We start from the raw sequence: 57301 nt of genomic DNA on the forward strand, positions 1-57301 counted from the left end.
TTCAACCGTCGAGACAATGACAAATGCTGAATCCGTAAGGTCTTGGATGGCGACATCGGTTGAGAACCCTGAGGCGCAATTTGTTGCGTTGGCTTCAAATCCCGATCGAACGGCGGCGTTTGGTATCCCGCCCGAGCGTGTGTTCGGTTTTGGTGAGTACATCGGTGGGCGTTATTCTATTTGGGGCCCAATTGGCTTGAGCCTCATGCTCGCCATAGGCCCTTCGAAATTTGCAGCGTTTCTGGCGGGCGGTGCAGAGATGGATACGCATTTCAAATCGGCCCCATTGAACGAGAACTTACCCGTTCTATTGGCGTTGACTGGAATCTGGCATCACCAGGGCTTGGGATATCCGACCCGTGCTGTTCTGCCTTATGAACACCGTTTGTCGCGGCTCCCTGCCTACCTTCAACAGCTTGAAATGGAGAGCAATGGCAAGCGAGTTACCAAACAGGGCGACCCGTTGAAGATAGCATCTGCGGCGGTTGTGTGGGGAGAGCCAGGCACCAACGGGCAACATGCATTTTACCAACTATTGCATCAAGGAACACAGATCGTACCCTGCGAATTTCTCATCGCAAGGGAGGGTCACGAGAACGAGCTTGCGCATCATCATCTTCTTTTAAAGGCAAACTGCCTTGCGCAGTCGGAGGCATTGATGTTGGGGCGTGACATCAATGAGGCGCGCAAGAAAGCTGCGGCTTTGGGGTATTCAGGCGCGGAGTTGGAAATACAAGCTCGTCAAAGGGTGTTTGAAGGGAACCGACCCTCGGTTACGCTCGCCTATCCTCTTCTGACGCCCAAAATGCTCGGGCAGATCGTGGCGCTCTATGAACACAGGGTTTTTGTTGAGGGTGTGATCCTTGGAATAAACTCCTTCGATCAATGGGGTGTCGAACTGGGCAAAGAGCTGGCCGCAACTCTGGAACCTGTGCTGCAAGGGCGCGACCCAGCCGCCGGGAAAGACGGTTCAACACTGGCGCTTGTATCCTATTTGCGAGACGGTTGAAGGTCAGGCAGCCAGCTGAACCCAGATGGGAACATGATCGGAGGGCTTCTCCATAGCGCGTGCTTCTTTGTCGATATGACAGGCTTCCAATAGGTCCGCGCATTGCGGGCTAAGTAGGAAGTGGTCGATCCGGATGCCATCGTTCCTGTTCCAGGCGCCGGCCTGATAGTCCCAGAACGTGTACTGGTTTGGCGAGGAGGTCTCGGCGCGAAAGGCTTCTGTGAATCCGAGGTTCAGTATACGTCGGAAGGCGGCGCGGCTTTCCGGTCGAGCGAGTGCGTCATCTTGCCATGCTTCGGGGCGGGCTGCGTCTTCCTCCTGGGGAATGATGTTGTAATCGCCCGCGATCAAGACGGGCATTTCGCTATCTAAGAGTGTTTGCGCATATGAATGCAGTCGCTCCATCCATTTGAGCTTGTAGTCGTATTTCGGCCCGGGTGCCGGATTTCCATTTGGCAGATAAAGTGCACAAAGTCGAATTGCACAATCACCGACTACAGTCGCCTCAATCCAGCGCGCCTGTTGGTCGTCTTCATCGCCGGGGAGACCGTGACTGATATCTTCGAGCGGTAACTTCGACAGTATCGCAACACCGTTGAAGGATTTCTGCCCATGAGTTTCAACGGTATAGCCCATGTCTTCGAAATGGCCGCGCGGAAAATTCTCGTCGACTGATTTTATCTCTTGCAGCAACGCTACGTCGGGCTGGGCCTCTTCGAGCCATTTCGTGAGCGTTTCAATCCGGGCCTTGATGCCGTTGATATTGAATGTTGCGATCTTCATCTGCCTCTCCTTTTCTTCGGTTCTAACATAGTTGCCGCCATCGCGCACTGCGCCAATCAAACGCCTGTCGATGCTCGGTTTTGGTAAACGATTCGGCGGTTTCGGAAGGCGATTGGCCTTAATGTGGCCCGATTTCTCTGGAAGCTCGGTTCAGTGTCACGATTTTTTTTCGGAAAACTCGCGGGGTAAATATCATAATATCAATGGTTTATCCCGGCGCAGAGAGTATTGCATTCACCTAAAACACGTTAAAGGAGAATATTAGTGTTTGAAAAACACGCATAACGTGCAAACTGAAATAGCAACTAGCCACTTGGGAGAAAGATCATGACTGCACTTCGTAAAACAATCGAAAGCTTCGGCGAAAACGCCTCTGTGAGAGGCCATGAAAGCACCAGCATTCATGGCGGCGACGGGGTTTGCATGTTTTCTTCGGGCGCCGCCCCGACCCGCGCGCAAACGTTGAACAGCGGCGAAGGTGTTGAGATGTTCAGTTCCGGAGCCGCGCCGATCGCCACAACGAACGTGGCGACAGGCGATGTCGTCGAAGCGTTCTCGTCTGGAGCAGCCCCCACCAGAAGCAGTGATGCAGTTTCGGGAGATACAGTCGAGGCATTTTCATCCGGCGCAGCGCCGACTGTTGCCGGCGATTCAATCACCGGCGACTCGGTTGAAGCCTTCTCGTCAGGGGCATCTCCGATGGCGACACGCGACGCAACCTCAGGGGAGGGGGTCGAGATGTTCAGCTCTGGTGCCGCTCCTACAACAAGTAGCGAATTGATGACTGGCGAAGCTGTTGAGGCATTTTCATCCGGGCGCAGCTCCCAAAGCTGAGAGCGAAGCGATTGATGGTGACGCGACACAAATGTTCAGTTCAGGCGCCTGATCGCAGCGATATCACCACGAGACGGGGCGTTTGCTTGCCCGCATCACCAGAAGGATCATCCTAATGTCGAATATCGTGCACCTGAATGTCCCGTCTCGGAAACAACGTGAGGCCGAACGCCACACCGCCTTGCTGCGCAGTTTTGCGCAGCATCGCCGATTTGGTGATGATGTATTCTGGCTAAAGGAGAACGCCGAGCTTCTCAACATTTTGGAAAGCACGGGCACTCGGCTTGAGCGAGATGCATTGAGCGCGCATGACGGATTTTATGCGCAGGTCGAGAAAAGGTTAGGCTTTTTCCCGCAATACTATCGGTTCCTTTTGTCAATCTGTCTGGATCTGGAAGACCTTGGAATGGAGGGCAACAAGGGCGAGTCACTGGTCGCTTGGGTGGCCGAACAGGGAATGGCAGAAGCGGAATTGTCTGATTTGCAACGCGGAGAGGCGCGTCGGTTGATGCAACGCCGCGGTCACGATCCGCTGCGAAATGATACCGGTCTGGATGATCGTTTGCGCAAGTTCATCTCGCGGTCTGCGACCTTTGCCATGCCCAACAAAAAAGCCGCCTATGAGCTTACCCATACGATCTTTTATCTGAGTGAATATGGGCGCACAGATCCTTTGCTGGGCGAAAAAGTGCGTGAGAGCCTCGATTTTGCAGGCACTTTGGCATTTCTTGATCAAAACGCTGATCTTCTGTCAGAAATCTGCATCGCCATGGGGTATAGTGGTTTCACGCCGCCACAGATCTGGGAAAGCTGGTTGGAACGACACACCCGTTGTTTCACAGTGGAAAGTGGACCTGCAACCAGCACTCATGACGACTATCACGAATTTTTTGTTTGCAACTGGTTCCTGGCCGACACGGGGCGTGACGCCTTCACCAAAGACTTTTCTATGGAACGCATGGCGTTTCACCGGCCAGACACTGGGTTTGGGCCGTTGCGGGAAATTTCGGAATGCATGTTTCGCCTTGATAATCGTCGCTGCGACGATTGGGAGCAAATGCGCCCAGTTCTAGCAGAGGCGCTCTCTGGGGAAGCGCATGAGCTTCTGACACAGGCTGAAAACGCCAGCCAAAGTTTTGGGGCATTCTTTGCAGGTTTTGCGCGTATCGATCTCAGAGGGGCGATGTAGTGAGAGCCCTACTTACAGGCGGAGCAGGTCTGATTTTGCTCTATACGGGGCTTATTGCATTGGCGGATGCGATTACTAAAGATCTTGCCGCACTCTACGATGCCCCGCAGATGTATGCCATATCAGGTCTCGTTGTGGTCAGCTTGTGCCTGCTCGCGGCCGGGATGAAATCGACACGCGGCAGTCTCAAGACGTCATGCCCTCTTGCCATGGGTATGCGTGCATGTGCGACGGTTCTGGCCACGATCTGCTTCTTTCTGGCATTTCGGCATTTGCCGTTTGCTCAAGTTTTCTTGTTCATCGGGTTGATGCCGCTTTTTGCAGCCCTGATGGCGGGCCCGGTATTGGGAGAAAGTGTATCGACAACGTCTTGGGGAGCGTTGGCGGCCGGGTTCGTTGGGGTTTTGTGTCTATTCCCACAGGGCTTTAGTGAGGTCTCTTTCGGCCATCTTGCGGCCTTCCTCGCTGCGTTCTTTGGGACAGTTTCCATTGTCCTGTCGCGCTTGATCGGTCGCCATGATGCACAGGGGCTGGCGCAAGTGTTTTATCCCAACCTTGCATTGCTTGTCATAATGGGACTGGCTGCGCCGTTTTTCTGGCAGCCTATGCCGGTGGCTGATCTTGTCTGGGCCGGTTTGTATGGTGTCGTGCTATTTGTTGCGCGCTGGCTGCTTGTCATCGCGTTGCGCGATCTGGCGGCTCATGCTGCGACATCGCTGATGAAGCTGCAATTTGTATGGATGGTGCTGATCGGGGCTGCGGTGTTTGGTGAATGGCCCGCAGCGAACACCTACTTGGGCGTGAGTATTGTTGTCGGTTCTGGGCTTTTGCTGGTCTACGAAGATCAATTCCGCCGCGCACCTTCGCGTGCTTGATTTACATGGAAAACGATGTGCCGCATCCACAAGAGCTTGAGGCATTGGGGTTTTCGATTACAAAACGCGCGCCTATCAACTCTTCTGTAAAATCGATTGTCGCGCCCGACAGGAAGGGAAGGGACACCGTGTCGACGACGACTTTCTCACCATGACCTTCAAGAACAAGGTCTTCGATGGTCGGCGCATCAAGCTTGATTTCGTACTGAAACCCGGAACACCCGCCGCCTTCAACGGCAACGCGCAAGGCCTGACCTTCCTTGGCAGCACCAATCTCGGACAAGCGTTCGAAAGCACGGTTGGTCACTCTTGGCGGTAGTTGCATGTTGAGTCTCCGGGTCGGTTTTACAGACGTCGTCAATACAATATAGGTGGTGGTGACAGAACGGGCAAGAACAGGCAGAAATCATGATGCACGGCCTCGCCGCATATGCGACCGATCCGGCAAAAAGCCGCGGCAGGCTTTACGCCGAGCCGGAAAGCACCTTTCGATCCGCGTTTCAACGAGATCGTGACAGGATCATCCATTCTTCCGCCTTCCGGCGATTGAAGCATAAGACACAGGTTTTCATTGAGCATGAGGGCGACTATTTTCGTACCCGACTGACCCATTCGATCGAGGTCGCACAGGTAGCGCGCACGATTGCACGCGCACTTGCTCTTGACGTCGAACTAACCGAGGCCGTGGCCCTTGCGCATGATCTGGGGCATACGCCCTTTGGTCATACCGGCGAAGAAGCGCTCGATGCCTTGATGGCGCCATTTGGCGGATTTGATCACAATGCCCAAGCAGTGCGGATCGTCACTTCGCTCGAGCGTCATTATGCCGAGTGGGACGGGCTCAACCTGACCTGGGAGACGTTGGAAGGGATTGCCAAGCATAATGGGCCCGTCGTTGGTTGCGTGCCTTATGCCTTGGCAGATTACAACGCAGTGCATGATCTGGAACTCAGCAGCCATTCGGGCGCCGAGGCGCAGGTGGCCGCGCTGGCGGATGATATTGCCTACAACAATCATGATCTGCACGACGGGTTGCGTGCCGGGCTGTTCAGTATTGATGAGATTGCACAATTACCAATACTGTCGGAGTGCTTCTCGATCGTAAATCGACGCTATCCCACGCTCGAGCCAGACCGTTGCCAGCACGAAGCCCTACGGCGGTTCTTCGGGATATTGGTCGAAGACGTTATCCGTGTTAGCCGCAAGAACCTGACGATTCTGGCCGCTGCAAGCGTGGAAGACATCCGAGGGGCGGGGCGTATGGTCATACAGTTTTCGCCAGAACTTTGGGCCGATCTCAAAGTGATCCGGGCGTTCTTGTTTGAACGAATGTATCGCGCGCCGAGTGTGATTGAGATGCGCAGCAAGGTCACCGGCGTTGTGCAGGATCTGTTTCCGCTCTATTTGGCGCAACCAGAATTATTGCCCGTTCAGTGGGGTAAGGATGTGAAAAAGGCGGAGAACGAACAGGAATTGGCGCGCCTTGTGGCCGATTATATCAGTGGAATGACAGATAGGTTTGCTCTGCAGCAGCATGAACGGCTCTGTATGTGACCTGTTCGTTGAACCATCCCGGACGAGCGCCCCGTGTTCGCGAGGACTTGACTGAAAAAGGCCACCCGAATGGGGTGGCCTTTGTTCTGAACCGGATATGTCGTTGGCTCAGAACGGAATCTCGTCGTCATAATCCTTGGCAGGTTGGCTTTGACTGCTGCCACCTTGGTTGTTGTCCGGGCCGCTGTCGTATCCACCGCCATAGTCGCCACCTGACGATGATCCGCCACCATAGCCACCACCACCACTACCGCCTCCGTCGCGCCCGTCAAGCATGACGAGGGTGCCGTTGAAGCCTGACAAGACAACCTCAGTCGAATAGCGGTCCTGACCAGACTGGTCCTGCCATTTGCGGGTCTGAAGCTGACCCTCAATATAGACCTTGGAACCTTTGCGCAGATATTGCTCGGCGACTCGCGCGAGCCCTTCCGAGAAGATGGCCACCGAATGCCATTCTGTTTTTTCTCGTCGTTCACCTGTGGCGCGATCTTTCCAAGTCTCGGATGTTGCAATGCGCAGGTTGCACACCTTGCCGCCATTCTGGAAGGTTCGCACCTCGGGGTCACGACCGAGATTGCCAACCAAAATTACCTTATTTACAGAGCCGGCCATCATGCTCTCCTCTAGAAGCCCAAAAAACACATTGCGTTGGTTACACCATCCCAAATGAGTGAAGGAAAGCTTAAAATTTTGGAAAATTTGTTGAGAACCTCTGCTTGGGCCATTCGGCGGGGCCAGAAACCAGCGTTTGCAAACCCTATGACATCCTTTGTCTGGAATAACCGGAAAGAATCTATATACAGTATCGCAACGCATTTTGTGGGGCTTCATTAGACATGCGTCATTTTTTAGTTCTGGTGGCTACAGTGGCCTTGATCGTGCCGGTCTCGGCGCAGGCTGATATGTTCTCGACCAAACAGCGATCCAAGCTCTTTAAGTCGCAGACCAAGGTTCTCGATACGCGGGCGCGAAGCCAGTACAACACGTCTGTGCGTTTGCAGCCTGCTGCGGTCAATACGCCGACAAAGTGGGGCAGCTCGAAGACCTATAATGGTCGCTACAAAGGGCCATATATGAGCATGGCCAAAGCGGCGGCGGCGCGTCATGGGGTGCCAGAGGATCTTTTCTTGCGGCTGGTGCAGCAGGAATCCGGTTGGAAGGTGACAGCGAAATCGCACAAAGGCGCGATCGGGTTGGCGCAATTGATGCCGGGAACCGCACGTAAGCTTGGTGTAAACCCGCACGATCCTTATGAAAATCTGGATGGTGGTGCGCGCTATCTGAGCCAGCAGTTCCGCAAGTTCAAATCCTGGCGGTTGGCGCTTGCTGCGTATAATGCCGGGCCGGGGGCTGTCGAGAAATATGGCGGCGTTCCGCCCTATAATGAGACACGCAACTACGTGAAGGTGATCTGGGGGAGCTGATCAGCCCCCCCCCAATCTGTGCATCAAACGTCCGAAAGCTCTTTGGCGTGCATCCATTCGGCGTGCTTGGGTGCCCGTTTGGTTTTTGACCATTCCTCCAGCATTTCCCACTTCACGCTGTCGAGCTTGGCCAGCATTGCGTCTTCTTCTGGATCGGGACAGGCCAACTCAAGGCGGTGTCCGTTGGGATCATAGAAATAGATCGAGTGGAAGATCGAGTGGTCGGTCACGCCCAGAACCTCGACACCGTTGGCTTCGAGATGATCTTTGAACTCCATCAGCGTTTCGCGATCTTTTACTTTGAATGCAAGATGTTGCGTCCAGATGGGGGTGTTCGGATCGCGGCCCATTTCCGGCTTGGTCGGCAGTTCAAAGAACGCCAGAACGTTGCCGCTGCCGGCATCCATGAAGATGTGCATGTAGGGGTCGGGATCGTGGGTTGAAGGGACGTGATCTTCGGCAATGGCAAGAACGAAGTCCATGTTCAGGTTCTTGTTATACCATTCGACGGTCTCTTTCGCGTCTTTGCAGCGATAAGCGACGTGGTGGATTCTTTCGATTTTCATTTTGTAGTCTCCTTGCTCCATGATTTCGTTGTTGTGATAATAGTTACGAATGTAACCATCAAGACAAAAGAAAACCAGGCGCGCGGGCCTGGTTTTCGTCTGATAAAATGCCTATTCGGCTGCGTCAGGCAGTTTTATTACTGGTTCCATGGTCGCAAGCGCCTCGTTCGAGAGGTGACATTTGATCTGATGGCCTGCGCTCAACTGTCGCATGGGGGGCACTTCGGTGTCGCACAGGTTGCCGGGAACCTGGTCTTTCCAATTGCACCGGGTCTGAAACGGGCAACCAGGAGGCGGATTCATTGCCGAGGGGATGTCGCCCTCCAGGACAATATGCTTTTTCTTTACCTTCGTGTCGGCGATGGGCACCGCCGAGAGCAAGGCTTCGGTATAGGGATGGTAGGGTGGGGCGAACACTTCGTCGGTGCTTCCCAGTTCCACCACATGACCGAGATACATAACCATCACACGATCGCTCAGGTAGCGCACGATCGAGAGGTCGTGCGAAATGAACAGGAGCGTTGTCTTCTCTTCGCGTTGAATTTCCATTAACAGATCGGTCACAGCCGCCTGAACGCTCACATCGAGCGCCGAGACGGGCTCATCCGCCACAACGATGCGTGCACCACCGGCAAAGGCGCGGGCGATGCCCACGCGTTGCTTTTGGCCGCCAGAAAGCTGGCGTGGCATACGGTCGCCAAATTCGCGGGGCAGTTTGACCAGATCGAGCAGCTTCAACATTCGCTCGCGGCGGTCGGCATCATCGGTCCCGATGTTGAAAATCTCAAGCGCACGAATGATTTGGCGGCCAACCGTCATGGAGGGGTTGAGGGTATCAAAGGGGTTTTGGAACACCATCTGAACGTCGGCCACCGTCTGGGTGTCGCGTTTTTCAATGGGTAAGGATTCGATGTTTTTGCCGTCGAGAAGTATCTCGCCGCCGGTCGCTGTTTCCAGTCCCATCAGCACCTTTGCGAAGGTGGATTTGCCGCAACCCGACTCGCCGACGATGGCCAAAGTTTCACTTTCGCGGGCTTCGAAGCTGAGGGTTTCATTGGCTTTGACCACCCGTTTTTCACCGCCACCAAAGAGAGCGTTAGCTGCGACCTCGTAGTATTTCTTGAGGTTATCCATCTTCAGGACGACCTCGCCGATCTCGCCCTTTTTCTTTGTTTCAGCGAGAGTTAGCGGGGCTTTCCAATCAATCTCGCGGAACCGCAGACAGCGGCTTTCGTGCGCACCGTCGCCATCGACATCGAACATCGGGACAAACCCTTCGTCGCACAGACCGTCGGCAAAGTAGTCGCAGCGGGGGCCGAAGTTGCAGCCCTTGGGACGTTCATGCGGCAGCGGGAAATTGCCCGGTATCGCCACCAGCGGGCGCGAGTTCTTGTCGGCGCCGGGCAGCGGGATGGAGCGGAAAAGTGCTTGGGTATAAGGGTGTTGCATGTTGTTGAAGACGGTTTCGATATCGCCGCGCTCGACCGCTTCGCCGGAATACATCACGCAGATCCGGTCGCAGGTTTCCAGAACCAGCCCGAGATTGTGCGAGATGAACAGCATCGAGGTGCCGTATTTCTTGCCCAGATCCTTGACCAGTTCGACGACGGCGGCCTCGACCGTTACGTCGAGCGCGGTTGTCGGCTCATCCAGGATCAGCAAAGAAGGCTTTGACATCAATGCCATAGCGATCACGATGCGCTGTTGTTGACCACCCGAAAGCTGATGCGGGAAGGAGCGCAGCATGCGTTGGGGGTCGGGGAGTTTGACGTCCGTCACAACCTCAAGGGCGCGCTGATATGCCTCGTGTTCGCTGACGCCTTCGTGAATCATTGGCACTTCCATCAGCTGTTTGCCGATCCGCATGGCGGGGTTGAGGGAGGCCATAGGCTCTTGATAAATCATGGCAATTTCGTTGCCACGGATATTGCGCAGCTCGTCAGGCGCCATTTGCTCCATGTTGCGGCCCTTGAACTTGATCGAGCCGCCGACGATGCGCCCGTTCTTGCCCAGATCGCGCATTACGCCGAGTGCGACCGTACTTTTTCCGCAGCCGGATTCTCCAACCAAACCAACGGCTTCGCCGGGGGCGACCTTGACCGAGAAGTCCATAACCGCAGGGATTTCCCGAAGTCGCGTGAAGAAGGAAATCGACAGTTTGTCGATCTCCAAAATGGGTCCGTCATGATCGAGAATTTTCGCCATTAACTTTCTCCTTTCACGTCCGAATCGGGGGGGTGACTCGCGTATGACGCCCGGCTGACTTCCGGCTGCCGTCTGACTCCGGCATTCGGGCCGGGGTCATTTGTTGCTGTGGCGTGCGCGTTGTTCATGACCTGTTAATCCCTCAGCGATTCTTCGCGCAGGCCGTCAGCCAGCAGGTTGAGCCCGAGAACCATCGTCAGAAGGGCGAAGGCGGGGGGCAGGGCCGGATGTGGGTAGATCGACAGGAGCTTGCGGCCCTCGTTGATGGTCGAGCCCCAATCCGGGCTTTCTGGCGGCAGGCCAAGGCCGAAGAAACCCAGGGTGCCGAGCAGGATCGTGGTGTAGCCGATGCGCAGACAGAAATCGACGATCAGCGGCCCGCGCGCGTTGGGTAGGATTTCCCAGAGCATGATATACCACGGACCTTCGCCGCGGGTTTGCGCCGCCGCAACGTAATCGCGGGTGTGGATGTCGAGCGCTAGGCCGCGCACGATCCGGAAGACCGTGGGCGAATTTACGAACACGACCGACACGAAAACCACGAGTATGCCGCCGGGGATATTGATCGGGTCGATCCAGCTCGTGCTTATGGTGAGACCAATCTTGTTCAGGACACCGACCAGGGGGCTGAAGATATCTATTGCCGTGCCCTGCTGCGAGACGATCCACAAATACACTACGATCAACGGAATCATGACGACGGCCATAATCAAGTTTCGCTTGCTGGGTTGGGTTCGATAGCGCGAATTCAGCAAGATTGAGACGAAGATCAGCGGGAAGATGAACAGGACCAGAGCCATGTAGTTGGGAAGCCCTGTCAGAACGATTTCGGGTGTCACCAGCAGGTAGAACAGCAAGATCACCGGGAAGGCGAGAATGAGGTTGGCGAGGAAGCTGAGAAATGTGTCGAGCTTGCCGCCGTAATAGCCCGCAGGCAGGCCCAGCGTGATGCCAACCATGAAGGCGAATAGCGTGGCCACCGGCGCGATGCGGATGACGATCACCGAGCCTTCGACCATCCGGCTGAAAACATCGCGTGCCAGATTGTCACCGCCCAGAAGGTAGAACGGATAGTCGCCCAGTTCAGCGCGCGAGAGGGGCGTGCCGGGCAGCTTGTTCTTCATGCCCGAGGCCTGTTCAAGCGCGCCATGCGTGGAGATCATATCGAAGACGCCGACATAAAGCGCGGTGAACACCCAGAACATGACCAGAAAGAAGCCGACCATGCCGATCACGCTGTCAAACAGTTTGCCGTAGAGACCGAGGCGGCGCTTGTAGTGGATCGAAACGCCATAAAGCACGACGAGCGATATCCAGACGGGCATGAAGCGCACGACGATATTGGCAAGGATACCTCGGTTTTCTAATACCGATATGTATCTGTGGCGCGCGATTTCGTCGGCGGCCGGCATGGCCCCGTCTTCGAATTGGGCGAGCCAAGCGGAGTGCGCCGCGCCCTGCCAGAGAAGTGTCACCACGAGCCAGAGCACGATCAGCATGGCGATAATCAGGATCGACCATTTGAAGATCAGCCCCATGAACGCCGCCGGGTTGTCAAAGAAGGTGTTCATGAATATCGCGAGCATGGCGGAAAACACGCCCAGAGCCACGATGATCGCCAACATCCAGCCAATGCTGGAAAGTGACAGGCCTTCGTCGGTCGAGCCGGAAATGCCGCCGTAGACATAGTTGAACCCGACAAAGACAAGCAGCAGAACCGCGATGCCGTTGAACAGCAGAAAGCTGGTGCGCGGTGATGAGTTGGTGAAGCCAAGCAGCGCGGTGCAGAGCCCCGTGACGATGGCCATGGTGATCAAGACGAGAAACAGCGATGCGAAGGTGCTGCCGTAGGCGCCAAACCAAGTGAGTTGTTCCATGTGTCCGGCTCCTCGCTCAAGAAATCCGGATGCGCGGGTTGAGGAACACATAGCCGATATCGGAAATCAGCTGTGTGACCAGAACGACCACGACCGAAACTACCGAGACGCCCAGAAGCAGCTCGATGTCATTGTTGCTTGCGGCCTGAACCAGGGTCCAGCCGAAGCCTTTGTAGTTGAACAGTGTCTCGACAATCACCACCCCATTCAGAAGCCAGGGGATCTGGAGCATGATCACGGTGAAAGGCGCGATCAGCGCGTTTCTGAGCGCGTGTTTCATGACGATGTTGCGAAAGCTGACGCCCTTGAGGCGGGCGGTACGGATATATTGTGCTGTCATTACCTCGGCCATCGAAGCGCGGGTCATGCGGGCGATATAGCCCATGCCATAGAGCGAGATGGTCAACACCGGCAGGAAGAAATTATTGAAATTGGCGTTGTCTGTCGCCTGGGTTGCGGTGCCGCGAAAGAGTGTCTTGCCTTCGATCAGCCCCCAATCGGCGAGGATTGGAGAGAGGCCGTTTTGAGATGAGGCCAGAAGCGCGATGAAGATCACGCCCGAGACATATTCCGGTGTCGCCGTGGTGGCGATCGAGACGGTGGAGAGGCTTCTGTCGGTGCGTGAGCCTTCACGCATCCCCGCCAGCACGCCGATCAGTAGCGCGGCAGGCACCATCAGAAGCATCGTGAAGAACATGAGTTTTGCTGTCAGCCCGAGACGCTTGGTAACGATATCCCAAACGGATTCCCGAAAGACCGTGGAGTAGCCCCAGTCGCCTTGCAAGACGCCGCAGAACCGTGCTGCGGTGGTTGGGTCATCATTTTCGGCGAGGCAACGCCCGGTTGTATTGCCGCTGTCATCGGTTCGGGTGAAGCCCGGCAATACCCCGAGCCATTGCCCGTATTTCACCGGCACAGGCTGAAGATAGCCGCGATTGCCCAGCCATTGCTCAACTTGTTCGTCGGTCATCCGCTGGTTGCCCTGGGTCTTGGCCAGTTTTTCCAGATTTGGATAGAGGTTGGTCAGGTAAAAGACGACAAAAGTCAGGCAGATAGCCGTGAGGATCATCACCCCCAATCGGCGCAGAATGAACAGTCCCATGTGTTTGCCCCTGTTGATAAGGCTGTGGCGGACATGTTGACCTGTCCGTCCTTGTTTCCCGGTGTCGTGAATGGCCGGGCTGGCCGGGTCGCGCCAGATCGTTCAGCGCGGCCCGGTTGTTTTCGAAAGATCAGGCGGTGAGCCCGAACTTGTAGTAGTGGAATTCATGGGCCGGATGCTTTTCGGTTCCCACGAATTTGCCGTTCTGGTGGTTGAAGAGCGAACGCCAATAGGGCTGAATGATTACCCCGTCATCGCGCATCGTCTGTTCAATCTTGGCCATCACCTCGCGGCGTTTGTCAGCATCGGCAATCGAAAGTGCGTCGTTGATCAGCGCGTCGAAGTCCGGGTTGGAATAGGCTGCCTCGTTCCAGGCTTCGCCGGAGCGATAGGCCAGTGCGAGAATTTGCACATCCAGCGGGCGGTGGTTCCATTGTGTCGCGCTGAACGGATATTTCGTCCAGTCGTTCCAGAACGTCGCCCCCGGCAGAACGGTGCGCTTGACCGAGATACCCGCGTCGCGCAGTTGCGCGGCGATGGCGTCGCAGGTGTTGCGCTGCCAGTCGTCATCGACGCTGATCAGCTCATGTTCGAAATCCTTGGCGCTTGACGCGGCCATCATTTCGCCGGCGGCTGCGGAATCGGTCGGCGCCGGGCCGATGTCGGCATAGGCCGGGTGGATCGGGCAGACATGGTGGTTTTCGGCAAGGGTGCCGCGACCGGAATAGCCCAACTCAAGACAGACGTTGTTGTCGACCGCCAGAGCCAGCGCGCGGCGCACATCACCGTCTGCATAGGGCTTCGTGCCGTCGACTTCGGCCTCCTGGTTGGTGCGCACGACGATGGTTGCCGCCGTAATCGCTTCGGATTGCTCCCAGCCGATGCCGTCCATGATGTCGATGAAATCGCCGACGGTTTCATAGAGCAGATCCACCTCTTCGGATTCTGCCGCCGCCACCCAGGCCGAGGGGTCGGTGCCGTAGTCAATCAGCTCGACCCGGTCAAGATAGGGGCCGCCGTAAACCGCAGTTCCCCACCATTCCATTTCGGTGTTGCGATTGAACGAGCATTTCACGCCGACTTCCAGTTCGTCGGGCAGATATGGACCGGTTCCGATACCGTTTTCCCAGATGTCGCCGCCTGTATAGCTAGAATGGAAGATTGCAGCCGGGTAGTCGGACATGTTGGCGATAATCGCGATGTCAGGGGAGGACAGCGACAGCTTGACCGTATGGCCGTCGACCACAGTGATCGCACCCTCACGGGCTTTTTTGGTCGACTCGTCGATCAACGTGCTCAGACGGCTGGCCATCGAGTTGGTCTCGTTTGTGGCGTCGCACCAGAGGCCGATCACCCGCGCGACATCGTCGGCGGTGAAATCGTCACCATTGTTCCACTTGACGCCCTTGCGTACGTTCAGGGTGTATTCGGTGGCATCATCATTGATGTCCCAGCTTTCCAGCAGCATGCCGCGGAATGTCCCGTCGGAATTGTACTCGACCAGGTATTCAAGGAAGCCGCGCGACTGATTGCCGATTTCCGACCAGTCATAGGTGCGCGGGTCTTTCATCGCCTTGACGCTGGTCTGAATGCGAATGGTGCCGCCAGATTTGGGCGTTGCGGCTTTGGCCGGAGCGGCGAGGCCGATCATCGAGTAGGCGGCCGCAGTGGTTACGCCAAAGGTCGAGGCGCGCGTGAGAAATTCGCGGCGGCTAAGCTTGCCCGCCTTGAATTCTTCGGCAAACATCTTGGCGGCCTTGTGCACCGGTTTACCGTTGATTGTGGATTGGGTCATACATCATCTCCCTGTCTGACTTTTCTTATTGCGAGAACAACAGCGGGGCATCGTCGCCCGCCATCGCTTCTTTCGTGTTCGTTGCAGCACCTATTCCCGCACGTCTTTCCCTCTGCGTCAACGGTGGGAATCGGCCTTGACGAGATAAAAAACGACATTTTCCTCGACTAAAAACGACATTTGTGTCGAGAAACGGGTCGACGTAGGTGTTCAACTATCGTTGCGTCGTCCGGAGGCACGCGCGCTTGCGCAAGGCAAATCATGCGCTGTTCAGGACGTTTTGTCGATCTGCTTGTCGATCCGGGCGCGGGCGGCGGTACGCAGTTCGGAGGGCGATTTGCCGGTATGTTTGACGATGAAGCGCGAGAAGTAGGCCGCACTTCGAAAGCCCAGATGCGTCGCGATTCGCCCGATGGGAAAGCTGCTGTCGGCAAGCAGGCTGCGCGCGCTGTGCAGGCTGGTTTCGGTCAGGATATCGGCGCCACTTAGACCGCAGGCGGATTTGCACGAGCGTGACAGATGGGTTGCGGTCACGCCGAGGGCGTCGGCATGGGCGGCCATCGGGCGATTGCTGCGATAGTCGCGCGCAACGATATCGGCGAAGCTGGACGCGAGGCGGGCGTCTGCGCCGGGCGCGGGGTGGGGCGGTTGTTCGAGCAGTGCGCGGCGCAGCCAGATGGCGACAAGCGTGGCATGAGCGCGCGCGGCTTCGCCGTGATACGCGCCGCCCGCGTCCTGTTCGCGCTGCATGGCGTCGAGCAGGCGGGTCAAGGCACCCTGTTCCTGAAGGTTGGCGGTGCGCAGGACATGCGAGGTCTCGGGCAGGGCAATATCGGCAGAGACGGGCAAGCGCAGGATCGTGCCGATGGATTGCGGACCGAGGGTGATAGAGAACAGCGTTCCGGCGGTCAGAAAAAGCGTGCTTTGTTGTGTCAGTGAATGACGGTTGGCGCGGATCACGGCATTGCCGTTGCCGCGAGTGAGGCGGATCATCAGGTGGTCTTTGCTGCGGTGTTGCAGGGCGAGGCGCCAGGCGTTGGCGCCGGCAAACCGGGTGAGAGGGTGGATTTCGGGGGTGTCATTGGTGGACATCAGGGGTGCAGTCGGGATTGTGCAAGGCTGGGGCAGAAATTGGATGAAAGCTTGCGCTAAAAGTTGGGAAAGATCAAGTGGCGGAAGTGCTGCGCCAGGCTTTCATACGGGCGCGAAACCAGGTTCTCTGGCGTTTGGCATATTGCCGCGTGGCAATTATGGCGGCGGTGCGCGCCTCGTCCAGCGTGATTTCACCCTTGAGATGGGCGATTAGCTCGGGCGCGCCGATGGCACGCGACGAGGGGCGTGAGACATCCCAATCGGCAAGGTTGGCGCGGGCCTCATCAAGCGCGCCTTGCGCAAGCATCATATCGAACCGGCGTTCGATCCGGGGGGTAAGCCAGTCCTTGGGAGCGTCGATCAGCAAAGCGGTGCAGGACGCGAGCGCCAGCAGCGGGGGCGGTGTGTCATCCTGCCAGTCGGCGAGGCTGCGCCCGGTGGTGCGCTGGACCTCCCAGGCGCGCTGGACGCGCATGCGGTTTTGTTGGTCGATACGGGCGGTGGTGGCGGGATCGAGGGCGGCCAGCATCGTCTCGCGGCTTAAGGCGTCGGCCTCGGCGCGGATGTTGGGCGGGGTGAGTGGGATCTCGGCCAGACCTTCGGTGAGGGCCGAGAAATAGAGCCCGGTGCCGCCGACAATGATCGGGCGCTGATCAAGGACGGGCGTGAGATCACGCAGCCAGTGGCCTACGGAATAGCTCTGATCTCCGGGCACATGGCCATAGAGCGCATGGGACGCGCGGGCGAGATCCTCGGCGGGCGGGCGGGCCGTGAGCACGCGCCAGTTGGCAAAGACCTGCAGCGCGTCGGCATTGACGATCACGCCGCCCTGGGTCTCGGCAATTTCCAGCGCGAGAGCGGATTTGCCGCTGGCGGTGGGGCCGGCGATCAGGACGGGGCGGTCTGGTTTGATGTCGGCAAGTGGGATCATGGGTTTGTCCTAGCCGCGTTTTTCTTGAAAGAAAACGGGGCGAAATCTTTGAGAGACTTCGATTTCGTCGGGGAAGGGCGGCGGATTCTGCCTATTGACGGCATTCCCGCATTGATACTGACAGGTATTTGCGACATCTTGCGGCGAATTTCAAACCGCTGTCCAAATGGAGTGCACAATGAGCCAGGATGCTGCACCTGCCGCTAAATCTGACATTGGGCAGGAGCCCGGTTCGGGTGTCTCGTTCAAACGTGTGATGTTGAAAATATCAGGTGAGGCGCTGATGGGGGATCAGGGCTTTGGGCTGCATCCGCCGACCGTTGCGCGAATCGCGCGCGAGGTAAAATCGGTCCATGATCTGGGCGTGGAAATCTGCATGGTGATCGGCGGCGGCAACATCTTTCGCGGCCTTCAAGGCAGCGCGCAGGGGATGGAGCGGACCACCGCCGATTATATGGGCATGCTGGCGACAGTGATGAACGCGCTGGCGATGCAATCTGCGCTTGAAGATATTGGCGTGTTCACGCGGGTGATTTCGGCCATTCCGATGGATCAGGTTTGTGAGCCCTACATTCGTCGCCGCGCGGTGCGCCATCTGGAGAAGAAGCGCGTGTGCATTTTTGCTGCGGGCACCGGCAACCCCTATTTCACCACCGACACCGCCGCGACGCTACGCGCCAGCGAGATGGCTTGTCAGGCGATTTTCAAGGGCACCAAGGTGGACGGGGTATATGACAAGGACCCTGTGACGAACGCGGATGCGGTGCGCTATGACAATATCAGCTATGACGACGTGCTGACCAAGCATCTTAAGGTGATGGACGCGAGCGCGATTGCGCTGGCGCGTGACAACAACCTACCGATCATTGTCTTTTCTCTGGACGAGCCGGGCGGGTTCCGTGGCATTCTGGCGGGCGAGGGCACCTATACGACCGTCCGTCCGTGAATGAGGTGGTGTAGGGTGGTTTGCCGTGGGGCGAATATGGGCAGGGCTATGTAATCCTGACGATTGAAGGGCTGGAAGTCGGGGAGGCCCGCGCGGGGGGCGGATGGAAAGCTTGCTGGTGTTTTCACCACTCCTTGATTAATACCTCTTACAATGCCGAAACGGCCACACTACAGGAAAATACCCATGTCAGACGAATTCATGCTGGATACCGATGATCTTGAACGCCGGATGCAGGGCGCAATTGCGGCGATGCGCACCGAGTTTGCCTCGCTCAGGACCGGGCGGGCCAGTGCGACGATGCTGGAACCGGTCATGGTGGACGCTTATGGTCAGATGACACCGATCAACCAGGTGGGTACGGTCAACGTGCCAGAGCCGCGTATGGTCACGATCAACGTGTGGGACAAATCGCTGGTTCAGAAGGTTGAAAAAGCCATCATGAACAGCGGCCTCGGGATCAACCCGCAGACCAACGGCACGATCATCATGCTGCCGATCCCCGAATTGAACGAGGAACGTCGCCGCGAATTGAGCCGGGTGGCGGCGCAATATGCTGAACATGCCCGCGTGGCGGTGCGCAACGTGCGCCGGGACGGGATGGATCAGATCAAGAAGGGCAAGTCGGAGGCGCTCTTGGGTGAGGATGACCAGAAGTTCTGGGAAACCGAAGTGCAGGAATTGACCGACCGGTATATCAAGGCCGTGGACGAAAACCTGGATACCAAGCAAGCGGAAATCATGCAGGTCTGAGCGGCCAAAAAGGGGCGGGCCATGACCATGAAGACAGACGACATCGACACGCAGCAGCCTGCCGGGGTTGTTTCCGGTTCGGGGCTGGGGCCGCACCATGTGGCAATCATCATGGATGGCAATGGACGCTGGGCGCAGGCGCGCGGGCGTCCGAGGCTTTTTGGCCATCACGCCGGAGCCAAGCGGGTGCGCGAGATCGTTGAGGCCTGTCCTGACCTTGGGGTGAAATACCTCACTATTTTTGCCTTTTCGACGGAAAACTGGAAACGCACGCAGGTCGAGGTGGCGGGGCTGATGAGCCTGTTTCGCCGCTATATCACCAAGGAGGCGCGTGCGCTCAAGGAAGAAGGCGTGCGGGTGCGTTTCATCGGCGACCGGGTGCGGCTTGACCGCAAGCTGATCGCGCTGATGGATGAGCTTGAAGAATTGACCTCGGAGAATGACCGGGTGCATCTGACCATCGCGCTCAATTATGGGGGGCGTGACGAGGTGGCACGCGCCACCAAGCGGCTGGCGCAGGATGTGGCAGCGGGGCGGCTGGACCCCGAAACGGTGGATGAAGAAACGCTTCCAAGGTATTTGGATACTTATGTTTTACCAGATCCTGATCTGGTCATCCGCACCAGTGGTGAAGCACGGATTTCCAACTTCCTTTTGTGGCAATCGGCCTATGCCGAATATGAGTTCATTGATACGCTATGGCCCGATTTCTCGGCCGAGATTCTGGCCGGGTTGGTGCAGAGCTATGGCGCGCGGGACCGGCGGTTCGGGGGAGTGAAAAAATGAGCAAAAGGCGCGCCAAACCCGCAGAGGGACGCTGGGGCGATCTTGCGCCGCGCGTGATGTCGGGAATTGCGATGGTGGTTGTCGGTGCTTTGGCGATCTGGGCCGGAGGGTATGTTTTTGCCGCCCTTGGCGTGTTGATTGCGGGGTTGATGACCTGGGAATTGGTCTCGATGATCCGACCGGGTGACGCGAAGGCCGCGGTGCAGGAGGGCGTTGTAGCAGCGCTTGCGTTGGCAATCGCGCTTTTCGTGCCGGGCAGCATTGCGGCGATCATTCTGGGCGTTCTGTTGATCGTGTTGGTTGGGCGGACGGGGAAACATCCCTTGCTGACGGTGGCGTTTGGTGCGGGCATTTTCCTTGGCGCTTATGGGCTGGTCGGTTTGCGCAATGAGGCGGGGCTGCTCTGGACCTTGTGGTTGGTTGGTGTGGTGGTGGCGACCGATGTCGCGGGCTATTTTGCCGGGCGGATCATTGGCGGGCCGAAATTCTGGCCCAGGGTGAGCCCGAAGAAGACATGGTCAGGCACTGTGGCAGGCTGGATCGCGGCGGCGGTTCTGAGTTGGTGGATGCAGGTGCAATATGGGCTGCCGATGTGGATCATTGCGGCCGGGGTGGGGCTTTCGTTTGCGTCGCAGATGGGCGATGCGGCGGAAAGCGCGCTTAAGCGGCGGATGAAGATCAAGGACAGCTCGAACCTGATCCCCGGTCATGGCGGTGTGATGGACCGTTTTGATGCGATGATGGGGGCCTCGCTGGCGGTGGCGCTGGTGGGTGTTGTGATCGGGCTTTCATGAGGCGGATTTCGATATTTGGCGCGACCGGTTCGATTGGCCAATCGACGATTGATCTGATCGCGCGGGATGCGGATGGGTATGATGTTGTTGCGCTGACCGGTGGGCGCAACATTGCGCTTTTGGCGGCGGATGCGATGCGCCTTGGGGCCGATCTGGCGGTGACGGCGCATGAAGAATTGCTCGGTGATCTGAAGGCGGCATTGGCCGGGAGCGGTGTTGAGGCGGCAGCCGGTGAGGCGGCTTTGCGAGAGGCGGGCGCGCGGCCGACCGATTGGGTGATGAGCGCGATTGTCGGCGCGGCAGGGCTGGCGCCGGGGATGGCGGCGTTGAAGCAGGGCGCGACGCTGGCACTGGCCAACAAGGAATCGCTGGTCACGGCGGGGCCGCTTTTGATGGCGACGGCGAAGGCGCATGGCGCGCGGGTTCTGCCGGTGGATAGCGAGCATTCGGCGGTGTTTCAGGCGCTGGTGGGTGAGGATATTGACGCGGTCGAGCGCGTGATCATTACCGCATCAGGTGGCGCGTTTCGCGACTGGCCATTGGAGGATCTGGCACGGGCAAGCGTAAAAGAGGCCAGCAGCCACCCGAACTGGGATATGGGGCAAAGGATCACGATTGATTCCGCTTCTATGTTTAATAAAGCGTTGGAAGTTATTGAAACACGGGAATATTTCGGGTTTGAACCAGAGCAGATTGAAGTTCTGTTGCATCCTGAATCCTTAGTGCATTCGATGGTGGGTTTTCGCGATGGGGCAATCATGGCGCATTTGGGTGTGTCGGACATGCGCCATGCCATCGGTTATGCGCTCAACTGGCCAGAACGGCGCGAATTGCCGGTTGAGCGGTTGGATCTGGCGCGCATTGGTCAGTTGAATTTTAGTGCACCCGATCTGGTGCGCTATCCCGCGCTACGGCTGGCGCGAGAGGTGATGGCGCGGGGCGGTTTGGCGGGGGCGGTGTTCAACGCGGCCAAGGAAACCGCGCTGGACGGGTTCATTGCCGGTAAGATCAAATTCACCGATATGGTGGGGGTTGTGGAGGCCACTCTTGGGCAGGCAGAGTCCACAAGTGGCCATATTGATGCCGAAATGACCCTTGATAACGTGGCCCGGGCCGACCAAATGGCTCGTAGGCAGGCAGAAGACATCATCGCGGCGCTCAACTAGGGCGCTGGTGGGAACATAAAGACAGGGCAGGTTTCTTGGATATTGCAGCACTTATTCCGCAGTTTGGCAGCGTTGCCTTGACGCTTGTCGCTTTTGTCGTGGCGCTTTCGGTTATTGTGGCGGTGCATGAATATGGTCATTACATCGTTGGCCGCTGGTCGGGGATCAAGGCCGAGGTGTTCTCGCTTGGGTTCGGTCCGGTGCTGTTTTCGCGGATGGATAAACATGGCACGCGTTGGCAGTTTGCGGCGTTGCCGTTTGGCGGATATGTGAAATTTCTGGGTGATGCCAACGCGGCTTCTGCGGGGACGGACAACGAAGCGGTCGCCGAGTTGAGCGCCGAGGAACGGCGCCACACCATGGCAGGTGCGCCGTTGTGGGCGCGGACCGCCACCGTGGCAGCGGGACCGATATTCAACTTTATCCTGTCGATTGTTGTATTTTTTGGCGTGATCATGACCCAGGGCGAGGCACGCGACCCGCTGACTGTGGGGGAGCTGCGTCCGTTGCCCGGCGTGGTGCAAGGGCTGGTGCCGGGCGACGAGTTGATTGCGATTGGCGGCGTGAAGGTGCCATCGTTTGACGACGCCGAATTGTTCCGCAGCTTTGGCGACGCCGTCCCAATGGAACCGATACTGGATTATGTGGTGAGTCGTGACGGTCAGGAACGGATGGTGCAGGCGCCCTATCCCTATCCGCCGCTGATCACCCAGTTGACGCCGCAATCCACGGCGTTCAGCATCGGGCTGGAAGCGGGCGATGTCATCACCCATGTGGACGGCACGCCGATCTTTGCCTTCAACCAGTTGAAAGAGCGCGTCGAGGGCGGCGCGGGCAAGCCGCTGCTGTTTAGGATCTGGCGGCCCACCGAGGCGGGGGGCGAAGAGTTGGAGTTTACCCTGGTGCCGCGTCGGGTGGATGAGCCGCAACGCGACGGCGGCTACAAGACCGAATGGCGCATCGGCATTGCCGGCGGGCTGATGTTTGAACCGGCGACGCAAACGCCGGGCATCGGCGAGGCGCTGGCGGGGAGCGTGACGCAGACCGGGCGGATCATCAGCGGTTCGATCTCGGGGTTGTGGCATATGGTGACCGGGGCGATTTCGAGCTGCAACATGTCCGGGCCGATCGGCATTGCACAAGTCAGCGGCCAGATGGCCAGCCAGGGCGCAGGGAGCTTTATCTGGTTTATCGCCGTGCTGAGCACTGCCGTGGGGCTTTTGAATCTGTTTCCGATTCCGGTTCTGGATGGCGGGCATCTGGTGTTTTATGGCTATGAAGCGATTGCCGGGCGCCCGCCCTCGGAAAAGGCGTTGCGCATTCTGATGACGATCGGGATTACTTTTGTGCTGTCGTTGATGTTGTTTGCGCTGTCCAATGACCTGTTCTGCCCCTGAGTGTTGAGCGGTGGGGCGGCCGGGAGGGCGCCTGCTGCTGTTTTGCCACAATTCGTGACACATTCTTGCCTTAATTGGAGCCGAACTTTGGCCACAATCACTGTGCATTCCTGAGCCAGGCCAAATCTCAAGGTGTGGAACATGGATACTATTCACAACGGATATCGCGGGCTGAGCCTGCTCTGGACCCTCAACTGGGACCGCATTCTTTATGTTTTTACCATTGTCGCGGCGCTTCTGGCCGGTGCGTGGTTGGGTTCTCTCTGATTGACAGTTGTTTTTGCGGGGCATGCCCCAACACCAGGCGCCCATGATGTGGCGCCTGTTTTGTCTTTTTGACAAGCAGTGGTATTACCTTTAGTCAGACTCAAAAGGGGCGTCTGAGCGGGTAACGGAATGACCAATAACAATCGAGGTCGCAAAACAGGCCTTATCGAGCAAAAAGTTTTCAAAAAAACTCTTATTGCGGGATTTATGTTCGCAATATCAACGACTTTCACGGCTCTGCCGCAGTCGGCGGAAGCGCAAAGTTATCGCTTTAGCAATGTGAGCATCGAAGGCAACAAACGCATCGAGGCAGGCACGATCCTGTCGTATGCGGGAATCGCCCGCGGTCAGACGGTCTCGGCCGGTGAACTCAACGATGCCTATCAGCGCATATTGGGCTCGGGTTTGTTCGAAAGCGTGTCGATTGAGCCACGCGGCGGGCGGCTTGTGATTGAGGTCAAAGAATTTCCGACGATCAACAAGATCAGCTTTGAAGGCAACAAGCGCCTGAAGGACGAGGATCTGGCGGGTTTCATCAACAGCCGATCGCGGCTGGTTTACAGCCCGACCAAAGCAGAGCGTGACGCCGAAATCATCGCCGAGGCCTATAATCAGAATGGGCGGCTTGGTGCGCAGGTTTCGCCCAAGATCATTCGCCGTTCGGACAATCGGGTCGATCTGGTGTTCGAGATTTTCGAGGGCGGAAATGTCGAAGTGCAGCGCATCGGGTTCGTCGGGAACCAAGCCTATTCGGACAGCCGTTTGCGCCGGGTGCTTGAGACCAAGCAGGCCGGGCTGCTGCGCGCGCTGATCAAGAAGGACACCTTTGTCGAAGATCGTCTGCAATTTGACCAGCAGGTGCTGCGCGATTTCTATCTTTCGCGCGGCTATGTCGATTTCCGCATCACAGGCGTGAATGCCGAACTGGCGCGTGAGCGCAATGGCTACTTCGTGACGTTCAACGTCGAAGAGGGGCAGCAATTCCGCTTTGGTGGAATTACCACCGTCTCGGAGATGGAACAGGCGGATGCCGAAGAATTCCAGTCGATCCTGAGAGTTCGCCCAGGGGTCGTTTATTCGCCCAGCCTGGTGGAAAATTCGATTGCCCGGATGGAACGTCTGGCGATCAAGAAGGGCATAGATTTCCTGCGGGTCGAACCGCGGATTACCCGCAATGACCGTGACTTGACGCTGGATGTGGAATTCGTGCTGTCCAAGGGGCCGCGCATCTTTGTCGAACGTATCGACATCGAAGGCAATGCCACCACGTTGGACCGGGTCGTGCGGCGCCAGTTCAAGGTGGTTGAAGGAGACCCCTTCAACCCGCGTGAGATCCGCGAAAGTGCCGAACGCATTCGTGCGCTTGGCTATTTCGAGAAGGCGGATGTGAATGCACGCGAAGGCTCAACGCCCGATCAGGTGATCGTGGACGTGGATGTGGAAGAAACAACCACAGGCTCTCTGACATTTGGCGGTTCATTCTCGACGGATAACGGTTTTGGTCTTGTGGCGCAGTTTCAGGAGAAGAATTTCCTGGGTCGCGGTCAGACGCTGAACTTTTCGGTATCTGGTGCAACCGACAACAGGGTCTATGGGCTGAACTTCACCGAACCCGCCTTTTTGGGCCGTGATGTCAGGTTCACGTTCAATATTGGCTATACCACGACCGACAATTACAATTCGCTCTATGACACCGAGGTCGCCGAGTTCGGTGTAGGGCTTAACTTTCCGATCGGGGAGCGGGCGCGTCTTGGGCTGCGCTATGATCTGAACAGCACCCGGATCATGCATGACTATGAGGCTGATCTGACCGGCCCTCTTGGCGTTGGTCCTGCGGATGGCGTGCGCGATTGCACGCAAGATGGATCTTCAGCGTCCTGTCTCGGCGATATCATAGCGGGTGAAGCGGCGCAGGGAGATCTTTGGAAAAGCTCGTTGGGGTATACCTATAGTTTTGACACGCGGCTCACCGGGCTTAACCCGAATGCGGGTATGCTGTTTGAATTCGGTCAGGATTTCGGCGGCGTTGGCGGTGATGTCAAATTTCTGAAAACTTCCGCACGGTTGATCGGTCAGACCAAGATTCTTAACGAGGAAGTTACGCTTCGCGCGACTTTGGCGGGCGGGATGCTCAATACTTATGGCGGAAAGAACAGCCGGGTAACCGACCGTTTCCTCTATGGCAGCGATATTGTGCGTGGTTTTGCGTCTGATGGGATTGGTCCGCGCGAGATCGTTGCGGGCGAGGGCGTGAATGACGCGCTTGGCGGCAACATGTATGCCACGGCCAAGTTCGAGGCCGAATTCCCGCTGGGTCTGCCTGAGGAATACGGCATCACCGGCGGATTGTTCTACGATGTCGGCTCGGTTTGGGGGTTGGATGCGGTCAATGCAAACGTGGTGGGCGAGGATATGTCGCTGCGCCATGTCGCAGGGTTCTCGATCTTCTGGACCACGCCGATCGGCCCGCTCAGGCTGAACTTCACCAAGGCGCTTCAGAAAGAAAGCTGGGACGAAGAGCAGCAGTTCGAGTTCACCATCAGAGCCGAATTCTAAGGGCATCGGGATGGCGCGCGGATCCATGAGAAGATCAGCGCCCCGGGGTGGATGGGCGCTTTTGCTGGTGGCGGCGTTGGGGCTGATGGCGGTCTTGCGTCCGCTCGCGGCACAAGAGCTAGGGCTGCCCAACAGCATAATTCTGGTGATTGATCCGGGGCGATTGTTTGCGCAGTCGCAATTCGGCCAGCGCATCAGTGAATCCATCGAAAATCAGGGGGCTGATCTGGCCGAGGAAAACCGGCGTATCGAGACGGAGTTGACGGTCGAGGAAAAGCAACTGACCAAGGAACGCCCGACGATGAGTCCGGAAGCGTTTCGCATCAAGGCTGATGCGTTTGATGCCAAGGTGCGCCAGATCCGCAGCGATCAGGAAGCCAAGGCCAACAGATTGGCGCAAGAGGGCGAAACAGCCGAGCGGCGGTTTCTGAGTGTGGCGCGCCCGGTTCTGGAGGAATTGATGGTGGAAAGCGGTGCTTCGGTGCTGCTTGATACGCGCTCGGTTCTGCTGAGTGCCGGGTCGGTCGATGTGACGCAAGAGGCTGTGCGCAGGATTGATGAGGTGATCGGCGACGGCAGCGCGATCAATCTGCCGACGCCGGAAACGGCACCGGCACCCGCACCGGAAACCGTGCCAACACCCCTGGTTGACCCTGTCACGGAGCCGGAACCGGCACCGCAGGACTGACGGTTTGCGACATGGCATTGCCCTGGCATTTGGGCGAAACGCCCGGCAGCGCCGCTTGCCCAGCGGCGAGCGAGTTGTTAAAGCGGTTTTACAGGCCCGCGGTGTCGTCATGGGGCACAGCAGACGTCAGGAAGATTCGTTTTGGGCGGCGTGACTTGACCGGTTGGCGGGATGCGACCCGAAACAGGTGCAGACAGGGGAAGACCCCTCGGAAAAGGAGCCATCATGAGTGAGTTACAGCGCGCGGATATCGGGCTTATCCAACGGCTTATCCCGCACCGCTATCCTTTCCTTCTGGTTGACCGGGTCGAAGATATTGACGGATATCAGAGCGCACGCGGTATCAAGAATGTGACGATGAACGAGCCACATTTTCAGGGCCATTTTCCGGGCAAGCCGATCATGCCGGGAGTGACCATCGTCGAGGCGATGGCGCAAACGGCGGCTGTGATGGTGGGCACGGCACTTGGCATGGAGGACCGCAACATGCTGGTCTATTTCATGTCGATCGACAAATGCAAATTCCGCCGCATGGTGGTGCCGGGCGATGTGTTGGAGATGTTCTTGACGACGCTGCGCGGCAAGCCCGGCGGCAAGGTCTGGAGATTTGCAGGCACCGCGAAAGTGGGCGACGAGATGGCCTGTGAAGTCGAGTTTACCGCAATGATGGACCTGCCCAAGGAGTGAACCGAATGGGCGAGATTCACCCTTCTGCAATTATCGAACCCGGCGCCGTGATCGGCGAAGGCTGTGAAATCGGGCCGTTTTGTCTGGTCGGGCCGCAGGTCAGGCTTGGGCGCGGAGTTCAACTGAAACCGCATGTGGTTGTCACAGGCGATACTGAGATCGGTGACGACACGGTGATTTTCTCGTTCGCGGTGATTGGAGAGATCCCGCAGGACTTGAAATATGCCGGCGAGAAGACGCGGTTGATCATCGGGGCGCGCAACCGTATTCGTGAGCATGTGACGATGAATGTCGGCACCAAAGGCGGCGGCGGAGTTACGCGCGTCGGCGATGACGGGTTGTTCATGGCCGGGTGTCATGTGGCGCATGATGCGCAGGTCGGGAACCGGGTGATTATCGTCAACAATTCGGCCATTGCCGGGCATTGCATCCTTGAGGATGACGTTCTGGTCGGCGGATTGTGCGGTATTCACCAGTTTGTGCGCATCGGGCGTGGCGCCATCATTGGCGCGCTGAGCATGGTGACCAACGATGTGATCCCGCATGGATTGGTGCAGGGGCCACGTGGCGTTCTGGACGGGCTCAACCTTGTTGGGTTGAAGCGACGGGGCGTTTCGCGGGCTGACATCACGGCGTTGCGCGCGGCGTTTCAGATGTTGGCGCAGGGCGAAGGCGCGTTTCAGGACCGTGCGCGTCGTCTTGGCGAGGAGACGACGAGTGAGTATGTGCGCCAGATCGTTGATTTTGTCACCGGCGCGTCCGACCGGTCGTTCCTGACACCGGGATAGGAAAATGCTGGCATTGATCGCAGGGCGGGGTCAATTGCCCGCCAAGGTGATGGCAGGCCAGGCTGAGCGCCCGCTTGTCTGTGCGCTGGAAGGTTCGCTTCCCGATACGGTGACGCCCGATCTGGTGTTTCGGTTGGAAACGTTTGGCAGTTTTCTTTTGGAACTGGGCAAGCGGGGGGTAGCCGAGATTTGCCTGTGCGGTGCCATTGATCGCCCGGTAATTGACCCGGCCAAGCTGGACGCGGAAACGCGGCCTTTGGTGCCATTGTTCATGGAGGCGTTGTCAAAGGGCGACGACGGAGCGCTGCGCATTGTGATGCAGATTTTTGAGCAGACCGGGTTTCGTATCCGCGCGGCGCACGAACTGGCGCCCAGAGTGTTGAGCGAAGTTGGCGTGATGACTGCGCGCCAGCCGCGCGCCGTGCATGAGGCGGATTCGCGGGTCGGGATCGAAGTTCTGATGGAGATGGGCGCGGCGGATCTGGGGCAGGCCTGTGTGATCCGCAAGGGCAAGGTATTGGTGCGTGAAGATGATGCCGGGACCGATGCGATGCTGGCACGTCTGGCGTTGGATTATCCGATGCGCCCCAAGGGGACGGCGGCGGAGTGGCTTTATGATGATGCGGGCGGCCTGAGCGATGTTGCGCGAGACTGGTTGAGCGTGTTGCAGGACGAAAATCTTGATGCGCCGGGTGTGGGCGGGGTGCTTTATAAAGCGCCAAAGCCCGGGCAGGACCGGCGCGCCGATCTGCCGACTATCGGGCCGTTAACTGCGCTTCATGCTGCCGAGGCTGGGCTTGATGGGATCGTGATCAAGGCCGAGGAGGTTATCGTGATCGACCCTGAGATGGTGGTTGCGATTATGGATGCGATGAACATGGTTTTCTGGGCCCGACCATGAGGGTCTTTCTGGTTGCAGGCGAGCTTTCTGGCGACCGGTTGGGCGGGGCGTTGATGCAGGGTTTGCGCAGCATGCGCCCTGAGGTGGAGTTTTTCGGGGTTGGCGGGCCGTTGATGGCCGAACAAGGGCTGCGAAGCCTTTTTCCCATGGACGAGTTGAGCGTTATGGGGCTGGTCGAGGTTTTGCCCAAGCTGCGTCATTTGTTCAATCGCAAGGATCAGGTGGTGCGCGCCGTGTTGGAAGCGAAACCCGATGTGTTGATCACCATCGATGCGCCGGATTTCGGGCTGCGCGTGGCCAAGGGGGTGAAGGCGGCATCGGACATCAGAACGGTGCATTATGTGGCACCATCGGTCTGGGCCTGGCGGGCAGGGCGGGCGGCGAAAATGGCGCGCCATATTGATCACGTGCTGGCGTTGTTGCCGTTTGAGCCGCCCTATATGGAGGCCGCCGGAATGGAATGCGATTTCGTTGGTCATCCGGTGGTGAGCGAGCCGGTGGCAAGTGCGGCGGAGGTGGCGGCGTTTCGGGGCCAGTACGGGATTGAAGGTGAGACGATGCTGATCCTGCCGGGATCGCGCAAGGGTGAGGTGTCGCGGCTGTCAGAGCGGTTTGGCGCGACGTTGGGGCGGATATTGCAAGCGCGGCCCGGAGTGCGCGCGGTTGTTCCGGCGGCGGGGCCAGTGGCCGGGATGCTTGCGCAGATCGTGAAGAGCTGGCCGGGGGCGCCCATTTTGCTTGATCCGCGTGGGCAGGATGCGGGGGGATTTGCGGCCCAGAAACGCGCAGCGTTTGGGGCGGCGGATGTGGCGCTGGCGGCGTCGGGTACGGTTTCTCTGGAACTGGCGGCGAGCAGAACGCCGATGGTGATCGGCTATGACATGGGCTGGATCACGCATCAGATCATTTTGCGCATGGCGACGATTGATACGGTGACGTTGGTCAATTTGATCACCGAGAGCCGGGTTGTTCCCGAATACCTTGCCGGGGCGTGCCGACCGGGACCGATGGCCGAGGCGGTGATCAAGGTCTTGCAAGCGCCCGAGCGTCAGCTTGCCGCGCTTGATCTGACGATGGAGCGATTGGGGCGGGGTGGCGAGGCTCCGGGGCTGCGTGCGGCGCGCGCTGTGTTGCGTAACCTGACCTGAAAACGTCTTACTCTTGCCCCAGACATGCGCTAGTTTTACGCGCGCAAATGAGGGCAAAATATGGGTCATGAGGATATGAGAGCGGTGCGTAAACGCCGGGTGTTTTATATCCCGGGGTATGATCCGATTCACCCGCGCCGTTACCGCGAGCTGTACCGCAAAGAAGGTGCCGAGCAGGCGAGGATCAGCGGGTATAACCTTGATCTATCACCAAAAAAGACCAGTGGCCCTTATGGTTGGCATGTCATGGGGCAGATGGATGGCGCCGAGGTACAGGCCGATTTCGAGGTCATGGTTTGGTCTGATATCGTGCGCGACAGCATGGGTTTGGGGATTGCCGCGACCTATGTGCAGCTGGCGCGCACCGCGTGGATTTACATAAGTTCAGGGGCGCTTGGCCGGCTGATGCGGTTGCGCAAGGGGCCGGTGATTGCCGCGCTCTATCCGGTGGTGTTCTTGCTGGTGCAGTTCTTGATCGCGGTTCTTGTTGCCTATGGGGTCGCGACACTGGTCGGGTTTGTGGGCAGCAAGATCGCGGCGATGATTTATCCTGACCAAATATTCACACCGCTGTTTTATCCAATTGTTTATGGTTCTGTCGCAGTTGGGTTGGTTGTTGGGTGGTTGGTGTTGCGGTGGTTCAGGGTGAAGGATGGCAAGTTCTTCGCCTATTACTTGATGCATGACTATGCCTATTCGGCGCAGTCAAAAGGTGCCAACCCACCCGAGTTGGAGGCGCGGATGACCGAGTTTGGCGAGCGGATCGCGGAGGCGCTTGGGCAGGGGTATGATGAAGTTCTGGTGGTCGGGCATTCATCGGGGGCGCATCTGGCGGTGTCGGTTCTGGCCGATCTGATCCAGGCGGGGAAAGTGACGGAAGGTGGGCCGGTTTTGTCATTCCTGAGTCTTGGGCAGGTGGTGCCGATGGTGTCTTTCTTGCCGCAGGCGCAGCGGTTGAGGGCGGATTTGCACTATCTTTCGACGCGAGATGAGTTGACCTGGGTCGATGTGACGGCGCCGGGAGATGGCTGTGCGTTTGCGCTTTGTGATCCTGTGGCAGTGTCGGGGGTCGCGCCGGAAAGTGGCAAACGCTGGCCGCTGGTGATTTCGGCGGCGTTTACCCAGACGTTGAGTGCTGAGCGTTGGAAGGAGTTGCGTTGGCGGTTTTTCCGACTGCATTTTCAATATATGTGCGCCTTTGATCGGCCCGGTGACTATGACTATTTCCGCATCACCGCGGGGCCCGTAACCTTGGGTGCGCGTTACAAAGGGCGCAAGCCATCCGGGAGCCGGATTGAGCGGGCGGAATCAAAATTCACGTCCGTTGAGAGACATGACAGTGCTGCCGCCTAAACCCCCGTCACGGCAGGGGAAAGCATCGCTTTGGCGCTATGCGAAATTGTTTCGTGAGGATCTTCTTTCGGCGCAGCCGGCGCGGCTTTACCGGGCATGGATGGCCGAGTTTCGCACGCCGTTTTTCCGCTCGTTCATGTGCAATGAGCCGAAGCTGGTCGATCTGGTGCTGCGCGAGAGGCCAGATGATTTTCCCAAGTCCAACCGCATTCGCGAGGGGCTTGCGCCGCTGTTGGGCAATTCGGTGTTTGTGACCAATGGCGAGACGTGGAAACGACAGCGCCGCATCATTGATCCGGCCTTTGAGGGTGGACGGCTGAAAGAGGTGTTTCCGGCAATGTGGGCGGCGGGGATGTCGGCGGTTGGGCGGCTTGAACAACTGGCCGATGGGAAGCCGGTAGAGATTGAGGAGCACACGAGCCATGCGGCGGCGGATGTGATTTTTCGCACGTTGTTCTCGATTCCGATTGAGCATGAGGTCGCGGGGCAGGTGTTTTGCAAGTTTCGTGAACACCAGCGTGCGCAGCCGGTGTTGAACCTTGGCGCGCTTTTGCCGCTACCGAAATGGTTTCCGCGGTTTCATAGTCGCGAGACCAAACGCACGGCGGGAGAGATCAGGACGTTGATTACCGAGCTGACCGCCGGGAGGATGGCCGAGATCAAGGCCGGGAGCGCGCCCGATGATCTGGCGACGAAGATCATGACCACGGCGGACCCGGTGACCGGTGCGCGGTTTGATACCGAGGAAATGGTCGATCAGGTGGCGATCTTCTTCCTGGCGGGGCATGAAACCAGTGCTTCGGCGCTGGCCTGGGCGCTTTATCTGCTGGCGATGCACCCAGAGTGGCAGGAGCGGTTGGCGGCGGAGGCCGAGGCGGCGATTGACCCGGATAATCCGGCGTTTTCGACGGTGTCCAAGCTGCGGGTGAGTAAGGATGTGTTTCGCGAGACGCTCAGGCTTTATCCGCCAGTGCCGATGATGGTGCGCGAGGCGGCGTGCCCGGAGACATTTCGCGATCGTGATGTGCCAAAGGGAAGCCAGATCGTGCTTAGTCCGTGGCATCTGCATCGCCATGAGCGGCTTTGGGAGCGCCCAGATGAGTTTGATCCGGGGCGTTTCAAGACCGAGAACGGCAAGAAATGCATGCGCGAGGCCTATATTCCGTTTTCCGCCGGGCAGAGGGTTTGCACCGGGGCAGGGTTTGCCATGGTCGAGGGGCCGCTGATCTTGTCGATGCTGGTGCGTTGTTTGCGGTTTGAGTTGGTCGCGGAGCGCCCGGCGATGCCGGTGGCGCATCTGACGGTGCGAGGCAAAGACGGGGTTTGGCTCAGGATTTCGAAACGATAAAGGCCGGGGAAAGCCCCGGCCCAGTATCGGATTCGCAACCTGTGAAGATCAGGCGTTGCTTTCGCGGATCTTGTCGGCGGCATCTTTGTCGAAGGTCACGCCGTTTTGCTCAAACAGCGTATCAAGTTCGCCCGAGAGGGTCATTTCCGTGATGATGTCGCAACCGCCAACAAACTCACCCTTCACATAGAGCTGTGGGATGGTCGGCCAATCGGAATAATCCTTGATGCCCTGACGAACGGTTTCGTTTTCAAGCACGTTCACGTCCTTGAAATCGACGCCCATGAAGTTGAGCACGCCCGCCACGCGGGAGGAAAAACCGCATTGCGGCATGCTCTTGGTGCCCTTCATGTAGAGCACGACGTCATTGGATTTGTTGGTTTCTTCGATCTGGGTCTTTGCGTCAGTCATTTGGGTATCCTGTTCGCTGGGAAGCGTGGGTTTTGAGAATTAGTCGGGGGCGCGGGTGGTGAGCGCCAGTGCGTGCAATTCGCCGTTCGTTCCATCCATCTTGCCTTTGAGGGCCGCATAGACAGCGCGTTGTTGTTGCACGCGGTTTTTGCCGCGAAAGCTTTCGTCAACCACCATGGCCGCCATGTGCACCCCATCGGCGCCATCAACAGCAATCTCGGCATTTGGGAAGGCTTGGCGAAGCAGATCTTCGAGTTCCTGCACGTGAATGGCCATATGCATCTCCGGTTTACGTGTTTGGCTGAACCTAGGGCGGCTTGGGGGATCGTGCAAGGTGAAGAGCGGGGGGTGCGGCGAAAAGCTTGGGGTTTTAGGCAGGTTTTAGACGGGGAGGATTGACAGGCGTATAGCGCGCGAGGGTTTTCAGGAAGCGATCAACCTCGGACGGGATGGGGCCGGTGGCAAGGGCGTGCGCAATCCGTGGCGTCATCTCGTCAGGGCAGAGACGGGCCAGCAGGGATGCACGGCGCGCTTTGATTGCGGGAGGCAGAGGGAGAATGGCCGCCGCGAGGAGCAGTTCAATTCGACCGTGCAGGATGCGCAGATGGGCAAAACTTTCTATCTGGGGGCCAAGAAGGGCCGGATCATCCTGCCAGCTTTGCCCGTGATAGAGTGCAACCGTGCGTTGGCCTGCACCGGTGCATTCATAGGCAACGCAGCCCGCAAAACCCTTGTCGCTCAGGGTGTCGTGGATGGTGCAGCTGTGGCGCGCCAGATTGGGGCAGGGCACAGCAGCAGGTTTGTCGATGGCAAAGGCCGCGCCCTTGTCAAATGCCAGCGCCATGCAGCAGAAAGCGGCACAGGCGGAGCAATCGGGGGTCAGATCGGGCAGATGAGGGATCAGCCGACGGCCTCCTCAAAGGCGGTGCGGAAGAGGTTGGAAAGCTCGGCGAGGGGGGCTTCGGAGGTGCCCAAGCGCACCGTGTCGCCCGCGAACTTTCCGACGGATTGGATAGGCACACCCGCCTGACCTGCGGCCAGCATCAGGGCTTCGGCCTGATCGAAGTTGCAGGCGACGAGGTAGCGCGCCTGATCTTCGCCAAAGAGTTGCGCCATGTCGGAGAGGTCGAGCTGGATACCCGTGCCTGCGGTCTCGGCCATCTCGAAGGCGGCCAGCGCGAGGCCACCATCGGAGAGATCGGTGCAGGCTTTGATCAGGTCAACATGCGCGCGGATGAAATCGCCGTGGCGTTTTTCGGCCTCAAGATCGACGTGCGGAGCATCGCCTTCGACGCGGTGGAAAACTTCGGCCAGAAGGGCGGATTGGCCGAGATGGCCAGTGGTTTCGCCAATCACAAGCGCGACATGCCCGTCGCGTGCGTGACCGAAGATGGCGTGATCTTCGGAGGAGATCAGGCCGACAGCGGCAATGGTGGGGGTGGGCAGGATCGGTTCGCCATCGGTTTCGTTATAAAGCGAGACGTTGCCCGATACGATCGGCATGTCGAGCGCGGCCACGGCAGCGCCGATGCCTTTGATCGCGCCGACGAATTGGCCCATGATCTCGGGTTTTTCGGGGTTGCCGAAATTCAGGTTGTCGGTGGTGGCGAGGGGCACGGCGCCGACGGATGTGAGATTGCGATAGGCTTCGGCCACGGCCTGAGCGCCGCCCATGAAGGGGTTGGCCTGAACATAGCGAGGCGTCACATCGGAGGTAAAGGCCAGCAATTTGTCGGTGCCATGAACGCGCACAACGCCCGCGCCAAGGCCCGGCAGTCGCACGCTGTCGGCCATCACCATGGTGTCGTATTGCTCGTAGACCCACTGTTTGGCGGCGTAGTTGGGCGAGCCGATCAGTGCCTTCAGCCCGTCAATCGGATCAATGCCCGGAACGCCCGACATATCGAGCGGTTCAGCCTCGGGCGTTTCAACCCAAGGACGGTCGTATTCGGGGGCCGAGCCAGAGAGCGTGGCAAGGGGCAGATCGGCCTTCACTTCGTTGCCGTGCAGAATGAGGAAGCGGTCTTCGGCGATGGTTTCGCCGACGATGGCGAAGTCGAGATCCCATTTTTCAAAGACGGCGCGCGCCTCGGCTTCTTTTTCCGGGCGCAGCACCATGAGCATGCGTTCCTGAGACTCAGATAGCATCATCTCGTAGGCGGTCATGTTGTCTTCGCGTTGCGGCACGTCATCAAGTTGCAGCTTGACGCCGAGGCCGCCCTTGTCGCCCATTTCAACCGCCGAGCAGGTGAGACCCGCTGCGCCCATGTCCTGAATCGAGATGACAGCACCGGTCTGCATCAACTCAAGCGTGGCTTCCATCAGGCGTTTTTCGGTGAAGGGGTCGCCGACCTGAACGGTGGGGCGTTTCTCTTCGATGGATTCATCAAACTCGGCCGAGGCCATTGTGGCGCCACCGACGCCGTCGCGGCCGGTTTTTGCACCGAGGTAGACGACGGGCATGCCGATGCCGGAGGCGGCGGAATAGAAAATCTTGTCGGTGTCGGCGAGACCTGCGGCAAAGGCGTTTACCAGACAGTTGCCATTGTAGGCTGGGTCAAAGCGCACTTCGCCGCCAACGGTCGGCACGCCAAAGCAATTGCCATAGCCGCCGACGCCTTCAACCACGCCATGCACAAGCTGACGGGTTTTGGGGTGGGAGACTTCGCCAAAGCTCAGGCTATTCATTGCCGCGATGGGGCGCGCGCCCATGGTGAAGACATCGCGCAGGATGCCGCCAACGCCGGTGGCGGCCCCTTGGTAGGGCTCGATATAGGAGGGATGGTTGTGGCTCTCCATCTTGAAGATCACGGCCTGACCGTCGCCGATATCGACCACGCCGGCATTTTCGCCGGGGCCGCAGATCACTTGCGGGCCTTCCGTTGGCAGCGTGCGCAGCCACTTCTTGGAGGATTTGTAGGAACAGTGTTCGTTCCACATGGCCGAGAAGATGCCAAGCTCGGTGAAGCTGGGTTCACGCCCGATGATATCGAGGATGCGTTCATATTCGTCGTCGCTCAGCCCGTGGGCTGCGATCAGCTCTTTGGTGATGGCAGGCTCGGTCATGTGGTGCAATTCCCCTGTGGCAGGCTGTTGCGGCTCTCATAATCCATGGGGGCGGGGCATGGAAGGGGGTAGAGCGCCCTTGATCGTGGTGATCGGGCAGAGCGCGGTGCAAAGTTTTGGGCCGGGGCGTTGGTTGCACCTGTGGGAGCGCTCCGCGCGGGGATATTTTGGGCAAGATGAAGCGGAAGTCAGCGCAGGGGTTGCGGGCGGGGTGTGAAACCCCAATGCTGAGGGAAACGGGGGAGAGACGATGCAGATGATGGAAAATCCGTGGCGTGGGCGCGGGCTTGATTGGGATGGGGTGCAAGACATTCCCTGGCCGAGTGTCGATGCCGCGGCTGTGGGCGCGATGCTGGGGCGGTGTCCGTTTCACGAGGTCACGCCACTGACCCGGCTTTCGGGCTTTGCCGGGGCGGGCGAGGTCTGGGTCAAGGATGAGCGGTTTCGCATGGGGTTGGGAAGCTTCAAGGCGCTCGGGGCGGCCTATGTGATCGCGCGCGATTATGGCGAAGGTGTCTCAAAAGGGCGCGTCTATGTGACCGCGAGTGCAGGCAATCATGGTTTGTCGGTGGCGGCCGGGGCGGCGGCGTTTGAGGCGAAAGCGGTGATTTATCTCAGCGACTCCGTGCCTGAGGAGTTTGCCCAGAGGCTGCGCCTGTCAGGTGCCGAGGTGGTGCGTGAGGGCGCCACCTATGAGCACAGCATGACAGCAGCGGCGCGCGCGGCCGAGGTCAACGGCTGGGCGCTGTTGTCAGACAGTTCCTGGCCCGGCTATGTCGAGCGGCCTTATCGCGTGATGGAGGGGTATCTGGCACTGGCGGCCGAGGTGGTGGGCGAGATTGCGAGCCCGCCGACGCATATCTTTCTGCAAGCCGGGGTCGGTGGGTTGGCCGGGGCCTGTGGTGCGTATTTTCGCAAGGTCTGGGGGGATGCACCACGGATTGTCGTGGTGGAGCCCGAGGCGGCTCCGGCTTTGATCGAGAGTATCAGGGCCGGGTGTGCGGTGGTCACGCAAGGGCCGGTGTCTGACATGGGGCGGCTTGATTGCAAGGAGCCTTCGCTGATTGCGCTGAAGGGGCTGGCGCGGGATGCGGATGCGTTCGCGCTGATCTCTGAAGAGGCGGCGGCGCGTGCGATGCCGGTTCTGAGCGAGGCCGGGCTTGAGACCACGACATCGGGCGGGGCGGGGCTTGCAGCGCTTTTGGAGATGGAGCCTTTGGGTGCGGACGCGCGGGTGCTGTGCATTCTTAGCGAGGCACCGGAGTGAGCGCGCAATTTACCAGACGCGGGTTCGAGACGGGAGAGTATCAAGCGCGTGTCGCCCGAGCGCAGGATGCGATGGCACGCGCCGGGCTTGCGGCGCTTTTTCTGACGACCGAGCCGGAGATTCGCTATTTCACCGGGTTTCTCACGCGGTTTTGGGAAAGCCCGAGCCGACCGTGGTTTGTGATTGTGCCGCTGAAGGGAAAGCCGGTGGCAGTGATTCCCGAGATCGGCGCGGCGTTGATGCGGCAAAGCTGGATCGAGGATATCCGCACCTGGCCCGCGCCACGCCCTGATGATGACGGGGTGAGCCTGCTTGGGGAGGCGCTGCGCGAGATCGCCGGGGCGGGGCTTGTTGGCGTTCCGATGGGCTATGAGACGCATCTGCGCATGCCGCTGGCGGATTTCGAGCGGCTGCGCGCGATGGGCATCGCGTTTGGCGATGACCACGGAGTCATGGCGCGATTGCGGGCGATAAAAAGCGAAGCAGAGATCGCCAAGATCGCGCAGGCCTGCGCCATTGCCGGGCGGGCATTTCAACGGGTCGGCGAGGTTGCGGGCGTGGGTGTGGCTCTGTCAGAGGTGTTTCGCGGGTTTCAGAGGCTGTTGCTGAGCGAGGGGGCCGACCATGTGGCTTATCTGGCGGGGGGTGCCGGGCCGCTGGGATATGGCGATGTGATCTCGCCGGCCCGTGATGTGCCGCTTGAGGCGGGGGATATCCTGATGCTGGACACCGGTGCGGTTTGGGATGGATATTTCTGTGATCATGATCGCAACTTTGCGGTAGGCGGGCAGGTAGATCGCCGCGTGAGGCACGGCTGGGCGCAGCTTCTTGAGGCGGCAGAGGCCGGGAAGGAAGCGGCTCTGCCCGGCGCGCGGGCGTGCGACCTGTGGCGGGTGATGGCAAATGTGACCGGTAGCGGGGCGCAAGACGGGCGGCTGGGCCATGGGCTGGGGATGCAGTTGACTGAGGGGCTGTCGCTGAGTGCGCAGGACGAGACGGTGTTGGAAGCGGGGATGGTGATCACGCTGGAGCCTAATGTCGAAACCGGGCCTGGGCTCTTGATGGTGCATGAAGAAAACATCGTGATCCGCGAGACGGGCGCCGAGGTACTGTCGGACTGGGCCGTTGGAGCTTTGCCGGTGCTATAGCGGGCGGTGCGGTGACGGCGCGTTGCTGAAGCAGTTTGATAAACACTTCGCTTACGGGATTGTTTCGGAAAGCTTTGGCCCATGCTGTCATCATGTTTGCGGGGCGGTGCGGGGGCCGGGACCGGCAGATCCGTTTTGCGGACCGTGATTTACGCCGGTGACTGGCGAATCAATCGGCAAGGTAACAGCAAAAAAAAGGCCGAGCACGAAGCTCGGCCGAAGTCCAACAGGGAGGTTGAAGGTGATCAACGCGAGCGCCGATTACCATCAGAAGTCGAAATAAGTGGCACATGCCCGCCAATCAAGCAGGAAGATGCCGCAGTTGCAGCATTGCCGATATGCGCTGAGCGCATGGCTGACGTGATTATTCCGCAAGCGATTGATTTTTCACCTGTTTGCGATGTGCAATAATCTCGTCCTGGACGAAATCACGGAAGGCGGCGATGCGCTTGGAGGGGCGTAATTCTTCTGGATAGGCAAGAAAAACCGGTATTTCGCCCGACTCGATTTCAGGCAGAACGCGTACCAGATTGGTTTCGTCCTGAGTCACATAATCAGGAAGGACGCCGATGCCGAGATTGTTGATCACCCCCTGAAGCACGCCAAAATAATTGTTGACTGTGAGGGAAGAGGGAATCTCGTAGCTCATCAGGTGTTGAACCAATGTGGCGGCGGCCCCGACCTGGGTGGTGCTTGTGTTCATGCAGACCAGTCGGTGATCAGACATCTGATCGAGGCTTTCAGGCATCCCGTAGCGTTCGAGATAGGGCCGTGACGCGTAAAGGCGCATGCGCACGCCCATCAGGCGTTTGCGGATCAGATCGGCCTGGCTCGGCTCTTTCATACGGATCGCCACGTCGGCCTCGCGCATCGGCAGATCAAGCACGCGTTCTTCCAGCATCAGGTCAATCTTGAGATCGGGATACTTGTCGTAGAGCGCCGGAAGCCGCGGCACCAGCCAGAGGGTGCCAAAGCCCGTCGTGGTGGTGACGCGCAATTCGCCGAACACTTCTTCTTCGCTGTCGCGGATACGCGCGGTGGCGGTGTCGAGGCGTCGGATCATGGCGCGGGTCGCATCAAACAGCAATTCTCCTTGTTCGGTGAGAATCAGGCCGCGCGCGTGGCGGTGAAACAAGGTGGTGTTGAGCGACTCTTCCAGCGCGCGAACCTGGCGCGAAACCGCAGATTGGCTAAGATGCAGTGTGTCACCGGCATGGGTGAGACTCCCCGCGTCGGCCACTGCATGAAATATTCTGAGCTTGTCCCAATCCATCTGTGCAACTTTCTTCTGCGTCATCCCTATTGGCACGAAACCTAAGGTAAGACACCTATAACTTCTCAATAACGTGGGGGTATGGGGAAAAATTCGCTTTGTAGGTCAAGGATTATGACCTAATATGTAGTGTATAATTTGTCGCAGGCAACAAAGCGTTTCAACATCCCGTTCGTTCACGACAATATGCCGGAACGGTGACGGCGCATATGTGTTGCAGGCGTTTCAAGTCTAAGTTGGGCCACAGCTTAGGGGAGAAACGCAAAAAGGATTAGGGGGAGGCACGAAATGACCAAACATCAGGTGAGTTTGCAGGACCGTTACGATCTGGAGAGATCGCCGGTATTGCTGAATGGCACGCAGGCGCTTGTTCGGTTGATGCTGATCCAGAAATATCGCGACACGGCAGCCGGGCTGAACACTGCCGGGTATGTCACCGGCTATCGCGGATCGCCGCTGGGTGCGGTGGATATCACGATGGGGCGCGAGAAGGCGCTATTGACCGGGCATGACGTAAAGTTTGAGCCGGGGATCAACGAGGATCTGGCGGCGACGGCGCTCTGGGGTAGCCAGCAGGCCGAATTGCGCGGCGAAGGCAAGTTCGATGGGGTCTTTGGCCTGTGGTATGGCAAGGGGCCGGGGGTGGACCGGTCGGGCGATGTGATGCGCCATGCCAATAACGCGGGCACCTCTGTAAACGGTGGCGTCCTGATGGCGATGGGCGACGACCACACCGGTGAGTCGAGCACCGTGCTGCATCAGAGTGAATGGGCGCTGATGGATTGCTATATGCCGGTGATGAGTCCTGCCGGGGTTCAGGAAATCCTTGATTACGGCGTCTATGGCTATGCGTTGAGCCGGTTTGCCGGGGTGTGGGTTGGTCTGAAGGTGATGAAGGACACGATCGAGGCGACGGCCGTGGTGGATGGCGACCCGAACCGAGTCAAGCTGGTGACGCCGGAGTTCGAGATGCCCGAGGGCGGGTTGAATATTCGTCTGGTGGATGACCGGATCGCGCAGGAAGCACGGTTGATCGATTATAAGCGCCATGCCGCGGAAGCCTTTGCGCGCGCCAACAAGATCGACAAGCGGATCTGGGGCAAGAGTGGTGCCAGGATCGGGCTTGTGAGCCACGGCAAGAACTGGCTCGACCTTGAACATGCCCTGAGCCTTCTGGGGATTGATGAGGCAGAGGCCGACCGGCTGGGAATTTCGACATATAAGGTGGGGCAGGTTTGGCCGCTGGATATGACCAGCTTTCGTGAATGGGCCGAGCCCCTCGACCTGATCATCGTGGTCGAGGAAAAGCGCAAGCTTTTGGAAGTGCAGATCAAGGAAGCGCTGTTTGATGATCGCGACACGCGGGTTTATGGCTGGTTCAAGGGTGGCGCGGGCGGCATGCACAAGGAAGAGCTGTTCCCGACACGTTGGGCGCTCGACCCGGTTATGATTGCTGAGAAGCTGGGCAATATCCTGATTGAAGAAGGGCGCGACACGGATGGGATCAAGGCCGGATTGGCCGGGCTTGAGGACGCGCGGCGCGCCGACAATGCCGAAGAGATCACCTCGCGGTTGGCCTATTTCTGTTCGGGCTGCCCACATAACAGCTCGACCAAGGTTCCCGAGGGAAGCCGCGCCTATGCCGGGATCGGTTGTCACTTCATGGTGCAATGGATGGACCGCGACACGCTAGGCTTTACCCATATGGGCGGCGAAGGGGCAAACTGGATCGGGGAGGCGCCGTTTTCCAAACGCGACCATGTGTTCCAGAACCTTGGCGACGGCACCTATAACCACTCCGGTCTGCAAGCCATTCGCGCAGCGCAGGCGGCGGGGGTGAATATTACCTACAAGATCCTCTATAATGACGCGGTGGCGATGACCGGCGGGCAGACCCATGAAGGTGAGCTGAGTGCCGAGCAGATTGCTCGCGAGCTTCTGGCGTTTGGAATCGAGCATGTCGCGCTTGTTTATGACGAGAAGGAAGATGTGGACCTTGATGGGTTCCCGAGGGGATTGGACGTTTATGAGCGCGCCGATATGGATTCTGTTCAGAAGAAATATCGTGAATACAAAGGCGTGTCGGCCATTCTTTATGTGCAAACCTGCGCTGCGGAGAAGCGCCGGCGGCGCAAGCGCGGCACTTTTCCCGATATCGACAAGCGGGTGTTCATCAATACCGACATCTGCGAGGGCTGCGGCGATTGCGGGGTGCAGTCGAATTGTGTGTCGATCGTTCCGGTTGAGACCGAGTTGGGCCGCAAGCGGGCAATTGATCAATCAAGCTGTAACAAGGATTTCAGCTGTCTCAAGGGGTTCTGCCCCAGTTTCGTGACCCTGCAAGGCGCGCAGATTCGCAAGGAGCCAACGCAGAAGCTGGATCTTCCGAACCTGCCCGAACCGACTCTTCCGGCGATCAACGGCACCCATAACGTGGTGATTACCGGGGTTGGCGGCACGGGGGTTGTGACCATCGGTGCAGTGTTGGCGCAGGCGGCGCAGATTGATGGGCTGGGCGCGGGCATGATGGAGATGGCGGGGCTGGCCCAGAAGGGCGGCGCGGTACATATCCATGTGCGGCTGGCCAACAAGCCGGATGATATCAGCGCGGTAAGGGTTGCCACGGGTGAGGCGCATGCGCTGATCGGGGGCGATCTGGTGGTGAGTGCGGGGGCCAAGACGCTTGGGCTGACCAGCACGGGGCGCACCGGAGCTGTGATCAACTCTCACGAGATCATTACCGGCGAGTTTACCCGCTCGACCGAGTTCCGCATTCCGGTTGATCGGCTTGAGCTGCAATTGGAAGCGCGGCTGCGCGACAAGCTGCGGCTGTTTGATGCGTCGGAATTGGCGCGGGTGACGCTGGGCGACAGCATTTTCTCGAACATGATGGTGTTTGGTGGGGCCTGGCAGATGGGCCTTTTGCCGCTCAGCCATGCGGCGCTGATGGAGGCGATCCGCTTGAACGGCGCGGCGGTCGAGCGTAACCAGCGGGCCTTTGAGATTGGCCGCTGGGCAGCGGCACACCCGGATGAGGCAGCCAAGCTGATCGCGCCAACGGGCGAGACCGGGCCGCAGACGCTGGACGAGCGTATTGCCTATCGGGCGGCGCATCTGAAGGACTATCAGAACAATCGGCTGGCCAAACGGTATGGCAAGCTGGTTGAAGGGATTGCGGATGAACGTCTGAAGGAGGCGGTGGCCAAGGGCTATCACAAGGTGTTGGCTTACAAGGACGAATACGAGGTTGCCCGACTGCACCGCGCCACACGCGAAAAGGCCGAAGCGCAGTTTGAGGGCGATTTCAAGATGTCCTATCACATGTCGCCACCGATCTTGTCCAAGGATGGCTCGGATGGGCGGCCAAAGAAGCGTGTCTTTGGGCAAGGTATGGGCCGGTGGCTCAACCTTCTGGCCAAGGGCAAGCGCTTGCGCGGGACGCCGTTTGATCCGTTTGGGCGCACCGAAGAGCGGCGCATGGAACGCGCTTTGATTGCTGAATATGAGGCGGACATGGCCGAGTGGCTGCCCAAGGTCAGTGCGCAGAACCTTGATCTGGTGATCGAGCTTGCCGAACTGCCGCTTTCTATTCGCGGGTTTGGGCCGGTGAAGATGGCAAACGCCGAGAAAGCGGCAATGCGGCGCGTGGAATTGCTAGCGGCGTTGAAGGGAAACGCTGTGCCGCAACCGAGTGTTGCCGCCGAGTAGGGCCGATTGACGTTCATATGACTGTAACGAAACGGGCGTAAATTGCGGGCGTTGTCGAAAGGCAGCGCCCAAAGCTTGTTGAGGTCAATTCACTTAGAATGACAAACACCCTCCATAGTGCGCGCGACATCAGCTATGCGCATACCGCTGCCAGCCCCGGAGGGCGGGCAGTCATACGTCTGTTGGAGAATGCGACGGGTCGCCTTGGGCTGCTCCGCCGGGCCAAAGGGTTTGAGCGTGAGGTCGCGGCGGGCCGTGACTTTTGGGAGGTGATGGTTGATCTCTATGGTCTAAGGCTTGAGGTGCAGGGCGGGACATTAGAGCATATTCCGAGAACTGGGCCGCTGATCATGATTGCCAATCATCCCTACGGGATCCTCGATGGGTTGATGATGGGGTATATCTTGAGCCAGGTGCGCGGTGATTTTCGCATCCTTGCCAATAGTGTGTTTCGCAAATCGGACGATTTGGGCCGGGTGATCTTGCCGATTTCGTTCGACGAAACCAAGGCGGCGCTGGCCCAGAACCTTGAGACGCGCAGAGAGTCGCTTCGCTTTCTTGGGGAGGGCGGCGCGATCGGGGTTTTCCCCGGCGGCACGGTGAGCACAGCGCAAACGCCATTTTCACGGCCGCTCGACCCCGGCTGGCGTGCGTTTACCGCCAAGATGGTGGCCAAATCAGGCGCCACGGTAGTGCCGATATTTTTTGACGGCACAACCAGCCGTCTGTTTCAGATTGCGAGCCATCTGCATTACACGTTGCGTATGGGGCTTTTGCTGAAAGAATTTCGCGACCGGATGGACAGCGCTGTGCGTGTGGTGATTGGTGGACCAATTGAACAGGCAGAGCTGCAAGCCCGTGCCGGGAATTCAAAAGCAATGATGGATTTCCTTCGAAAATCGACCTATGAGCTATCTCCAAAGCCGCTGGATTCGACTCAGTTCGGCTTTGAGTTTGAAGAGAAGCATCGCGCTTAGCCGCGGACAGGGCAGATGGCAGTTGGTATTTTCGATAGTGGTCTGGGCGGTCTGACCGTTCTTGATGCGGTTGCCAAACGGCTGCCGGAGCAGGCGTTCGTCTATTATGGAGACAACGCCAATGCGCCCTATGGGGTGCGCGATGCCGATGATGTCTATGGTCTGACCTGCAGGGCGGTCGAGCGGCTCTGGGATGAGGGCTGTGATCTGGCGATTCTGGCTTGCAATACCGCGAGCGCGGCGGCGCTCAGACGGATGCAAGAAAGCTGGATCCCGCAAGACAAGCGAGTGCTGGGTGTTTTCGTGCCGCTGATCGAGGCGTTGACCGAACGGCAATGGGGCGACAATTCACCGCCCCGCGAGGTTGCGGTGAAACATGTGGCATTGTTCGCCACGCCCGCCACCGTGGCGAGCCGGGCGTTTCAGCGAGAATTGGCCTTCCGTGCTATTGGCGTTGACGTTGAAGCGCAGGCCTGTGGCGGGGTTGTGGATGCCATCGAAGAGGGTGACATGATCCTTGCCGAGGCGTTGGTGCGCAGCCATGTGGATGCCTTGAAGCGCAAGATGCCCAAACCGCAGGCGGCAATTCTGGGGTGCACCCATTATCCGCTGATGGAAAAGGAATTTCAGGATGCTTTGGGCGCGGACGTGAGCGTCTACAGTCAAGCCAATCTGGTTGCTGAGAGCCTTGCCGATTATCTTGTGCGCCACCCCAAGTTTCAGGGCGACGGCGGAGAGACCAAGTTTCTCACCACAGGTGATCCCAAGCGGGTGAGCGACAAGGCAACGCAATTTCTGCGACGACGGATCACGTTTGAGGCGGCCTGACCCGTCTACTTGATTTACGTCACGGACAAGCAAAACAAGTTATGAGAAAGGGTGTGTCATGACCCATAAAATCGCCATTCTGGGCGCCTCTGGCTATACCGGCGCCGAACTGATCCGATTGATCGCAACGCATGGCGATATCGAGATCGCCGCTTTGGGCGCGTTTTCCAAGGCGGGGCAGAGTCTGGCCGAAGTATTTCCGCATCTGCGCCATCTCGATTTGCCCGATATGGTCAGCTTTGACGAGATTGATTTCTCGACGATTGACCTGTGTTTTTGTGCGTTGCCGCATAAGACCAGCCAGGAAGTGATCTCAAACCTGCCACGAGATTTGAAAATTGTCGATCTTTCGGCGGATTTCAGGCTGCGCGATCCGGCTGAGTATGAGAAATGGTATGGCAATCCGCATAGCGCCGTCGAAATGCAGAAAGAGGCGGTCTATGGGCTGACCGAGTTCTATCGCGACGAGATCAAAGGCGCGCGGCTGGTAGCCGGAACGGGCTGTAACGCCGCGACGGGGCAATTTGCGCTGCGTCCACTGATTTCTGCCGGTGTGATTGGGCTTGATGACATCATTCTTGACCTGAAATGCGGGGTGTCCGGTGCCGGACGGTCGCTAAAGGAAAATCTGCTGCATGCCGAATTGTCAGAAGGCTATAACGCCTATGCCGTCGGCGGCACGCACCGCCACCTGGGCGAATTTGATCAGGAATTCAGCGCGTTGGCAGGCCGCGAGGTCAAGATTCAGTTTACGCCGCATCTGATGCCGGCCAACCGGGGCATTCTGGCGACCGGTTATGTTTCGGGGGATGCGGGCGAGATTCATGAGACCTTTGCCAAGGCCTATGCGAACGAACCGTTCATCGAAGTGCTGCCATTTGGCGAAACACCCAGCACGCATCATGTCAGGGGGTCGAATTTCTGTCATATCGGTGTGACGGGGGATCGTATCAAGGGACGCGCCATTGTGGTGACGGCACTGGATAACCTGACAAAAGGTAGCAGTGGGCAGGCCTTGCAGAACGCCAATCTGATGTTAGGTCTGAAAGAGACACAAGGGCTGATGTTACCGCCCTGTTTTCCGTGAGAGGAGACGAGTCATGAAGGGTTTGAAGAAGAAGCGCCGGGTGCAGGTTATCCTGCTGGCGGTCGTGGCCTTGACGATTTCCACCGCGCTGATCGGATATGCCATGCGTGACGGAATCAATTTCTTCCGCTCGCCCAGCCAAGTGGTTGAGGCGCCGCCGGAACCGAACGAGACGTTTCGGTTGGGTGGTTTGGTTGAGACCGGCAGCATTGTGCGCGGACAGGGCGAGACTGTAACGTTCAACGTGACGGATGGGGGCGAAGTTGTGAAGGTGGCCTATAAGGGCGTTCTGCCTGACCTTTTCGCCGAAGATCAAGGCATGATTGGCACCGGAAAATACATCAACGGTGTATTTCAAGCCACTGAAATTCTTGCCAAACACGATGAGACCTATATGCCGCGCGAAGTAGTGGATGCGCTCAAGGAGCAAGGCGTCTATCAAGAACCGAGCGATAGCTAAGCAAGCGGTTAACCATTTCGGATCAGGCTTTCCCCTAATGTGAGGGAAGGTCTGATTCATGATATCGGTTCGAGAGATTGCCGAAGAAATTGTCGCGCGTGAGGGCGGGTTTGTGAATGATCCCGATGATCCGGGCGGGGCGACAAATTTCGGCGTGACAATTCACACAATGCGACGGCTGGGGCTGGATCTCGATCGTGATGGCGATGTGGATGTGGCGGATGTGCAAACCCTGACGCGCGCGCAGGCCGTAGAAATTTTCATCGAGCATTATTTTCATCGCCCGCAGATCAATACATTGCCCGAGGCTGTGCAGGCGTCGATGTTTGACATGTATGTCAACGCCGGGGGCAATGCAGTGAGGCTTTTGCAACGTTTGTTGGGCGACATGGGGTTCGAGTTGACTGTTGACGGGGTTATCGGACCGTTAACCGCTACGGCCGCGAAGGCTGCCGCAGGTAAAGGGCCGGAGCAATTTGGTGATGCCTACGGGATCGCGCGGCGCAATTATTACTTCCGTCTGGGCGACCGCCGCCCGGCAAGCCGGAAGTATGCGCGAACGCAAGCAGGCGGCAAGGGCGGTTGGATTCGGCGGGCCGAGGCGTTCATCAACCCGCGCTATCATCTGAGCGCGGCACAATTTCGCGAAAGGGTGGCGAAATGGGATTGATCGAACGTGTCTTGCAGGTGGTGTTTGGCAATGGACGAAATGTGGTGAAAGACACCGTGGAAGTGTTTCGCGAAAATGCCGACGCAGGAGCCGCCCGCGACGCGGAAGTGCGGGCAAAGACGCTAAGCCAGTTCGGTTCGGAGTTTGTCGTGGTCGAGCGTGGGTGGTTTGACCGGTTGATGGACGCCCTCAACCGGCTGCCGCGCCCGGCGTTGGCCTTTGGCACGTTGGGGTTGTTCATAGCGGCGATGGTCGATCCCGTCTGGTTTGCCTCACGTATGCAGGGAATTGCGCTGGTACCGGAACCGTTATGGTGGCTGTTGGGCGCGATCGTGACGTTTTATTTCGGGGCGCGGCATCAATCGAAAAGGCAGGACTATCGCCGCCAGATCACCGACACATTGGTTTTGGCCCCTCAAGTGGTGAGTAATCTTGCCGCGCTTGGGGCGCTGGAGAGGGGAGCAGGCCGCCCCGGTGCGGCGGCCACCGGGCACGATTCGCAGGCCGTAATTGAAACGCTGGCGCCTGATGAAAACCCGGCGTTGAATACTTGGCAACGCAGCGCCGATTTCGGCCGGTGAACGCCAAAATGTGATCGAGATTGCCGGGGATTCCGGTCGATTGTCATTGGCCCGGCGGGCGCGGCGCAATATAGAGGGGGCATGATAGCAGAACTCGGACATTTCGCCCTCATCCTCGCCTTCCTGATCGCCCTCATGCAGTCGGTCATTCCATTGGTTGGTGCCCAGAAACGCTGGCCCGGCTGGATGGCTTTTGCCGAACCCGCCGCGAATGCGCAATTCGTGTTGACGCTTTTTGCGTTCGGCGCGCTGACTTATAGTTTCGTGACCTCGGATTTCTCGGTCGCCCTGGTGGCCAATAACAGCCATTCGGCCAAACCGATGCTCTATAAGATCACTGGGGTGTGGGGAAACCACGAGGGTTCGATGCTGCTCTGGGTTCTCATCGTGACGCTGTTTGGCGCGATGGCGCAGTGGTTTGGTAGCAACCTGCCGCCCAGTTTCAAGGCACGTGTATTGTCGGTGCAGGGCATGATCGGGGCCGCGTTTTTTGCATTTATTCTGTTCACATCAAACCCGTTTTTGCGCCTTGAAGTGGCGCCGTTTGATGGGAATGATCTCAATCCGTTGTTGCAAGATCCGGGCCTCGCCTTCCATCCGCCGTTTCTCTATCTTGGGTATGTCGGTCTTTCGATGGCGTTTTCCTTTGCGGTTGCCGCGTTGATTGAAGGGCGGGTCGATGCGGCCTGGGGCCGTTGGGTGCGGCCTTGGACGTTGGCGGCCTGGGTTTTCCTGACCGTGGGGATCGCGCTCGGCTCGTGGTGGGCCTATTACGAACTTGGCTGGGGTGGATTCTGGTTCTGGGATCCGGTGGAAAATGCCAGCTTCATGCCTTGGCTGATCTCTGTGGCGTTGTTGCATTCGTCGACTGTGGTCGAAAAACGCGAAAGCCTTAAAAGCTGGAGCATTTTGCTGGCGATCATTGCCTTTGGCTTTTCGCTGATCGGTGCATTCATCACCCGCTCGGGCATCATCACCTCGGTGCATGCCTTTGCCAGTGATCCCGAACGCGGTGTTTTCCTGCTCCTGATCATAGTGGTGTTTGTCGGGGCTGCGCTGACGCTCTTTACGGCGCGGGCCGGTGCAATGGAGGCCAAGGGAGTATTTGGTTTCATCAGCCGGGAATCGGCGCTTTTGGCCAACAATATCCTCTTGGGCGTAGCGACGTTCGTGGTGTTTGTCGGCACGATCTGGCCGCTGGTTTCAGAGATGTTCTTTGACCGAAAACTGTCGGTGGGTGCGCCGTTTTTCAATCAGGCCTTCACACCTTTCATGGTGATGCTCGGGATAATTTTGCCGATTGGGGCGATGTTGCCCTGGAAGCGGGCCAAGCTTGGCCGTGTGATGCGCAATCTGATGCCGGCGGCAATTCTGGCGCTGGCGGTGGGTGCGCTGGTCTGGGCGATGCAGAGCGAACGCACAACGCTTGGTCCAATCGGGCTGATGCTGGCTGCGTGGCTGGTGGCGGGTTCCGTAACGGATCTTTTCGTGCGCACCGGGCAGCGCAGGTCAGGCCGTCTGATGCGGCTGATGCGTTTGCCAAGGGCCGATTGGGGCAAGGCCGTTGCCCACGCGGGCATGGGGATAACAATTGCCGGGATCTCTGCAATGCTGGCTTGGGAGGCCGAAGATATTCGCGTGGTGCAGAAGGGCGAAAGCTTTGATGTGTCGGGCTATACGCTGACTCTTGAGGGGGTCGAGGAACTTCCGGGGCCGAACTATACGACGACCATGGGGATTGTGCGCCTGACACAGGATGGCAGCGAGATCACGACGTTGACGCCCGAAAAACGGTTTTATCCAGTGCAAGGCACGCCGACAACCGAGGCGGCCATCGATATTGGCTTTTGGCGCGACATCTATGTGGTGATCGGTGATCCGCAGATGGGCGGTGGCTGGGCGATGCGGGTCTATTTCAAACCGTTGGCCAACTGGATCTGGGGCGGCTCGATTCTGATGGCGCTCGGCGGGTTGTTGTCGCTGACCGATCGACGCTATCGTGTTGCGGCGGGCGCTCGCAAGGCGCGGCCAATCAAAGGGGTTCCTGCGGAATGAAACGTCTGATCCTCGCGCTGATGCTGTTGGCGACACCGCTGGCAGCGGTGCAGCCGGACGAAATTCTTGACGATCCGGTGCTTGAGGCACGGGCGCGTGAGATTTCCAAGGGGCTGCGCTGTCTGGTGTGCCGCAATGAAAACATCGACGACAGCAATGCCGATCTGGCGCGCGATCTGCGGTTGGAGGTGCGTGAGCAACTGACCGAAGGCGCCAGCAACGACGAGGTCATTGACTTTCTCGTGGGGAAATACGGCGAATACGTACTTTTGCAGCCGCAAGCCAAGGGCAGCAATTGGGTGCTTTATGCTGCTGGTCCGGGAATGCTTGTGCTGGGGGTGCTGGGCGGGTTGCTCTACCTGCGGCGGCGCTCTTACGGTGTTGCCCCGGCTGAGACGGCGCTCAGCGATGACGAAGCCACGCGGCTTGATGAAATCATGAAAGAGTGACGTCGGGTTTTGCTTTCAGAAGATTGAGAGGCCGGGTTTCAATATCTTGTGCTGAACAGGAACGGCCGAAAGGGAAACGCGGACATGGATTATACGACGATTACCTACACGGTTGAGGACAATATCTGTCTCATCACTCTAAACCGACCCGACAAAATGAATGCGTTGACTGCAAAGATGCGGGCCGAGATCACCGATGCCGTGCTGCACTGTGAAAGGGATGGCGCGCGTGTGGTCGTGATGACGGGGGCGGGGAATGCATTCTGCTCGGGTCAGGATCTTGGTGATGCCAGCGTCGGGGGGCTTGATCTGGAACGCGGGTTGCGCGACGAATATAACCCCATGCTCAAGGCTATTTCTGATTGCGCTGTGCCGGTAATTGCGGCGGTGAACGGGCCGGCTGCGGGGGCAGGGGCCAATCTTGCGTTGGCTGCGGATGTGGTGATTGCCGCCGAGAGTGCTTATTTCATGCAGGCGTTTACGCGCATCGGGTTGATCCCGGATGCGGGCGGAACCTATTGGTTGCCGCGCAATATGGGTGGTGCCAAAGCGATGGGGGCGGCACTTTTTGCCGATAAGATCAGCGCGAAGCAGGCCGATGACTGGGGCATGATCTGGGAAGCGGTTGCAGATGAAGCGTTCGAGGCGCAGTGGAAATCACGCGCCGAATTTCTGGCGAAGGGACCGACGCGGGCTTTCCAGATGACCAAACGGGCAATTCGCAACAGTTGGAATAATCCGTTTGAGGATCAACTGACCCTGGAAGCGAAATTGCAGGGTAAGGTCGGAAAGAGCCGCGATTTCATGGAAGGCGTTGTGTCTTTCCTGGAAAAACGCAAAGCGCATTTCGAAGGGCGCTAGGACGCTGACACGACCCTGTTGAACGTTCGAAGTCTTAATGAGATCCTTGTTGAAAAAGCCGCCAATCCCGGGACGGATGGCGGCTTTTTTCATTAGGCGTGGCACCGCTGCCCCCGGTATTCGAATTCGGGGGCAGCGGCTGTTTTGGCTCAGCGGTTTTCGACGTTCACATAGTCGCGCTCGGTCTCGCCGAGGTAAAGCTGACGCGGGCGACCGATCTTGTGTGCCGGGTCCGAGAACTGCTCTTTCCACTGGGAAATCCAACCGACAGTGCGCGAAAGTGCAAAGATCGGCGTGAACATCGAGGTGGGGAAACCCATCGCTTCGAGAATGATGCCAGAATAGAAGTCGACGTTCGGGAACAGCTTTTTCTCTGTGAAGTAAGGATCGGCGAGCGCAGCGGCTTCCAGTTCCTTGGCGACCTGAAGCACCGGGTTGTTTTCGATGCCCAGAAGATCGAGCACCTCGTCGGCCGATTGCTTCATCACCTTGGCGCGTGGATCGAAGTTCTTGTAGACCCTGTGACCAAAGCCCATCAGGCGGAACGGATCGTTTTTGTCCTTGGCGCGGGCGATAAATTCGGGAATGCGGTCAGGCGTTCCGATCTCCTTGAGCATTTCAAGGCAAGCCTGGTTTGCGCCACCATGGGCCGGCCCCCAGAGACAAGCGATGCCAGCGGCGATACAGGCGAACGGATTGGCACCCGAAGAAGAGGCGAGGCGCACCGTCGATGTCGAGGCGTTTTGCTCGTGATCGGCATGCAGGGTAAAGATACGGTCCATCGCGCGCGAAAGGATCGGGTCTACCTGATAATCCTCGGCCGGGACGGCAAAGCACATGTAGAGAAAGTTTGACGCGTAATCGAGATCGTTACGCGGATAGACGAAGGGCTGGCCGACCGAATATTTATAGGCCATTGCCGCGATCGTGGGCAGTTTGGCAATGAGCCGGATCGAAGCGACTTCGCGCTGCCAGGGATCGCTGACGTCGGCACTGTCGGCATAGAAGGCCGACATGGCACCGATCACGCCAACCAGCGTGGCCATCGGATGCGCATCACGGCGGAATCCCCGGAAGAAATTGTGCATCTGTTCGTGCACCATGGTGTGCCGGGTGACGTTGTTTTCAAACTCTTCAAGGTCGGTCGCTGTTGGCAACTCACCATAAAGCAGCAGGTAGCAAACTTCGAGGTAATGCGATTTCTCGGCCAGTTGGTCGATTGGGTAGCCGCGATGCAAAAGCTCGCCCTTGTCACCGTCAATGAAGGTGATCGTGCTTTCGCAGGAGGCCGTCGACGTGAAACCGGGATCATAGGTGAACACACCTGCGTCGGCGTAGAGCTTGCGGATGTCGATCACGTCCGGACCCGTCGTTGGCGACAGGACAGGCAGCTCGAATGATTTACCGTCGATGGTAAGGGTGGCGGTTTTGGGGCTGTCTGTCATGGTTTTCCTTCCTCATTTCGTACGTCTGATGCGTGTCGGCACGCGCCAGTTCTAGTCTTTGCGGCTTTCCAGAAGGTAAACCCTTCTCAGGCCACGGTGGCGTCTTTCAGGCGGGCGATGGTTTCATCCCGCCCGAGAACCAGCATCATGTCGAACACACTTGGGCTGACACTGCGTCCGGCAAGAGCGGCGCGCATGGGCGCGGCAAGCTTGCCGAATTTCGTGTCTTGCTCTTCGGCGAAGCGGTTCAAAACATGTTCCAGATCGTCGCGGGACCAGCTAGCATTTTGCAGGTGCGGCGTCAATTGACTGAGTATACCACGGGATGCAGCGTCAAGTGAACGAGCGGCTTTTTCATCGGTTTCAATTGGGCGCGTTTGAAGCACAAACGACGCTTTTTCAATGAGTTCCGGGAAAGTCTTTGCGCGTTCTTTTAACACCGGCATGGCCGCGGCCAGCATAGATTTTTTTGTGCCGTCCAACGCCGGTTGTCCGGTTACTTCAAGGTAGGCCAGCAGTTCTTGCAGCAACGCAGCATTGTCGGATGCCGCGATGTGCTGACCACAAATATTCTCGAGCTTCTTGAAATCGAACCGGGCAGGTGACTTGCCGATTCCGGAGAGATCAAACCATTCCATGGCTTGAGTATCCGAAAAGAATTCATCATCGCCGTGGCTCCAGCCCAGCCGCGCAAGATAGTTACGCATGCCCGCTGCCGGGTATCCCATCGCTTGATATTCTTCGACCCCGAGCGCGCCGTGACGCTTGGAGAGCTTCTTGCCGTCTGGTCCATGGATCAGCGGAATATGCGCCCACACCGGCACATCCCAGCCCATCGCCTGATAGACAATCTGCTGGCGGGCGGCATTGTTGAGATGATCATCGCCCCGGATCACGTGGGTGACGCCCATATCGTGATCATCGACCACCACGGCAAGCATGTAGACCGGTGAGCCGTCCGAGCGCAGCAGGATCATGTCATCGAGTTGATCGTTTCGGATGGTGACATCGCCTTGGACTTGATCGGCAATCACCGTCTGACCCTCGCGCGGAGCCTTGAGGCGGATGGCGTAGGGCGCATCCGGGTAGCTGGCGGGATCAGCGTCGCGCCACGGACTCTGAAACAGGGTTGAGCGCTTTTCTTCGCGGGCCTTGTCGCGGAAAGCCTGAATTTCTTCCTGGGAGGAAAAGCATTTGTAGGCATGCCCGGCGTTCAACATGGCATTGGCCACCTCGGCGTGGCGTTCGGCACGGGCAAATTGGCTGACCACATCGCCGTCATGATCGAGACCGAGCCAAGCCAGCCCCTTGAGGATTGCTTCGCTCGCCTCGGGGGTGAAGCGGGCGCGATCGGTATCTTCGATGCGAAGCAGGAACTTGCCGCCACGCCCGCGTGCGAAAAGCCAGTTGAAAAGCGCCGTACGTGCGCCACCGATATGAAGGTATCCGGTGGGCGAGGGCGCAAAGCGGGTCACGATCGGCTGGGTCATCAGGCGTTAATCTTTCGGTAACCATGAACGGGATAGATTTGGGGCCTGTCTAATGTGTTTCGCGCCAGCGTTGAAGCGGGAATCATGCGTGGTGCGACCTCTTTGCACATGGGAAGGGCAATCATGGGCGCCTTGGCGCGGTTGGAAACGGCCCTCTGGGGGCAGCGGGGGCACCTCTTTCCTTGGGTTCCGGTCTGTCTTGCGGCTGGGATCGGGCTTTATTTTGGCCTGCTGGTCGAGCCGTCGCAAGCAGTGGTTCCCTATCTAGGGGCGGGAATTGTTGCGTTGATTGGTCTGGCGTTGGTCTGGCGCGTGGGCTGGACGCCGGTGATCTGGGCCGTTGTCTTGATCGGGTTGGGCTTTGCTCTGGCGGCGACGCGCGCAAATATGGTCGAACGGCCGGTGTTGGGATGGCGCTATTACGGTCCGGTGGAAGGTCAGGTGATCGGGATTGATCGCTCCTCCAGCGGCGCGGTGCGGGTGCTTCTGGAAGATGTAGTGCTGCACCGGGTTGGGCCGCAAAAGACACCAGAGCGGGTGCGGGTTTCGCTGCACGCGACAGGCGGCAGCGAGCCGCGCGCCGGGGCACGGGTGATCGTGACGGCGCACCTGTCGCCGCCCGGTGGGCCGGTGGAGCCGGGGGGATTTGATTTTCAACGCCATGCCTGGTTTCTCAAGCTAGGTGCTGTGGGATATGCCCGCACGCCGCTTTTGATCCTGGAACCGCCCAAGGAGGGTTTCAACTGGCTGGCGGCGCGGCTGGCGTTGTCAAGCCGTGTGCAAACGGCTTTGTCGGGCGAGCCGGGGGCGTTCGCGGCTGCAATCATGTCGGGGGACCGAAGTGGCATCGGGCCCGAAACGTTGCGCGCCTTGAGAGTCACGAATCTGGCGCATCTTCTGGCCATTTCAGGTCTGCATATGGGGCTTTTGACCGGGTTTGTTTTTGCGGTCCTGCGCTTTGGGCTGAATCTCTGGCCGTCGGTTGGTTTGCGCCTGCCGGTGAAGAAGCTGGCGGCGGTGCTGGCGCTGGCGGTGGCGGCGGGATACCTTGGGCTTTCGGGCGGCAACATCGCGACAAAACGGGCCTTTGTGATGGTTGCGGTGGGGCTGCTTGCGGTGATTGTCGATCGTCGGGTGATTTCGCTCAGATCTGTGGCGCTGGCGGCAACTATCGTGTTGGTCCTGTGGCCTGAGGCGCTTCTGGGGCCGGGGTTTCAGATGTCTTTTGCGGCGACAACCGCGCTTGTGGTGGTGTTTCGCTTTCTGCGTGACGCAAATTTTCGCAAGGGACCGGCCTGGACCAGGCCAATTACGGCGACAGTGATTTCCTCGGCCGTTGCAGGGTTGGCCACGGCGCCGGTCGCGGCGGCGCATTTCAACCAATTTGCCCACTACGGGTTGATTGCCAACCTTGCGGCCGTGCCGCTTATGGGGGTTCTTGTGATCCCGGCCGGGGTTGTTGCGGCGGTCTTGATGCCATTGGGCCTGGAAGCGGCAGCACTTTCGGTCATGGGGTTGGGTGTGCGCTGGATTCTGAGTGTTGCGGGAACGGTGGCGGAGTTCGAGGGCGCGCGCGGGACCGTGATAAGCCCGGACTGGCAGGTGCTGCCGTTGATCGCGGCGGGGTTGGCCGGGTTCGTCTTGTGGCAGGGGCGAGCGCGCATGGTTGGTCTGGCGCCGGTCGCGCTCGGTTTCGCGCTTTGGATCGGGACTGAGCGCCCGGCGGTTCTGATCGCGGATAATGGAGCTTTGGTGGGCATCATGGGCGCACAGGGACGGGCGCTAAGCAAGCCGCGGGGCGGCGGGTTTGTAGCGCAAAACTGGCTGGAGAACGATGGTGATCCGGCAAGCCAGGAAGAAGCGGCGGTCCGCTGGAGCGACCTGGGCGAGCAGTGGAAAATTCGCCATGTCACCGGCAAAGTGAGCGTTAGGACACTCAGTTGCGCGAAAGATGAAGTGATCGTGACCAATGCCGACGCGCCCGATGGGTTGCCCTGCACGGTCTATGACCCTGCGCGTCTCAAGTCCGAAGGGGCCGTGGCGCTCTACAAGGGCAAAGCGGGACAGCCGGTGAAGACGAAAACCGCCCGCCAGGTTTCTGGCGAGCGGCTTTGGAACCGGCGTTGAAAACCCTAGCTTAGTATGTGCGGATCAGGCCGACCAGTTTGCCCTGTACCTTGACCTTGTCATCGGGAAAGACACGGGTTTCATAGGCCGGGTTGGCCGCTTCGAGCGCGATGGCGTTGCCACGTCGAAAGAAGCGTTTCAGTGTGGCCTCGTGATCTTCGACCAAGGCCACCACGATATCGCCATTTTCAGCGGTGACGGTTTCGCGGATCACAACCACGTCGCCATCATTGATTCCGGCATCGATCATCGAATCGCCTTTGACCTCCAGGGCATAATGTTCGCCGCTGCCGGCCAGCATAGACTGGGGCACGGTAATGTTATGGGAGCCATCGGAGATCGCTTCGATCGGGACACCGGCGGCGATACGGCCCATGATCGGCAGTTCCAGCGCGCCCGCCGTCTCGACCGTCATCGCGTTGGAGGGTGGGGGGGCGGAAGGACGATCGCCTTGGATCACGCGGGGGGTAAATCCCGACGCGGCAGCGCCCAGGCTTTCGGGCAGCTTGACGATTTCGATGGCGCGGGCGCGATGTGCGAGGCGACGTATAAATCCGCGTTCTTCCAGCGCGGTGATCAGACGG

The 57301-nt window shown here is 58.6% G+C and carries 51 protein-coding genes (2 of these 51 running past the window's edge); 33 read left to right on the forward strand and 18 right to left on the reverse strand.

All coding sequences use genetic code 11. The features are described from left to right. Positions 1 to 1009 carry the 3' portion of a glucose-6-phosphate isomerase gene (gene pgi / locus LZG00_08725; protein ID MCF3594082.1) on the forward strand. It extends 596 nt beyond the left edge of the window, so the window shows 1009 of its 1605 coding nt (coding positions 597–1605); its start codon lies beyond the left edge, outside the window; the stop codon is at positions 1007 to 1009. A 3-nt stretch (positions 1010 to 1012) separates the two neighbouring features. Here the strand turns inward: pgi and xth are convergent, their stop codons facing one another. After that, the gene (gene xth, locus LZG00_08730; GenBank protein MCF3594083.1) at positions 1013 to 1792 is read right to left on the reverse strand and encodes an exodeoxyribonuclease III; all 780 of its coding nucleotides are present in this window, start codon (positions 1790 to 1792) and stop codon (positions 1013 to 1015) included. A gap of 327 nt (positions 1793 to 2119) precedes the next feature. Here xth and LZG00_08735 point away from each other — a divergent pair, with 327 nt between their 5' ends. The 3 genes from LZG00_08735 to LZG00_08745 all read left to right on the forward strand — a co-directional run bounded on the left by LZG00_08735 (position 2120) and on the right by LZG00_08745 (position 4690). Further along, on the forward strand, positions 2120 to 2626 hold the full coding sequence (locus LZG00_08735) for a hypothetical protein (GenBank protein MCF3594084.1): 507 nt from the start codon (positions 2120 to 2122) through the stop codon (positions 2624 to 2626). Between the two features lie 115 nt (positions 2627 to 2741). Continuing rightward, on the forward strand, positions 2742 to 3815 hold the full coding sequence (locus tag LZG00_08740) for a hypothetical protein (protein MCF3594085.1): 1074 nt from the start codon (positions 2742 to 2744) through the stop codon (positions 3813 to 3815). After that, entirely contained in the window at positions 3815 to 4690 is an 876-nt protein-coding gene (locus LZG00_08745) for a DMT family transporter (GenBank protein ID MCF3594086.1), read from the forward strand. The genes LZG00_08740 and LZG00_08745 overlap by 1 nt, the downstream gene beginning before the upstream one ends. A gap of 1 nt (position 4691) precedes the next feature. Here the strand turns inward: LZG00_08745 and LZG00_08750 are convergent, their stop codons facing one another. Beyond that, positions 4692 to 5015 carry an iron-sulfur cluster assembly accessory protein gene (locus LZG00_08750; protein ID MCF3594087.1) on the reverse strand — a complete coding sequence of 108 codons (324 nt, stop codon included), beginning with the start codon at positions 5013 to 5015 and terminating at the stop codon, positions 4692 to 4694. 83 nt (positions 5016 to 5098) lie between these two features. Between LZG00_08750 and LZG00_08755 the strand changes: the two genes are divergently transcribed. Then, the gene (locus LZG00_08755) at positions 5099 to 6244 is read left to right on the forward strand and encodes a deoxyguanosinetriphosphate triphosphohydrolase (GenBank protein MCF3594088.1); all 1146 of its coding nucleotides are present in this window, start codon (positions 5099 to 5101) and stop codon (positions 6242 to 6244) included. A 108-nt stretch (positions 6245 to 6352) separates the two neighbouring features. Here the strand turns inward: LZG00_08755 and ssb are convergent, their stop codons facing one another. Beyond that, a complete protein-coding gene (gene ssb / locus LZG00_08760; protein MCF3594089.1) occupies positions 6353 to 6859 on the reverse strand; it encodes a single-stranded DNA-binding protein in 507 nt (168 codons plus the stop codon). A gap of 221 nt (positions 6860 to 7080) precedes the next feature. Between ssb and LZG00_08765 the strand changes: the two genes are divergently transcribed. Further along, positions 7081 to 7668 carry a lytic transglycosylase domain-containing protein gene (locus tag LZG00_08765; GenBank protein MCF3594090.1) on the forward strand — a complete coding sequence of 196 codons (588 nt, stop codon included), beginning with the start codon at positions 7081 to 7083 and terminating at the stop codon, positions 7666 to 7668. A 23-nt stretch (positions 7669 to 7691) separates the two neighbouring features. On the opposite strand, the gene LZG00_08770 is transcribed toward LZG00_08765, so the two are convergent. The 7 genes from LZG00_08770 to miaA all read right to left on the reverse strand — a co-directional run bounded on the left by LZG00_08770 (position 7692) and on the right by miaA (position 17236). After that, positions 7692 to 8234, reverse strand: a complete 543-nt coding sequence (locus tag LZG00_08770; protein MCF3594091.1) for a VOC family protein — start codon at positions 8232 to 8234, stop codon at positions 7692 to 7694. Between the two features lie 111 nt (positions 8235 to 8345). Then, a complete protein-coding gene (locus LZG00_08775) occupies positions 8346 to 10439 on the reverse strand; it encodes an ABC transporter ATP-binding protein (protein MCF3594092.1) in 2094 nt (697 codons plus the stop codon). A 134-nt stretch (positions 10440 to 10573) separates the two neighbouring features. Beyond that, the gene (locus LZG00_08780; GenBank protein MCF3594093.1) at positions 10574 to 12316 is read right to left on the reverse strand and encodes an ABC transporter permease; all 1743 of its coding nucleotides are present in this window, start codon (positions 12314 to 12316) and stop codon (positions 10574 to 10576) included. Positions 12317 to 12332: 16 nt separating this feature from the next. Continuing rightward, positions 12333 to 13418 (reverse strand): ABC transporter permease, encoded by a 1086-nt coding sequence (locus LZG00_08785; protein ID MCF3594094.1) that lies wholly within the window; start codon positions 13416 to 13418, stop codon positions 12333 to 12335. A 130-nt stretch (positions 13419 to 13548) separates the two neighbouring features. After that, on the reverse strand, positions 13549 to 15213 hold the full coding sequence (locus LZG00_08790; GenBank protein MCF3594095.1) for an ABC transporter substrate-binding protein: 1665 nt from the start codon (positions 15211 to 15213) through the stop codon (positions 13549 to 13551). Positions 15214 to 15483: 270 nt separating this feature from the next. After that, a complete protein-coding gene (locus LZG00_08795; GenBank protein MCF3594096.1) occupies positions 15484 to 16305 on the reverse strand; it encodes a helix-turn-helix transcriptional regulator in 822 nt (273 codons plus the stop codon). Between the two features lie 73 nt (positions 16306 to 16378). After that, a complete protein-coding gene (gene miaA, locus LZG00_08800) occupies positions 16379 to 17236 on the reverse strand; it encodes a tRNA (adenosine(37)-N6)-dimethylallyltransferase MiaA (protein ID MCF3594097.1) in 858 nt (285 codons plus the stop codon). A gap of 178 nt (positions 17237 to 17414) precedes the next feature. Here miaA and pyrH point away from each other — a divergent pair, with 178 nt between their 5' ends. From pyrH to LZG00_08870, 14 genes are all read left to right on the forward strand, one after another. Further along, entirely contained in the window at positions 17415 to 18182 is a 768-nt protein-coding gene (pyrH, locus tag LZG00_08805) for a UMP kinase (protein ID MCF3594098.1), read from the forward strand. 186 nt (positions 18183 to 18368) lie between these two features. Continuing rightward, the gene (frr, locus tag LZG00_08810) at positions 18369 to 18935 is read left to right on the forward strand and encodes a ribosome recycling factor (GenBank protein MCF3594099.1); all 567 of its coding nucleotides are present in this window, start codon (positions 18369 to 18371) and stop codon (positions 18933 to 18935) included. A gap of 27 nt (positions 18936 to 18962) precedes the next feature. Beyond that, on the forward strand, positions 18963 to 19721 hold the full coding sequence (gene uppS / locus LZG00_08815) for a polyprenyl diphosphate synthase (GenBank protein MCF3594100.1): 759 nt from the start codon (positions 18963 to 18965) through the stop codon (positions 19719 to 19721). After that, a complete protein-coding gene (locus tag LZG00_08820) occupies positions 19718 to 20515 on the forward strand; it encodes a phosphatidate cytidylyltransferase (protein ID MCF3594101.1) in 798 nt (265 codons plus the stop codon). The genes uppS and LZG00_08820 overlap by 4 nt, the downstream gene beginning before the upstream one ends. After that, positions 20512 to 21681 carry a 1-deoxy-D-xylulose-5-phosphate reductoisomerase gene (gene dxr / locus LZG00_08825; protein MCF3594102.1) on the forward strand — a complete coding sequence of 390 codons (1170 nt, stop codon included), beginning with the start codon at positions 20512 to 20514 and terminating at the stop codon, positions 21679 to 21681. The genes LZG00_08820 and dxr overlap by 4 nt, the downstream gene beginning before the upstream one ends. Positions 21682 to 21716: 35 nt before the next feature. After that, positions 21717 to 23078 carry an RIP metalloprotease RseP gene (gene rseP, locus LZG00_08830; protein ID MCF3594103.1) on the forward strand — a complete coding sequence of 454 codons (1362 nt, stop codon included), beginning with the start codon at positions 21717 to 21719 and terminating at the stop codon, positions 23076 to 23078. 474 nt (positions 23079 to 23552) lie between these two features. Beyond that, positions 23553 to 25901, forward strand: a complete 2349-nt coding sequence (gene bamA / locus LZG00_08835) for an outer membrane protein assembly factor BamA (GenBank protein ID MCF3594104.1) — start codon at positions 23553 to 23555, stop codon at positions 25899 to 25901. Between the two features lie 25 nt (positions 25902 to 25926). Then, positions 25927 to 26589: an OmpH family outer membrane protein gene (locus LZG00_08840; GenBank protein ID MCF3594105.1), complete on the forward strand. Its 663-nt coding sequence runs from the start codon at positions 25927 to 25929 to the stop codon at positions 26587 to 26589. Between the two features lie 225 nt (positions 26590 to 26814). Next, entirely contained in the window at positions 26815 to 27276 is a 462-nt protein-coding gene (gene fabZ / locus LZG00_08845) for a 3-hydroxyacyl-ACP dehydratase FabZ (protein MCF3594106.1), read from the forward strand. A 5-nt stretch (positions 27277 to 27281) separates the two neighbouring features. Further along, a complete protein-coding gene (lpxA, locus tag LZG00_08850; GenBank protein ID MCF3594107.1) occupies positions 27282 to 28064 on the forward strand; it encodes an acyl-ACP--UDP-N-acetylglucosamine O-acyltransferase in 783 nt (260 codons plus the stop codon). A gap of 4 nt (positions 28065 to 28068) precedes the next feature. Then, positions 28069 to 28965, forward strand: a complete 897-nt coding sequence (gene lpxI / locus LZG00_08855; protein MCF3594108.1) for a UDP-2,3-diacylglucosamine diphosphatase LpxI — start codon at positions 28069 to 28071, stop codon at positions 28963 to 28965. After that, positions 28962 to 30113: a lipid-A-disaccharide synthase gene (gene lpxB, locus LZG00_08860; GenBank protein ID MCF3594109.1), complete on the forward strand. Its 1152-nt coding sequence runs from the start codon at positions 28962 to 28964 to the stop codon at positions 30111 to 30113. The genes lpxI and lpxB overlap by 4 nt, the downstream gene beginning before the upstream one ends. A 60-nt stretch (positions 30114 to 30173) precedes the next feature. Then, the gene (locus tag LZG00_08865) at positions 30174 to 31466 is read left to right on the forward strand and encodes a hypothetical protein (GenBank protein MCF3594110.1); all 1293 of its coding nucleotides are present in this window, start codon (positions 30174 to 30176) and stop codon (positions 31464 to 31466) included. Continuing rightward, positions 31447 to 32814 carry a cytochrome P450 gene (locus LZG00_08870; GenBank protein ID MCF3594111.1) on the forward strand — a complete coding sequence of 456 codons (1368 nt, stop codon included), beginning with the start codon at positions 31447 to 31449 and terminating at the stop codon, positions 32812 to 32814. Before LZG00_08865 ends, LZG00_08870 begins: the two co-directional genes overlap by 20 nt. 48 nt (positions 32815 to 32862) lie before the next feature. Here LZG00_08870 and grxD read toward each other — a convergent pair whose 3' ends face one another. The 4 genes from grxD to purL all read right to left on the reverse strand — a co-directional run bounded on the left by grxD (position 32863) and on the right by purL (position 36291). Beyond that, the gene (gene grxD, locus LZG00_08875) at positions 32863 to 33225 is read right to left on the reverse strand and encodes a Grx4 family monothiol glutaredoxin (GenBank protein MCF3594112.1); all 363 of its coding nucleotides are present in this window, start codon (positions 33223 to 33225) and stop codon (positions 32863 to 32865) included. Positions 33226 to 33264: 39 nt separating this feature from the next. Then, positions 33265 to 33501: a BolA/IbaG family iron-sulfur metabolism protein gene (locus tag LZG00_08880; protein ID MCF3594113.1), complete on the reverse strand. Its 237-nt coding sequence runs from the start codon at positions 33499 to 33501 to the stop codon at positions 33265 to 33267. Positions 33502 to 33595: 94 nt separating this feature from the next. Next, complete coding sequence (locus tag LZG00_08885; GenBank protein MCF3594114.1) at positions 33596 to 34069, reverse strand: hypothetical protein; 474 nt, start codon at positions 34067 to 34069, stop codon at positions 33596 to 33598. A gap of 56 nt (positions 34070 to 34125) precedes the next feature. Further along, positions 34126 to 36291, reverse strand: coding sequence for a phosphoribosylformylglycinamidine synthase subunit PurL (gene purL / locus LZG00_08890; protein ID MCF3594115.1), 2166 nt, complete (start codon positions 36289 to 36291; stop codon positions 34126 to 34128). A 250-nt stretch (positions 36292 to 36541) separates the two neighbouring features. Between purL and LZG00_08895 the strand changes: the two genes are divergently transcribed. Then, the gene (locus LZG00_08895) at positions 36542 to 37558 is read left to right on the forward strand and encodes a pyridoxal-phosphate dependent enzyme (protein ID MCF3594116.1); all 1017 of its coding nucleotides are present in this window, start codon (positions 36542 to 36544) and stop codon (positions 37556 to 37558) included. A 71-nt stretch (positions 37559 to 37629) separates the two neighbouring features. Further along, positions 37630 to 38706 carry a Xaa-Pro peptidase family protein gene (locus tag LZG00_08900; GenBank protein ID MCF3594117.1) on the forward strand — a complete coding sequence of 359 codons (1077 nt, stop codon included), beginning with the start codon at positions 37630 to 37632 and terminating at the stop codon, positions 38704 to 38706. Positions 38707 to 39070: 364 nt separating this feature from the next. Here the strand turns inward: LZG00_08900 and LZG00_08905 are convergent, their stop codons facing one another. After that, positions 39071 to 39979, reverse strand: a complete 909-nt coding sequence (locus LZG00_08905; protein ID MCF3594118.1) for a LysR family transcriptional regulator — start codon at positions 39977 to 39979, stop codon at positions 39071 to 39073. A gap of 288 nt (positions 39980 to 40267) precedes the next feature. On the opposite strand from LZG00_08905, the gene LZG00_08910 reads away from it, so the two are divergent. From LZG00_08910 to LZG00_08955, 10 genes are all read left to right on the forward strand, one after another. After that, the gene (locus LZG00_08910) at positions 40268 to 43687 is read left to right on the forward strand and encodes an indolepyruvate ferredoxin oxidoreductase family protein (GenBank protein MCF3594119.1); all 3420 of its coding nucleotides are present in this window, start codon (positions 40268 to 40270) and stop codon (positions 43685 to 43687) included. A gap of 98 nt (positions 43688 to 43785) precedes the next feature. Continuing rightward, entirely contained in the window at positions 43786 to 44664 is an 879-nt protein-coding gene (locus LZG00_08915; protein ID MCF3594120.1) for a lysophospholipid acyltransferase family protein, read from the forward strand. Between the two features lie 15 nt (positions 44665 to 44679). Continuing rightward, complete coding sequence (gene murI / locus LZG00_08920) at positions 44680 to 45492, forward strand: glutamate racemase (GenBank protein MCF3594121.1); 813 nt, start codon at positions 44680 to 44682, stop codon at positions 45490 to 45492. Between the two features lie 58 nt (positions 45493 to 45550). Next, entirely contained in the window at positions 45551 to 46579 is a 1029-nt protein-coding gene (gene argC / locus LZG00_08925; protein MCF3594122.1) for an N-acetyl-gamma-glutamyl-phosphate reductase, read from the forward strand. A 13-nt stretch (positions 46580 to 46592) separates the two neighbouring features. Then, a complete protein-coding gene (gene ccmE, locus LZG00_08930) occupies positions 46593 to 47039 on the forward strand; it encodes a cytochrome c maturation protein CcmE (protein ID MCF3594123.1) in 447 nt (148 codons plus the stop codon). A 58-nt stretch (positions 47040 to 47097) separates the two neighbouring features. Further along, on the forward strand, positions 47098 to 47709 hold the full coding sequence (locus tag LZG00_08935; GenBank protein MCF3594124.1) for a holin-associated N-acetylmuramidase: 612 nt from the start codon (positions 47098 to 47100) through the stop codon (positions 47707 to 47709). Then, complete coding sequence (locus tag LZG00_08940) at positions 47700 to 48290, forward strand: holin family protein (GenBank protein MCF3594125.1); 591 nt, start codon at positions 47700 to 47702, stop codon at positions 48288 to 48290. Before LZG00_08935 ends, LZG00_08940 begins: the two co-directional genes overlap by 10 nt. A gap of 81 nt (positions 48291 to 48371) precedes the next feature. Next, positions 48372 to 50345 carry a heme lyase CcmF/NrfE family subunit gene (locus LZG00_08945; GenBank protein MCF3594126.1) on the forward strand — a complete coding sequence of 658 codons (1974 nt, stop codon included), beginning with the start codon at positions 48372 to 48374 and terminating at the stop codon, positions 50343 to 50345. Continuing rightward, positions 50342 to 50794, forward strand: coding sequence for a cytochrome c-type biogenesis protein CcmH (locus tag LZG00_08950; GenBank protein ID MCF3594127.1), 453 nt, complete (start codon positions 50342 to 50344; stop codon positions 50792 to 50794). Before LZG00_08945 ends, LZG00_08950 begins: the two co-directional genes overlap by 4 nt. 84 nt (positions 50795 to 50878) lie before the next feature. Beyond that, positions 50879 to 51655: an enoyl-CoA hydratase-related protein gene (locus LZG00_08955; protein ID MCF3594128.1), complete on the forward strand. Its 777-nt coding sequence runs from the start codon at positions 50879 to 50881 to the stop codon at positions 51653 to 51655. Positions 51656 to 51804: 149 nt separating this feature from the next. Here the strand turns inward: LZG00_08955 and LZG00_08960 are convergent, their stop codons facing one another. Then, entirely contained in the window at positions 51805 to 53100 is a 1296-nt protein-coding gene (locus LZG00_08960) for a citrate synthase (protein ID MCF3594129.1), read from the reverse strand. An 86-nt stretch (positions 53101 to 53186) separates the two neighbouring features. After that, positions 53187 to 54590 carry a glutamate--tRNA ligase gene (gltX, locus tag LZG00_08965; protein ID MCF3594130.1) on the reverse strand — a complete coding sequence of 468 codons (1404 nt, stop codon included), beginning with the start codon at positions 54588 to 54590 and terminating at the stop codon, positions 53187 to 53189. A gap of 123 nt (positions 54591 to 54713) precedes the next feature. Here gltX and LZG00_08970 point away from each other — a divergent pair, with 123 nt between their 5' ends. Then, the gene (locus LZG00_08970) at positions 54714 to 56717 is read left to right on the forward strand and encodes a ComEC family competence protein (protein ID MCF3594131.1); all 2004 of its coding nucleotides are present in this window, start codon (positions 54714 to 54716) and stop codon (positions 56715 to 56717) included. A gap of 10 nt (positions 56718 to 56727) precedes the next feature. Here the strand turns inward: LZG00_08970 and lexA are convergent, their stop codons facing one another. Next, positions 56728 to 57301, reverse strand: the 3' portion of a protein-coding gene (gene lexA, locus LZG00_08975; GenBank protein ID MCF3594132.1) for a transcriptional repressor LexA. Its footprint extends 125 nt past the window's final position; 574 of the gene's 699 nt are visible here — the last part of the coding sequence; the start codon falls outside the window, past its right edge; it ends in the stop codon at positions 56728 to 56730.

It is taken from the genome of Rhodobacteraceae bacterium LMO-JJ12 (assembly GCA_021555075.1).
Taxonomy (GTDB): Bacteria; Pseudomonadota; Alphaproteobacteria; order Rhodobacterales; family Rhodobacteraceae; genus JAKGBX01.

Bases quoted from the DNA above. Each gene is read 5' to 3' on its own strand.
- xth (MCF3594083.1), bottom strand. From the start codon at position 1,792: ATGAAGATCGCAACATTCAATATCAACGGCATCAAGGCCCGGATTGAA.
- LZG00_08735 (MCF3594084.1), top strand. From the start codon at position 2,120: ATGACTGCACTTCGTAAAACAATCGAAAGCTTCGGCGAAAACGCCTCT.
- LZG00_08740 (MCF3594085.1), top strand. From the start codon at position 2,742: ATGTCGAATATCGTGCACCTGAATGTCCCGTCTCGGAAACAACGTGAG.
- LZG00_08750 (MCF3594087.1), bottom strand. From the start codon at position 5,015: ATGCAACTACCGCCAAGAGTGACCAACCGTGCTTTCGAACGCTTGTCC.
- LZG00_08755 (MCF3594088.1), top strand. From the start codon at position 5,099: ATGATGCACGGCCTCGCCGCATATGCGACCGATCCGGCAAAAAGCCGC.
- ssb (MCF3594089.1), bottom strand. From the start codon at position 6,859: ATGATGGCCGGCTCTGTAAATAAGGTAATTTTGGTTGGCAATCTCGGT.
- LZG00_08765 (MCF3594090.1), top strand. From the start codon at position 7,081: ATGCGTCATTTTTTAGTTCTGGTGGCTACAGTGGCCTTGATCGTGCCG.
- LZG00_08770 (MCF3594091.1), bottom strand. From the start codon at position 8,234: ATGAAAATCGAAAGAATCCACCACGTCGCTTATCGCTGCAAAGACGCG.
- LZG00_08775 (MCF3594092.1), bottom strand. From the start codon at position 10,439: ATGGCGAAAATTCTCGATCATGACGGACCCATTTTGGAGATCGACAAA.
- LZG00_08780 (MCF3594093.1), bottom strand. From the start codon at position 12,316: ATGGAACAACTCACTTGGTTTGGCGCCTACGGCAGCACCTTCGCATCG.
- LZG00_08785 (MCF3594094.1), bottom strand. From the start codon at position 13,418: ATGGGACTGTTCATTCTGCGCCGATTGGGGGTGATGATCCTCACGGCT.
- LZG00_08790 (MCF3594095.1), bottom strand. From the start codon at position 15,213: ATGACCCAATCCACAATCAACGGTAAACCGGTGCACAAGGCCGCCAAG.
- LZG00_08795 (MCF3594096.1), bottom strand. From the start codon at position 16,305: ATGTCCACCAATGACACCCCCGAAATCCACCCTCTCACCCGGTTTGCC.
- miaA (MCF3594097.1), bottom strand. From the start codon at position 17,236: ATGATCCCACTTGCCGACATCAAACCAGACCGCCCCGTCCTGATCGCC.
- pyrH (MCF3594098.1), top strand. From the start codon at position 17,415: ATGAGCCAGGATGCTGCACCTGCCGCTAAATCTGACATTGGGCAGGAG.
- frr (MCF3594099.1), top strand. From the start codon at position 18,369: ATGTCAGACGAATTCATGCTGGATACCGATGATCTTGAACGCCGGATG.
- uppS (MCF3594100.1), top strand. From the start codon at position 18,963: ATGAAGACAGACGACATCGACACGCAGCAGCCTGCCGGGGTTGTTTCC.
- LZG00_08820 (MCF3594101.1), top strand. From the start codon at position 19,718: ATGAGCAAAAGGCGCGCCAAACCCGCAGAGGGACGCTGGGGCGATCTT.
- dxr (MCF3594102.1), top strand. From the start codon at position 20,512: ATGAGGCGGATTTCGATATTTGGCGCGACCGGTTCGATTGGCCAATCG.
- bamA (MCF3594104.1), top strand. From the start codon at position 23,553: ATGTTCGCAATATCAACGACTTTCACGGCTCTGCCGCAGTCGGCGGAA.
- LZG00_08840 (MCF3594105.1), top strand. From the start codon at position 25,927: ATGAGAAGATCAGCGCCCCGGGGTGGATGGGCGCTTTTGCTGGTGGCG.
- fabZ (MCF3594106.1), top strand. From the start codon at position 26,815: ATGAGTGAGTTACAGCGCGCGGATATCGGGCTTATCCAACGGCTTATC.
- lpxA (MCF3594107.1), top strand. From the start codon at position 27,282: ATGGGCGAGATTCACCCTTCTGCAATTATCGAACCCGGCGCCGTGATC.
- lpxI (MCF3594108.1), top strand. From the start codon at position 28,069: ATGCTGGCATTGATCGCAGGGCGGGGTCAATTGCCCGCCAAGGTGATG.
- lpxB (MCF3594109.1), top strand. From the start codon at position 28,962: ATGAGGGTCTTTCTGGTTGCAGGCGAGCTTTCTGGCGACCGGTTGGGC.
- LZG00_08865 (MCF3594110.1), top strand. From the start codon at position 30,174: ATGGGTCATGAGGATATGAGAGCGGTGCGTAAACGCCGGGTGTTTTAT.
- LZG00_08870 (MCF3594111.1), top strand. From the start codon at position 31,447: ATGACAGTGCTGCCGCCTAAACCCCCGTCACGGCAGGGGAAAGCATCG.
- grxD (MCF3594112.1), bottom strand. From the start codon at position 33,225: ATGACTGACGCAAAGACCCAGATCGAAGAAACCAACAAATCCAATGAC.
- LZG00_08880 (MCF3594113.1), bottom strand. From the start codon at position 33,501: ATGGCCATTCACGTGCAGGAACTCGAAGATCTGCTTCGCCAAGCCTTC.
- LZG00_08885 (MCF3594114.1), bottom strand. From the start codon at position 34,069: ATGGCGCTGGCATTTGACAAGGGCGCGGCCTTTGCCATCGACAAACCT.
- purL (MCF3594115.1), bottom strand. From the start codon at position 36,291: ATGACCGAGCCTGCCATCACCAAAGAGCTGATCGCAGCCCACGGGCTG.
- LZG00_08895 (MCF3594116.1), top strand. From the start codon at position 36,542: ATGCAGATGATGGAAAATCCGTGGCGTGGGCGCGGGCTTGATTGGGAT.
- LZG00_08900 (MCF3594117.1), top strand. From the start codon at position 37,630: ATGGCACGCGCCGGGCTTGCGGCGCTTTTTCTGACGACCGAGCCGGAG.
- LZG00_08905 (MCF3594118.1), bottom strand. From the start codon at position 39,979: ATGGATTGGGACAAGCTCAGAATATTTCATGCAGTGGCCGACGCGGGG.
- LZG00_08910 (MCF3594119.1), top strand. From the start codon at position 40,268: ATGACCAAACATCAGGTGAGTTTGCAGGACCGTTACGATCTGGAGAGA.
- LZG00_08915 (MCF3594120.1), top strand. From the start codon at position 43,786: ATGACAAACACCCTCCATAGTGCGCGCGACATCAGCTATGCGCATACC.
- murI (MCF3594121.1), top strand. From the start codon at position 44,680: ATGGCAGTTGGTATTTTCGATAGTGGTCTGGGCGGTCTGACCGTTCTT.
- argC (MCF3594122.1), top strand. From the start codon at position 45,551: ATGACCCATAAAATCGCCATTCTGGGCGCCTCTGGCTATACCGGCGCC.
- ccmE (MCF3594123.1), top strand. From the start codon at position 46,593: ATGAAGGGTTTGAAGAAGAAGCGCCGGGTGCAGGTTATCCTGCTGGCG.
- LZG00_08935 (MCF3594124.1), top strand. From the start codon at position 47,098: ATGATATCGGTTCGAGAGATTGCCGAAGAAATTGTCGCGCGTGAGGGC.
- LZG00_08940 (MCF3594125.1), top strand. From the start codon at position 47,700: ATGGGATTGATCGAACGTGTCTTGCAGGTGGTGTTTGGCAATGGACGA.
- LZG00_08945 (MCF3594126.1), top strand. From the start codon at position 48,372: ATGATAGCAGAACTCGGACATTTCGCCCTCATCCTCGCCTTCCTGATC.
- LZG00_08950 (MCF3594127.1), top strand. From the start codon at position 50,342: ATGAAACGTCTGATCCTCGCGCTGATGCTGTTGGCGACACCGCTGGCA.
- LZG00_08955 (MCF3594128.1), top strand. From the start codon at position 50,879: ATGGATTATACGACGATTACCTACACGGTTGAGGACAATATCTGTCTC.
- LZG00_08960 (MCF3594129.1), bottom strand. From the start codon at position 53,100: ATGACAGACAGCCCCAAAACCGCCACCCTTACCATCGACGGTAAATCA.
- gltX (MCF3594130.1), bottom strand. From the start codon at position 54,590: ATGACCCAGCCGATCGTGACCCGCTTTGCGCCCTCGCCCACCGGATAC.
- LZG00_08970 (MCF3594131.1), top strand. From the start codon at position 54,714: ATGGGCGCCTTGGCGCGGTTGGAAACGGCCCTCTGGGGGCAGCGGGGG.